Genomic DNA, 55,263 nt, shown 5'->3' with positions numbered 1-55,263 from the left:
TGGCAAAAGCCAAGATCGGATCCCAGATTTTCTTGAAGCTGTCGGCATCCTTGTAGCCATCGAGCATGCGGTTGGACGGCAGCTTGCCGGTCTTGTCCATCCACAGACCGATGCCGAGCAGGAACGAGTGGCCGCGGCCCTGCGTGTGGCCCTTCACATCATCTTCCCACAGCGAACCGAAGCTCAGCTTGGCGGGGTCGCCTTTGTACTGGTCGGTGCGGTAGGAAATCGCTTCCGAACCCCAGCAATGCGGCAGGTGGTAAAGGCCGCCGTCCCATGTCCAGAGCTTGGCCGAGCCTTCCATCATGGAGGGAAGGATGGCGCTGGCATTCTTGACCTTGTTCATGTCGAAGGGGGCCAGCACGTTCAGATCGTGATACTGCGGTGCACGGTTCAGCGTGGGCTGGCAAAGGTCAAAGCCTTCGCCGCCGGTCGCCTGCAGCTTGTTGATCTGCTCCTCATTCTGCGAGAAGGGCGTCTGGTTCACCTTGATGCCGGAGGCCTTTTCGAAGTTCGGGATCACCGGATCGGGAAATTCGTCCGACCACATCAGCAGATTCAGTTCGCCCGAGGACGAGAGGGCATTGCGGGTGACGAGCGGGAAGCTCAGGCCCACGGCGCCCAGTGCGGCTGCTGACTTGAGCATCGAGCGGCGGGAAAGCATGGCCGCGCGCATCGTCTCCTGCGCCGAGGTCATGGGTGTCTTCTTCTTCATGCTATTAATCCTCCTGGATGGCGGCAGGCGGAATGCCAACCGCTGCAATTTTTGAGCTCCCTCAAAATCCTGTCCGGTGTGACCGGCTTCTTTGATTTCATTTCAGGACATTATGACGGTCCTGTGAAGGGTGGCAATGGGGTTCCGGAATCTGGCTCCAGCCCTGTGCCGGGTCTGGACTTATCGGCTGGCGCCGCGCCTGATGTGCAGGTCGAACCGCCATTTACTGACGGGCAACGTCCAGAGATAGAGCGCACCGCACAGCGTGAGGGTCAGCCATGGCGCCACGAAAAGGCCGAATGCCACCAATGCGGCCAGAAACAAGGATGGAATAAACAAGAGCCGCATGGCCTTGCGGCTGATCGCCTTGGCCGAAAAGCTGGGCCATGCCGACACCATCAGGCCTGACACCACGGGGACGGCAAAAAGGGCAAGAGTGACGGCTTGCGCTTGCGGCAAGGCTTCGCTGTTCGCGGCATAAACCGGCAGCAAGGCCAGATAGGCACCGCCGGGCGCGGGGATCCCAACGAAGAAATGCGACTGCCATGATGGGCGGTTCTGGTCAGTCACCGCGACATTGAAGCGTGCAAGGCGCAGGGCCGCCGCCGCCACAAGGCAAAGACACACAAGCCAGCCTGTTGCTCCGTAGGCGGACAATCCCCAGCGGTAGAGGATGAATGCCGGGACAGCGCCAAAGCAGACGACATCGGAAAGCGAATCGAGCTCGGCGCCGAAGCGTGAGGCGCTGTTCGTAGCCCGCGCCACCCGGCCGTCGCAGGCATCGAGAAGCCCCGCCATCAGCACGCAACCGATGGCGGCCGAAATCTGATCCTGATCGGCAAAGATGAGGCCCGTCATGCCGAAGCAAAGCGCCAGAATGGTAACGGCATTGGCGGGGATATGGCGGACATAGGCATCCGCGTGCGGCCCAAACCACAGACGGACCATTCCGTTCACCGCTCTCATCCAGCCGTCTCCTCTTTTTTGATCGCAGCTTGCGGCAGCGGCTGGTTCTGCTGCGGTTCGAGATAGCGCGCCTTGAGATCAACGGGGTTCCAATGGATGGCCGAGCCGAACAGCCCGAAGATATCGCCGCTGGTGAAAGCGGGTGCCCGCGCGCTGCCGTCGAACAGTGATTTATCGTATCGCATAGAGATATCCTTTTCGGCATAGCCCATGAGATGAAGCAGCGTGGGCGCGATGTCGAAGTGACTGGCGCTGCCCTTCAGTTTCTGCGCACCCGCAGCCAGCGCCGCGCGAGTGGCGGGATCAGGGGAAAAGACCATCAGCGGCACGACGCCCATGCGCGGATCGGGATCATCGACCTGGCAATGCGTGAGAAGGTTGGGATCAAGCGTCTGAGCGTGATCGGACGTGTAAACCACTGTGGTGTGGGAGAGATCGGCTGCCGCGAAGAAGTTGCTCATGAACCTGTCGACGGACCATGCAATGGCGTTGCGATAGGAGGCGATGCGGCCCTGCTGAGTATCGGACGCCGCTTCCGCCATGGTGGGATGGAACTTCGCCTGCTCAACCGGATAGGCATGGTCATAGGGAAAATGCGCGCCGTTCTTGTTGGCATAGATGAAGACCGGCCGATTGCCCACCAGCTCCTTCTCGACGATCTTCGCCAGCTCTTCATCGGCATGGGCACTGTCGACATTGCGGATGGCGTAGAAGGCGTCGATCTGGGCTTTCTCGTCCAGCGTCATGAAGTTCTGCATGAGGCCGGGATTGGTGATGCCGCCCGCCTGCGCATCGATGAACACAGTGCGGAAGCCCGCCTTCTTCGCATATTGCCACAGCGTCGGGCTGGTGTTCACCGATCCCACAATATCTTCACGCGACGCAGCGAAGCGGAGAATGGCGTTGGAATAATTGCTGCAATTGCCGCCCGATACGGCAGGGCCGAAATTCACGAAACGGTCCGCGAGGCTGGCGATGCCGGGCGTATAGGGATTGCCGGGCGTGAAGTCGATGTAATCGGCGCGCACGCTTTCGTCGACGAGCATCAGAATGTTGCGTGTCGAGGGTTTCGCTTCGGGCTTCCATGTCACGGCCTGACGCTCGGGGCTGCCCTGCAGCATGACCTTGGCTCCGGCAAGAGACGACAGGGCGATGGGCGCGAATTGCACGGGAAGCGATTGCGAACCCCCGCCCGCCTTGTCGAGCACGATGCCGCCGATCACCAGAACGGGAACAAGAGGCAGGGCCGCCGACCATGACAGCAGGCGCTTCATGCCCGCGCGGGCGGGCACCGGCGGCAAGATGATGAGCAGTGCCCCAATCACGAATACGCCCCCCGCGAGGATCATCTGCATGCCATAGAAATCCGCCGCACGGCCTGCTTCGTGACGGGCATTCCACAGCGAGAGAATGTCAAAGACCGTCAATTCTGACTGGCTGGCGCGGTGATAACCCCAGGCAACGGCGGTTGATGCCGCAATGAGAAGGCCCCAGAAAACTCTGACGCTCCAGCGCGGATGAAGAGCCACGGCCACCACCGCCAGCGCCGCAAGGGCCCAGATGAAAAGAAATGGCAGAAGTGTTCCAAAGCGGTGATTGTCGAGAAGCAGCGCGATGCGCTGGCCAAATCCGAAATTGGTGAGAACCATGAAGGCTGCCAGCAAGGCGAGCTTGAGCGCAATGAGCCGTCCATTCCACGGGCCGGGCGCTCCGGGCGCCAGCAAGGCGCGGTCTTGGCGAATGGTCACGGGAGCGGCCTCCATGTCAGTTTTGCGACAGCTGGATGACCCTTCTGCAACAGCGTTGCCAGATTGCCTTGACGCGCAAATCGCGGTTAATGAGGCCATGCATGTGACGTTTGAACAGCTTCAGTCGCTGGCGGCGGGAAAAGCCACGCAATCAGGCGTGTCAGACCCTGCCGAAACCGGCTGGGGTACCGCCTGGCTCGAGGCATGTGGCTATGGCGGGGTGAAGCTCCTGACCGAGGCGCTGTCCGAGCCGTTTTCAACCTTGCGCCTCGACCGGGATGCTCTCGGGCTTGACCTTCACAATGTGAGTTGTGCGGCAATCGGACCGGCAGTGGCGCGTGATGTCGTGAAAAATGGCCGGGCTTTTCTGCGCAATGTCCGGCATGGGCTTTTCCTGCTGCCTTTCGCCGTGCGTGAAAACATCAGCATTGGCTGCCCGATTGATCCGGCTTTCGCATTGGGCGGCGAGCGCAGCAAAAATCCTTATGCGGAAAAGCTGGCGCTGGCCCACGCGAACGGCCTCGATATTGATGACTCCGCGTGGGTGGCCTTCGCGGCGCTGGCGGGCTAGAACCCGCGCTTCATCTTTTGGAGCAGCCATGGCCGGACCACTTTCGCATCTCCGCGTTCTCGATCTTACCCGTGTCTTGGCGGGACCATGGGCGACGCAGCTTCTGGCCGATTTCGGCGCCGAGGTGATCAAGATCGAAAAGCCCGGCGAAGGCGACGACACGCGCGGCTGGGGTCCGCCCTTCATTCGAAATGCCGATGGTTCGCAGGGCGACGCCGCCTATTTCGTTTCGGCAAACCGCGGCAAATGGTCGGTCGAGATCGACATGGCGACGCCCCAGGGCCAGAAGCTGATCCGCGAACTGGCGGAGAAGTCCGACGTGGTGATCGAGAATTTCAAAGTCGGCGGGCTCAAAAAATATGGCCTCGACTATGAGAGCCTGAAAGCCGTGAACCCCCGGCTGGTTTATTGCTCGATCACCGGCTTCGGGCAGGAAGGCCCTTTTGCCCAGCGCGCCGGGTATGACTTCATGATCCAGGGTATGGCCGGGCTCATGTCGGTCACCGGGCAGCCCGACGGCATGCCGGGTGCCGAGCCCATGAAGGTGGGCGTGGCCTTCGCGGATATCTTCACCGGGCTTTATGCCGCGCTCGGCATTCTGGGGGCGCTGTTCCACCGCGAAAAGAACGGCGAAGGCCAATATATCGACATGGCGCTGCTCGACACGCAGGTAGCGGTGCTGGCCAACCAGGCGCTGAACTATCTGGTGGGCGGCAAGGCACCGGGACGGCTCGGCAATGCCCATCCCAATATCGTGCCGTACCAGACCTTCCAGACAGCTGACGGCTATATCATCATGGCGGTGGGCAATGACCGGCAGTTCCGCGAATATTGCCGCATCATCGGCGTGCCGGAGCTGGCTGAAGATGCAAAATACCAGACCAATGCGGGCCGGGTGCAGAACCGCGCGGACCTCATTCCCTTGCTGGCCCGGCAGATGACGGCGCGCAGCACGGCGGAGTGGGTCGAGGCCTTCGAGGCGGCGGCGGTTCCCTGCGGCCCCATCAACAGCATCGACCAGGTGTTCGCAAATCCACAGGTGCTGGCGCGCGGGCTGCAAATCGGGCTCACACGGGATGACGGCGTTCAGGTGCCGGGGGTGGCGAACCCCGTCCGTTTTTCGGAAACCCCGGTTGCGTATGAAAAGCCCGCACCGAAGCTGGGCGACGGCACGGAAAAGGTGCTGAGGGATGTCCTTGGAATGGACGACGCGGCGGTTGCCAGACTGAGATCAGAGGGCGTTATCGGCTGACGCACGGGCCGTTGCGCGTCAACGGCAAATCGGCCATCATTCCGGCATGGCGTTCAAGCGCCATTCAGTTACGGGGGCGTTTTCTGATCTTTCGTGCCGCAACCTCAACAGAGTTGAACCCCGCATGATCAAGCTCATTCCTCCCACAGCCATCGCCGCAATTCTGCTCTCCGCCATTCCGGCTTTTGCCAATGATACCGTCAATTTCACCATGACAGCCTCGCAGCCTTCGCTGCGCGACAATTCGCTCAAGGACACCTTCGCGGTGGGATTGAGCGACCCAAAGGTGATTACCGAATTCAAGCTCACCTGCGAAGGCGCGCAAGGCGGCATCATTTCCAGCACCGATGAAACCTGCGCGGTGACCGGCAACGGCGCGCTGATCAATCCTTCTAATGGCCAAAAGCTGCAGCGCACGCAATATTCGGGCGGCTGGATCGTCAAGTCTGATGGCTTCACGGACGGCGCGCAGATGGCCGTCAACTATCTAGCACTCGGCAAGGTGCCCGCCTCCAGCGGCCGTTTTTCCGGCAGCATGATGCTGAAGCCTGAAAATCCCAGCACCACGGCCACGCTGCTGCGCGATTCGATTCTCAAGAAAATCAAATCCACCAACACCGGGCTGATCGACGAACGCGTCGACACCATCCAGTTCAACAATTTCACCGTTCCCTCCGCCGGGCTTCCTTCCGAGAAGGGCTGCGTGTGGAATGGCGACATGGTCTATTCCTATCAGACCGAATCCTGGTTCATGGATGTTTCGACCAAATGCTCCGGCAAGGAATACAAGCTCAAGGGCAACATGCCCTTCACCGAGACGCCCAATGTCGGCAACCAGCACCAGTATGACCTGACGCTGACGCTTCCTTCCGGCGACGAAAGCTCCGACGATGCGCTGTTCGTGAAGCCGACTGGCGATGCCGACCTCTTTGCCGCCGCGGATGGCATCAGCGGGCAGATCATCATGAAGGAAAGCGCCTATGTGGATGTGGATACCGATGGCCAGACCGACAAGGTCGCCTCGCAGATCGAAGCGACCGGCTCGCTGACTGGCCAGAATGTTTCGCTCGAGGCTGTACGGTCGCTGGGCGTCATCATCGGCGTCCTGTCGCGTACCTTCTTCGGAGCCTGATCCCCTATGTCCCTCCTCGGCACCATCATCATCGGCTTTATCGTGGGCCTGCTGGCGAAGTTCCTGGTGCCGGGGAAAAACGAGCCAAAAGGCTTTGTGATGACCACGCTGCTGGGGATCGTGGGGGCCTTTGTCGCCACGTTCCTCGGGCAATTTTTCGGGTTTTACCGGGCGGGGGAAAATGCGGGCTTCATCGGCGCGGTAATCGGGGCGATCATCGTCGTCTATATCTGGGCCTATTTTAACCGCGCCAAGCCGGCCTGACCCTTCATTCCGGCTTCGTCCGGCCTTTTTTCCATGTCGTTTTCAGGCGATCCGCCGCCTGCGGAACGGGGCATAGGAATTGCCATTATGGCCAACCTCGTCATCACCTACTGGCGCGACATACCCTCCGCTGTTTCCGTCAAGATCGGACGCCGGGAAGAAAAGCGCATGCTCGCCGACCGTTTCCAGGAAGCGATCGACATGGCCGCCATGCGGGGCGGCGCTTCGGACACCGATTCATATCTGGCCGACTGGCGGCGCGCAGAGCCCATCGCGGTGGGCGACGATCTTGCCGCCGAGGCTGACAAGGCCAAGGCCGATCTGGAAACCCGGTTCACACCAGAAAAACTCAAAGCCCTCATCGCCAATGGCGGGAAAGCCTGACCCATGACCCATACTCTCGTCGCCTCCGCCACCCGCGAGCACATCATCGGCTTCGACAGGCCCTTCACCATCATCGGCGAGCGCATCAATCCCACCGGCCGCAAGAAGCTGGCGGCGGAAATGCAGGCCGGAAATTTCGAGACCGTCATCAAGGACGCAATCGCGCAGATGGAAGCGGGCGCGCACATCCTCGACGTGAATGCCGGCGTCACGGCGGTGAACCCGAATGAGTCCGAACCGCCGCTCATGAAGCAGACCATCGAAATCGTGCAATCGGTCAGCGACCTGCCGCTATGCATCGATTCCTCTGTCAGCTCCGCGCTCAAGATGGGCCTTGAAACTGCGAAAGGCCGTCCGCTCGTCAACTCTGTGACGGGCGAGGAAGAGAAGCTTGAGGCCATCCTGCCGCTGGTCGCGAAGTACAACGTCGCGGTGGTGGCGATCTCCAACGACGAGACCGGCATTTCGGAAGATCCGGATGTCCGCTTCGCGGTGGCCAAGAAGATCGTCGAGCGCGCTGCCGACCACGGCATCAAACCGCATGACATCGTGGTCGATCCGCTGGTGATGCCGATTGGCGCCATGGGCACGGCGGGGCAGCAGGTGTTCCGGCTCGTCCGCCGCCTGCGCGAGGAGCTCAAGGTCAACACCACCTGCGGCGCGTCCAATATTTCCTTCGGCATGCCGAACCGCCGCGCGCTGACCGGCTATTTCCTGGCGATGGCGGCGAGCCACGGCATGACCTCGGCGATCATGAATCCGCTGCATGATGAAGATATGCATGCGATCTTCGGTGCCAATGTGCTGAATGGCACCGATGCGCATTGCCGCTTCTGGAACAACAAGTTCCGTGAAATGACCACGGGCCCTTCGGCTGCCGCACAGGCGGCCGGCCTGCAGTCCTCGAATGAAGAGATCGCGGCCCGCAAGGCCGCGCGCGAGGCGCGCCGCCGCCGCTAGAAGTCCTGCGCGTTCACGGTTAAGTGGGGAACGGAGTATAAAATGACCGAAGCCAATCCCCTCATTGTATTCACCCCTTCCGGAAAGCGCGGGCGTTTCCCGATGGGCACGCCCGTCCTGCAGGCGGCGAGGGCACTCGGCGTCGACATCGATTCCGTTTGCGGTGGCCGCGCCATTTGCGGGCGCTGCCAGATCAATATCGGTGAAGGCGAATTCGCCAAGCACGGGATCACCTCCACGCAGTCGCATGTCTCTCCGGTTTCCAAGGTGGAAGAGCGGTTTGACCGCATCCGCGGGCTGGCGGCGGGGCGAAGGCTTTCCTGCCAGACGCAAATTCTCGGCGATCTCGTTATCGACGTGCCGCCTGAATTGCAGGTGCACAAGCAGGTGGTGCGCAAGGAGGCCGATACGCGGGCCATCGAGCTCGACCCCTGCACGAGGCTGTGCTTCATCGAGGTGGAAGAGCCCGATATGCACAAGCCCTCTTCCGATCTCGAACGCGTCTACCGGGCGCTCAAGGATCAGTGGAATATCGAAAACGTCTCCTGCGATCTCGCCATCATCGCCGATCTTCAGAAAATTCTGCGCAAGGGCGAATGGAAGATCACGGCGGCGGTGTTTTCGCGCGCACCCGGCGGCGGCAACCGGCTGGTGGCGATCTGGCCGGGGTTCCATGACAGGGCCTTCGGCATCGCCATCGACGTGGGGTCCACCACGATCGCGGCGCATCTGACCAATCTTTCGACGGGTGAAGTTGCCGCGTCAGCCGGATTGATGAACCCGCAGATCCGCTTCGGCGAAGATCTGATGAGCCGCGTCTCCTATGTGATGATGAATCCGGGCGGCGAAAAGGAAATGACCGCCGTGATCCGCGAGGCGTTGAATACGCTGACGCAGCAAGTGGTGGCCGAGGCCGGCATCGCGCTGACCGATGTGCTGGAGATCGTTCTCGTCGGCAACCCCGTCATGCATCATCTTTTTCTTGGCATTGATCCGGTGGAGCTGGGCGGCGCGCCGTTCGCGCTGGCGACGGGGCTTCCTGTTACGGTTCCGGCGCGTGAACTCGACCTCAAGCTCAATCCCGGCGCGTGGTGCTATGTGCTGCCTTGTATCGCCGGGCATGTGGGCGCTGATACGGCAGGCGTTGTTCTCTCCGAAGCGCCGCATGAGCAGGACGAAATCATGCTGGCCGTGGATGTGGGAACCAATGCCGAGATTGTCCTGGGTTCAAAGGCGCGTTTGCTTGCCTGTTCTTCCCCGACCGGGCCTGCCTTCGAGGGCGCGCAGATTTCCTGTGGCCAGCGGGCAGCGCCAGGGGCCATCGAGCGCATCCGTATCGATCCCGTAACACTGGAGCCGCGCTACCGGGTCATCGGCTCGGAGCTCTGGTCGGATGAGCCGGGCTTTGAGGAGGCGGTTTCCGCAACGGGCGTCACCGGCATTTGCGGCTCCGGCATCATCGAGGTGATCGCAGAAATGTATCTCGCCGGCGTCATCAACCAGGATGGGCTGGTGGATGGCTCGCTCGCCGCAATCTCGCCGCGCATCGAGCCTTACAAGCGCACGTTCAATTATCTCATCCGCGACGGCGAGCCACGCATCCAGATCACACAGAACGACGTGCGCGCCATCCAGCTTGCCAAGGCGGCGCTCTATGCCGGCGTGCGCCTGCTGATGGACAAGCTCAATATCGAGGAGATCGGCAAGATCAGGCTGGCTGGCGCATTCGGCAGCCACATCGATGTAAAATATGCAATGATCCTCGGCCTCATTCCCGATTGCGATCTTACGCATGTGCAGTCCGCCGGCAATGCGGCGGGCACGGGCGCACGCATTGCGCTTCTCAATTCAAAGGCACGCGACGAGATTGAAGCTGTCGTGCGGCGGATCGAGAAAATTGAAACTGCCGTGGAACCGAAATTCCAGCAGCACTTTGTGGAAGCGATGGCCTTTCCGCACAAGACGGCGCCTTCGCCCCATCTCTCCAAAGTCGTGATGCTACCGCCGCGCAAGGATATTGTGATCGGCGATGGCAATGATGATGACGGCGGCGGGCGGCGGAGACGCAGGCGAGGTTAGTTCAACGCCTTCCACAAGGCATTCTGCCCGAGGTCTTCGACAAGACGCGCATGCGCCGCGATTTCATCTTGCGTTAGCCGTGTCGGAAGCGCATGCGGCCGTGCCATGATCACTGCTGCGCTGGAAACCACAATCCGCTTTTCTGTCTTAGCCGCGGCCAATGACAGGGCCGTCTGGCGGCCGCCGATCAGTTCAATATAGACTTCCGCCAGCAATTCCGAATCGAGCAAGGCGCCATGCTTGGTGCGCTTGCTGTTGTCGACGCCATATCGGCGGCACAGACCATCGAGCGAGTTATTGGCGCCCGGATGTTTCTGGCGCGCCATCATCAGCGTGTCGATCACGCGCTCGGGCGCAATCGGGTCCTTGCCGAGATAGGATAATTCGGCGTTCAGGAATTTTGTGTCGAAACCCGCATTGTGAATGATGACGGCCGCATCACCAATGAAAGCCAGAAAAGATTCGGCGATGGCCGCGAAGACCGGCTTGTCCTTCAAAAAGGCGGTGCTTAATCCGTGGATGGCCTCGGCTTCAGCGGGGACGTTACGTTCCGGGTTGATATAGACGTGGAAGGTTTCGCCTGTCGGGACATGGTTGAAAAGTTCCACCGCACCGATTTCAACGATCCGATCGCCTTGCGATGGATCGAGTCCCGTCGTTTCGGTGTCGAGAATGATTTCTCTCATGGCTCTGTTCTGTCCTTCTCCTTGAGCTCTGCCACGATTTTCTTTACCTGTTGAGCGGCGTGCTCGATGCTTTCCGAACTGTCCACAACATAGTCAGCGCGGGCACGTTTTTCGGCATCCGGCATCTGGCGGGACAGAATGCCCGCCAGTTTGTCCAAAGTCATTCCCGGCCGCGCCAAGGCACGCTCCCTTTGCACATCTGCCGGAGCCGAAACAACGATGATTTGGTCGACGTCAGCCTGGCGACCGGTTTCAAACAACAGCGGTATGTCCAGAACAACAATCGATTCGCTTGCGTTTCTTTCGAGAAATTCGGCTTGCGCTCCGCGGACAAGCGGATGAACGATGGACTCAAGCTCTGCCATCGCTGCGGGATTGCCGACGACATATTGCGAGAGCCTGGCACGGTCCACGGCTCCATTGCGGATGGCTTCGGGAAAGCGTTTTGCAACCTGCCCGACCGCATTGCCACCCTTCTCATAAAGCCTGTGTACTTCCGCATCGCTGTCGAAAACCGGAATGCCCAGATCGCGAAACATCTGGGCCGTGGTGCTCTTGCCCATGGCGATCGAACCTGTCAGCCCCACCACGATCATTTAGCGGCCTGCAGGTCCGCAACGACCAGATCATAGAGTTCCCGTGTCACAGCCGGGCGCTTGCCAAACCACAGCTCAAATCCCGGCACGGCCTGATGCAGCAGCATGCCCAGTCCTTCAACGATGGGGTGGCCGCGTTCAGCCGCATTCTCCAGAAGCGGCGTGCGCAAAGGCGCATAGACGATATCGGTGACCACGGCTTCGCGTGGCAAGCGATCCAATGAGATATCCAGCACCGGCTGTCCGGTCATGCCAAGCGACGTTGTATTGACCAGAAGGCCCGCGCTTTCCAGAACCACGGACCGGTCTTCCCATCGCGCCGGCACGATCACCACACCAAATTTCCGGCGCAGGATTTCGGTGCGTTGCGGAGAACGGTTTGCCACCACCAGTTCGGTGACACCTTCGGCAATCAGCGCGCCGGCGATCGCCATGGCGGCACCGCCTGCTCCCAGCATCACGGCACGTTTGCCCTTGAGCGAGAGTGAGGGCAGCGATGCCCGGAGGTTGGCGATAAAGCCTTCGCCATCTGTGCTGATGCCCATCAGATAGTCATCACGCCTATAAACCGTGTTGACCACGCCAAGCCTGCGGGTCAGATCATTCCCCGGTTCGACCATGGCAAAGACCTGTTCCTTGTGCGGAATGGTGACGTTACAGCCGAGATAACCGTTCATGGCCAGGCTGGAAACGAAATGATGTAAGCCTTCCGGCGGAACAGGAACGCGGTCGTAACTGCCATCAATTCCATATTGCTTCAGCCAGAAGCCATGGATGAGCGGCGAGCGCGAATGGGTAATCGGCCAGCCGATGACACAGGCTTTTTTCATTGCGGTACAGCCTTCTGTGCTCGGAGAAAGGACAGGAGCGGCAGCATGGGAAGACCCAGAATGGTGAAATAGTCTCCCTCGATCCGTTCGAACAACTGGATGCCACGGCCTTCCAGCTTGTAACCACCAACGCTGCTGAGCAGACCCTGCCCTTCGGACGCCAGATAGTCTTGAAGAAATTCTTCCGAAAAAGAACGCAAGTGTAATGTTGCGATCCCTGCGAACGCCCAGATGATTTCATGGTTCGATGCACAGGCTACAGCCGAAATGAGGTTGTGGGCATGGCCGCGAAGCGTCTCAAGGTGCGACCGGGCTTCCGCCATGTCTCGCGGCTTGTCGAAGATTCGGTTCCGGAACGCCAAAACCTGGTCAGCGCCAATTACCACGGCGCCCGGGTTTCTCCGGGACACGGCAAGCGCCTTGGCGCTGGCGAGCGCTTCACAAACGGCTTGCGGAGTTTCGTGCCCCATTGCCACCTTGATGCTGGTTTCATCAACGTGCGAGTTGATGGCCTCCACAGTCAATCCGGCATTGGCCAGCAGCGTCTGCCGTGTCTTGCTTGTCGAAGCGAGGATAAGTGTCACGTACGTTCTTCCGGAGATTGCGCTTTTCTGTCCGTGAGCAAATTCAGGACGGATGCCGCGGTTTCCTCTACCGATCTCCGCGTCACGTCAATCATGGGCCAGTTCTGGTCGGCGCAGAGTTTTTTCATAAACAGAATTTCCTGGGTGATATGCCGTGGATCGGCATAGTCAGTCTCGCGGTTCTCGCTGAGGGTCAGCAAACGGTGGCGCCTGATCTGTGCAATGCGTTCAGCACTGGCGATGAGGCCGACAACCAGCGGGCTTTTCAATTCGAACACTTGCCGGGGAATCTCGGTGCCAGGCACGATTGGAATGTTCGCGGTGCGAAAGCCGCGCTGGGCGAGGTAGATGCTGGTCGGCGTCTTGGATGTACGGCTGATGCCAACCAGAACAATTTCCGCGTGTTCAATATCCGCTGTATTTTGTCCATCATCATGAATCATCGTGAAGTTCAGGGCATCGATTCGGCGGAAGTAATTGGCGTTCAGGGCGTGTTGGCCGCCGACCTGCGGGCGCGACCTTGTGTTGAGATAGCGGGCCAGGCTCTCGATCACGGGATCAAGGATGGAAATGCAGGGCACGCCCAGCGTTGCACAATGTTCCTCAAGTTCGCGGCGTAAATCGGCATTGACGATCGTGAAGAAAACGATGCCGGGCTGGCGCTCGATGTCGGCAGAAACGCGCTGAAGCTGTTTTGGCGTGCGGACAAGCGCATATATGTGTTCGATCGGACGATAGTCTGCATAGTGGGCCGTGGCGGCCCGCGCGACCGTATTCAGTGTTTCGCCTGTCGCATCCGAAATCAAATGGAGATGGAAAAATCTTGGATCAGCTTTTCCTGTCATCGCGGGTTAGCCTGTGGATGGAATGTGGATAAAACCCAAGGTCAGCAGGCGGGATATCTCGTGTCAGGCCTTTTCCCAAGAAGATTTCCACTCACTGGCACCTGGTGCTGCATGGCTGGGGATCATGTGCAAAAGTGTAGCTTTTGAAACGGCTTGTGGGCGAGTTCGAGAATGGGCATGTTAAGAGTTTGTTAAGATTGATTAATAAATCGTTAACAGATCGCATGGGATTTTTATAGTTTTTGACAAGACTGCCGGTCTTGTGGACCTGACGGGGATTTGCCGGTATTCCGGATTCAGGCGGCCATACAAAGACTCCTATTCTGAAAGACTCTCCTTTTATGATTGATGGGAAGACCGGAAAAGCGTTGCTCGATGTCTTGAAAAGACAGGCTCCTGAACGGCGTCCGATGTGGTTCATGCGGCAAGCTGGCCGGTATCTGCCAGAATACAGGGCGGTAAGGGAGAAGGCAGGTTCATTCCTGGATTTGTGCTACACGCCAAAGCTTGCGGCTGAGGTGACCCTGCAGCCGTTGCGGCGCTTTGATTTGGACGCGGCGATACTTTTCGCAGATATCCTCGTCGTGCCGCATGCGATGGGTTTGGGGCTTAGATTTGCCGAGGGGGAAGGGCCCATTCTCGACGTGGTGAGAGATGCGGGTGGCGTGTCTGCCTTGAAGCCGTGTGGCGGGAGTAGAGAGGTTAAATCCGTGTGCGAGACGGTTCGTATCGTCCGTGATGCTTTGCCGGAAAAAGTCACGCTGATTGGCTTTTGCGGCGGCCCCTGGACGGTTGCGAGTTACATGATCGAGGGCGGAAGTTCAGATCGTGTGAAAGCGAAGATTGTAGCGTTTCAGCGGGCGCCATGGTTCTGCGCGTTGATCGACCGGTTGGTGGATGAGTCGGTTTCCTATCTGTGTTTGCAGATCGAAGCCGGAGCGGAGGCCGTGCAGGTTTTTGATTCATGGGCAGGAGATTTGCCTGGGTCAGTGCGGGAACAGTTTGTGCTGGAACCGCTGACGCGAATAGCTGCCGGTGTACGGTCGCGATTTCCGGAGATCCCGATTATCCTGTTCGGACGCGGACTTGGCGCGGATCATGCGCGGTTGGCGGAGCGTTCGGGGTGCGCGGCTGTGGGAATTGAGACAGAAGTAAATCTCGCTGAGGTCGCGGATTTGGTTGGAGACCGTTGTGGGATTCAAGGGAACCTGGACCCTGTGGCGTTGCTCGCAGGTGAAAATGCGGCGGTGGTGGCGGCATTGGAGGTGGCTGCAGCTGTTCCGTTTGAACGGCATATTTTCAATCTCGGTCACGGCATCAGGCCAGGTACAGAGGCAGAGATCGTAGGACGGGTTGTGGGGGCCGTGCGGGATTTTGATGCCGGCAGGCTGAGCTGAGCGATGTTTTTATGGTTCAAGGCGTTTCATCTCATTGCGATGGTCGCGTGGATGGCCGGGCTGTTTTATCTGCCGCGCCTTTTTGTTTATCATTGTAAGGCACAGATCGGTGGGCCGGTTTCCGAACAGTTCAAAATCATGGAGCGGCGGCTTCTGAAGGCGATTGTCTGGCCGGCGGGGATCGCGACATGGCTATTCGGAGCGTTGACGGCCTATACAGGCGGATATTTTGAACAGCGGGCGGCGTGGCTGGAGATCAAGATTGTTCTGGTGCTGGGTCTTGTTGCGTTCCACGTGATGCTGGGGAAATATGTCCAGGCGTTTGCAAAAGACCTGCGCCCGCGGCCGGAACGCTATTTTCGGATTTTGAATGAAGTGCCGACCGTTTTGCTGGCGGGGATTGTTATTCTGGCCGTGGTGCGGCCGGTCTGAGACTGAAAAATAGCATTGGCCTTTGCCAATAAAATTGCTATAGCGAACACATCGGGCTGCACCGGATTTGGGCAGGCGGCTCGTTCCCTCCTCTGACAAATTGCGGCACGGCCGCGTTGTCCTCCCCACAAAAGAATTTGGATCATGACGACAATTTCAGACATGAAAGAGATCAAGCTTCAGGACCTGAAGCTGAAGACACCGGCTGATCTGGTGAGCCTGGCTGAAGAGCTCGAGGTTGAAAATGCGAGCGCGCTCCGCAAGCAGGAGTTGATGTTTGCCATACTCAAGAACCTGGCGGCGCGTGACGTTGAGATTATCGGCGAAGGCGTTGTGGAGGTGCTGCAGGATGGCTTCGGGTTTCTCCGCTCTCCGGACGCAAATTATCTTTCCGGGCCCGACGATATCTATGTGAGCCCAAGCCAGATCCGGAAATTCACATTGCGGACGGGTGATACCGTGGAAGGGCAAATCCGCAGCCCGAAGGATGGCGAGCGCTACTTTGGCCTCGTCAAAGTCAACACGATCAATTTCGAGGATCCGGAGAAGACCAAGCACAAGGTCCATTTTGACAATCTAACGCCGCTTTATCCCGACAAGCGGTTTGACATGGAAACCGCCGATCCGACGAAGAAAGACTTTTCCGGGCGTGTCATCGATATTGTGGCGCCTCTGGGCAAGGGCCAGCGTGGGCTGATCGTCGCTCCGCCGCGGACGGGTAAAACCGTTCTGCTGCAAAACATCGCCCATTCGATCAGCAGCAACAGTCCTGAATGCTATCTGATTGTTTTGCTGATCGACGAGCGTCCGGAAGAAGTGACTGATATGCAGCGGTCAGTGAAGGGCGAGGTGGTCAGTTCAACCTTTGATGAGCCGGCGACGCGCCATGTTCAGGTGGCGGAGATGGTCATCGAAAAGGCCAAGAGATTGGTCGAGCATGGCCGCGATGTGGTTATTCTTCTGGATTCGATCACCCGCTTGGGGCGTGCGTACAACACGGTAGTGCCGTCGTCTGGTAAAGTGCTGACCGGCGGCGTGGATGCGAATGCATTGCAGCGCCCCAAGAGGTTTTTTGGCGCAGCGCGGAATATCGAGGAAGGCGGCTCGCTGACGATTATCGCGACAGCCCTGATCGACACCGGCAGCCGCATGGACGAGGTGATCTTTGAAGAGTTCAAAGGCACCGGCAACTCCGAGATCATTCTCGACCGTAAGGTTGCGGACAAGCGTGTGTTCCCGGCCATCGATATCCTGCGGTCGGGCACGCGCAAGGAAGAGCTGCTGGTGAAGAATGACGTCTTGAAGAAAACTTACGTGCTGCGGCGCATTCTCAACCCGATGGGCACTGTTGATGCCATCGAGTTCCTGCTCGACAAGCTGCGGCAGACCAAAAACAATAATGACTTCTTCGATTCCATGAACGCATAGAATCGGGGCGCGCCGGTCGAGTCGGCACCGAAATGAGCTCTTCTGACACAATCTTTGCGCTGTCCAGCGGGCACGGCGTCAGCGGTATTTGCGTGATCCGTGTGAGCGGTTCGCAGGCGGGAGACCTCATTAGGCTGTTTTGCGGAAAGATGCTGGTTCCCCGACGGGCATCCGTCAGTCTGTTGACTGAACCGCACTCGGGCCGGGTGCTCGATCAGGCGGTGGTGATCTGGTGGCCGGCGCCTCATTCATTTACCGGAGAGGATGTTGCGGAGTTTCAGCTTCACGGAAGCAGGGCTGTGGTTGAGGCCATGCTGTCCTGCCTGGGATCTTTTGATGGCTTGAGGCCAGCCGATCCGGGCGAGTTCACGCGCCGGGCTTTCGTGAATCAGCGTATTGATCTTGTTGAAGCGGAAGGCCTTGCTGATCTGCTGGCGGCGCGGAGTGTGGCGCAGCATACGCAGGCGATGCGCCAGATGCTGGGTGAAGCGAGCTCGGTTTATGAAAACTGGCGGTCCCGGCTCCTCCGCATTCTGGCCATGGCAGAAGCTGCGATTGATTTTGATGAAGAAGGGGTCGGAGGCGCAGCCGATGCGTTCCGGATCAGAGAATCGGTTGGCCTGAGAGATGAGATTGAAGCCGCGCTGTCTGATGCGGATCGCGCCAGACGGATTCGGGATGGGGTTCGGGTTGTTCTCGCGGGATTCCCCAATGTGGGCAAATCCAGCCTGTTGAATGCGCTGGCGCGGCGCGATGCGGCGATCGTTTCACCGCTTGCTGGAACTACCCGAGACACCATTGAGGTTTCGCTGGTGTTGGATGGCCACGAGGTTATCGTCACCGATACCGCTGGGCTTCGCGGCACATCCGATGATATCGAGACGATCGGAGTGGCGCGGGCGTTGGCCGCTGCATCGGCGGCGGACATCCTGATCTGGGTCGCATCGCCGGATGTGGCAAAAAGCGAAGATGTCTGGCCGGACTTGAACCCGGACATACTGGTGCGGAACAAATCTGACCTGGGTGTAACGGAATTGGGACTCAACCGAAACAACTCTATCCCTGTGGTCGGCCTCTCGGCCATACTTGGCAACTGCGGTGAACTTATTGAAACGATCCTCAGCATCATTGCAACAAAATATCAGCACACAGAACATGCCGTCGTCACTCGTGAGCGGCATGTTACGGCGCTCCGCGATTCGATTCGGTTGATCAACGAATCCCTCCGGCCTGACAGCGCACCGGAATTTGTGGCGGAGGATTTGAGAAACGCTGCCGCTGCGCTTGGCCGTATTACCGGTGTGATCGGCGTGGAGGATGTGCTTGGCGCCATCTTCAGTGAATTCTGCATCGGGAAGTAACAATTCGTTTCACGTGAAACATCCGGACTTTGACCCGTCTCCCCTATTGGACTAAAGGGCGGCGATGAAAAGCAGGTTTGATGTCATTGTGGTTGGCGGCGGGCACGCGGGTACAGAGGCGGCCACGGCCGCTGCGCGCGCCGGCGCGCGGACGGCCCTCGTGACCCATAATCCTTTCACCATTGGCGAAATGTCCTGCAATCCCGCCATTGGCGGCTTGGGCAAAGGCCATCTGGTGCGCGAGATTGATGCGCTGGACGGGATCATGGGCGTGGCGGCAGACGCTGCGGGCATTCAGTTTCGCTTGCTCAATCGGTCAAAAGGGCCGGCTGTGCGTGGCCCGCGTGCGCAAGCCGACCGCAAGCTTTACCGGCGGGCGATCCAGAATGCGATTGGAGCGCAACCGGGCCTTGCCGTTATTGCCGGAGGGGTTGAAGCTCTCAAAGTGAGCGGAGGACGCGTTGCTGGCGTTGTCCTCACCGACGGTTCTGAACTTTCTTCAGGCACCGTTGTGTTGACAACCGGCACATTCCTGAATGGCCTGATCCACATTGGTGAACAAAAAATTTCCGCCGGGCGGGTCAATGAACAGCCGGCGTTGAAACTCTCCGAACAACTTGCGGCCTCAGGCCTAGCGTTGGGTCGCCTCAAGACCGGCACGCCTGCCCGCCTCGATGGCCGGACGATTTCGTGGAACATGCTGGAAGAGCAGCCCGGCGATCCGGAACCTTCGCCTTTTTCACGTTTGACCCGCGAGATCGGCACGCCGCAGATTTCCTGCCATATCACGCATACCAATGCGGACACCCACCGCATCATTGCCGAGAATATCCACCGGTCGCCCCTGTATTCCGGGCAGATCGAGGGAGTTGGCCCGCGATATTGTCCGTCTGTGGAAGACAAGATTCACCGGTTCCGGGACAAATCGGCTCATCAAATCTTCCTCGAGCCGGAAGGACTAGATGACCCAACGGTCTATCCCAATGGTATTTCGACATCGCTGCCCGAAGACGTGCAGGAAGCTTTTATCCGAACCATTCGCGGGTTGGAGAATGTTCGCATTCAACGGCCGGGTTATGCAATCGAGTATGACTATGTCGACCCTCGTGAGCTCAACGCCTCTCTGGAAGCCAAGCGTTTGCCGGGCTTGTTCCTTGCGGGGCAAATCAACGGGACGACGGGTTATGAAGAGGCAGCCGCCCAAGGCCTCGTTGCCGGTCTGAATGCGGCCCGCCAGGCGACCGGCGAAGATCCGCTCATTCTTGATCGTGGCACAGCCTATATCGGGGTGATGATCGATGACCTGGTCACGCGCGGCGTTACAGAGCCCTACCGCATGTTCACGTCGCGGGCCGAATACCGCCTATCTCTCCGCGCAGACAATGCGGACGAGCGTTTGACGCCCCTGGCGCAGCGATTGGGTATCACATCTGCAGCGCGGGATATGGCCTTTGCCGCGCATATGTTGGATGTCTCGCGCGCCCGGGACCTCGCGCAGGCATTGTCACTGACACCGGCAGAGGGTGCGCGTGCCGGGTTGAAAATCAATCAGGATGGCCAACGCCGGACCGCGCTTGACCTGATTGCCATGCCAGAGGTCGGGTTTGATCGCGCTGCCGCTCTCTGGCCTGGCCTGCTTGCCATTGGCAAGGCGGGGCGTGATGCACTTGAGGCGGATGCTTTGTATGCTGGCTATACTGATCGGCAGGCCAGCGAGATCGCGGTTCTTCGCAAGGAAGAAAACCTCGTTCTTCCTGCTGAACTTGATTATTCGGCGCTTCCGAGCATTTCGATGGAGCTCCGGCAGAAACTGGCGCGTGTACGTCCCTCGACACTTGGTCAGGCTTCGCGCATTGAGGGGATGACCCCCGCCGCCCTTGCGGCCCTGCTGGGCCATGCCCGGCGGAAGCCCACCAGCAAGATTGCCTGACTCCATGGGGATGCCGGATGCGCTTGTGACGCGCTACAATGTTTCACGTGAATCACAAGCTGCGATTGAAGCCTATGCTCTTCTGCTCGTGAAATGGCAGGAGCGGATCAACCTGATTGGCCCATCGACCATTGATGATATCTGGTCAAGGCATATTGAGGATGCCCTTCAGATTGTGCCTTACCTGCCCCCCGGAAATGCGCCCATCGCCGATCTTGGATCGGGCGCCGGGATCCCCGGCCTCATCCTGGCAATATCGACGGGCAGGCTGGTGCGGCTTTATGAAAGCAATGGCAAAAAGGCAGCTTTTCTGCGCGAGGCCATCCGCCTTGCCAAGGCACCCGCCGAAGTCCATCAGATCCGCATTGAAGGTATTGACCACGCTCCCCCTACAGCGGTTGTTATCGCGCGGGCGTTTGCACCCCTGCCGCTGCTGCTTTCGCTGTCAGAGCCCTTCTTCCAGCAGAAGGCCATTGGACTTTTCCACAAAGGCCAAGATGTAGATGCGGAATTGACCGAAGCCACCAAATATTGGAAATTGAGTTTTGTGAAACATCCGAGCGTCGTCGATTCGAAAGGCGTCATACTCGAAGTCACGGAGGCGCAGCGTGTCGATCCAAAATAAACCGCGTATCATTGCGGTAGCGAACCAAAAAGGCGGTGTGGGGAAAACCACAACCGCCATCAATCTTGGAACGGCGCTCGCGGCAGTCGGCGAAACGGTCTTGATTATTGATCTGGACCCGCAAGGCAATGCCAGTACCGGACTTGGCATTGCACGAAAGGCCAGCCAGAAATCATCCTACCATGTGCTGATCGGCGAAGCATCGCTTGACCAGGTGATTATCGAATCTGGAATTCCCAGGCTTCATTGCGCGCCATCGACCATGGATCTATTGGGCGCTGAACTTGAGCTCGCAGAATTTGACCGCAAGGCCTACCGTCTGGCGGATGCGATCAAGACCATGCAGGAAAGCGGCAATACCGCGCGCAATTACAGCTATATTCTGGTGGATTGCCCGCCCTCCCTCAATTTGCTCACCATCAATTCGCTGTCGGCGGCCGATGCCATATTGGTGCCGCTCCAGTGCGAGTTTTTTGCGCTGGAAGGGTTGAGCCAGCTTCTGAAGACCGTGGAACGGGTAAAATCCACGCTTAATCCAAGGCTAGCCATACAAGGCGTCGTGCTGACCATGTTCGACCGGCGCAACAGTCTCTCTGAACAGGTGGCGGAAGATGTGCGCAGCGTTTTGGGCGACAAGGTCTATCAGACTGTCATCCCGCGCAATGTGCGTGTCTCCGAGGCGCCATCCTACGGCAAGCCCGTGCTGCTTTACGATAATGGCTGCCTCGGTTCGCAGGCCTATATCCGCCTGGCATCCGAGGTAATCCGCCGCGAGCGCGATTTGCGCGCCGCCTGACCGATTCGTACCCGAAACACTACCGCGTAACAGGAATAGACATGACTCTGCCCCAGAAGAAACGGCTTGGACGCGGCCTTGCCGCCCTGATCGGCGACGACACCAGCGAAGAGTCGGTCGTGCAGGATATCAAGAGCCTGCGCCATATGCCGATTGAACTTCTGCATCCCAGCCCCAACAATCCGCGCAAGCATTTCCCGGATGCAGACCTGCAAGATCTTGCGAAATCCATTGCCGACAAGGGGCTCCTGCAGCCGCTCGTGGTTCGCACAAGGCCCAACGGCGACTACGAAATCGTAGCTGGCGAGCGGCGATGGCGCGCGGCGCAGCGAGCGGGTGTGCATGATGTTCCTGTGCTGGTGCGCGAACTTTCCGACGGAGAAGCGCTCGAAATCGCGCTGATCGAGAATATTCAGCGCAGCGACCTCAACCCGCTCGAAGAGGCGCGCGCCTATTCAAAGCTGTTGCAGGAATTCAACTATACGCAGCAGCAACTAGCCGAGGCGGTGGGCAAGAGCCGCAGCCACATCGCCAACACGCTGCGGCTGATGTCGCTGCCTGAAAGCGTCCGGCAGCAGATCGAGGAGGGCAAACTGACAGCCGGCCACGCCCGCGCGCTGGTTGCAACAGAAAGCCCGATGGCGCTGGCTGAACAGATCATTCAGCTTGGCCTCTCCGTGCGCGAGACAGAAAGCCTGGCGCGGGAAGCGGCTGCTCCGAAAGCCAAAGACGTCAGAGCGAAGCCTGAAAAAGATTCCGACACCAAAGCTCTGGAAAAAAATCTCCGTGAAGCGACAGGCCTCAAGATCGATGTAACGCATCATCCATCGGGTGGCGGTACAGTCGTCATCAACTACAAAACGCTTGAGCAGCTGGAAGAAATATGCGGCCGTCTGCAAGAGCGTGTGAGCTGAACTCAGCGGGTGGCGGCAATCCGGGCAGTGCGTGCCAGAGCATAAAGGGTCCGGGCAGCGATCGAGTCTGACAATAGAGCCACCGGCTTTTCACGGGTCATTGCAACCGCCATTCCCAGAGACGCCGCTGCCGCCATCAGCTCATTCAACGGCCACAATTCGATCTGCCGCCGGATTGTCGATTGCCGCTTGAAGAAAATGGGCGGCTTGACAGAAGCTATCGCCTGTTCGGCGCGCCCCCCATTTTCCATATTCCGCCTGATCTCGATCAGCTTCCAGACGTGCTGGTGAACGGTGATCAGCAGCCGCCCAGCGTCAACGCCCTCGCCGCGTGTTTGATCAATGAAGCGGTCAAGTCCAGACCCGCCCTCAAAGACGGCATCCGCGATATCGTTGAGCTCCGCCCACGCCAATTCCCCACAGACCGCGTCGATGTCGGATGCGGAAATCGATTCGGCACCGCTACAATAGAGAAGAATCTTTTCAATCTCGCGCTGAACGGCGACACCGCCCTTGCCCATCAATTCCTGAAATCGATCCCTTGCCTCAGGTTGAAGACGAAGACCTGCCCTTTTTGCCGCAGTTTCCAGCGCCTGTTGGGCCGATTCATTCGCATCGTCATAAACGGCGAGAACCATGGCACGGCCGCTTGCCTCGCAGGCCTTTCGCAGCGGCGATGAATTGGCAAGCTGGCCGGCTTCGATCACCACCATGTTATTGGAGGCAGGGCCAGACAAGACCAGCTCAATAGCTTTCAAGACCGCCTGGTCATCACCTCTCAGCCAGATCACTTTGCTGCCCCCCAGCATCGAAAAGGCCTGCGCCTCGTCCACAAGCCTTGCCGGGTCACCAGCAAGTGCGAACTCATCAAGCCGGACGACATTGAAAGGATCGTCAATTGATCCAGCCAGCCGCTTGACTGATTGAACAACAAGATCATGGACCGTAGATGAATCGACTCCATGAATCAGGAGGACGCCAATTGCAGGGTCAGGGCGTTTCAAAAATCCATCAAGGCCGTTGATGCGCAGAACTGCCATCGCCGTTACCGGGACGCGAAATAGGCGGCCAGGCGTGTCTGGATGTCGTCACTCAATTCATGGGCAACACGTTCGGTGGCGTTTGTCTGTGCCTGGGCGTCAGCAAAAGGTTGGCGAACAACATCATAGGTTACCTGGGAAAAGCTCTTGCCGCTGTAGAGCTTCTTGCCATTCTGGGTGAGGGAAAAATCGACGGAAACCATCACATTCTTGCGCGTGGATGGCCGGTCATACCCGGTAATGATGTCGTTGTTGCTGTCGGTCAAGGTCAGGTCCAGCCGGTATTTGTCTGCCCCGGCTGTCCCCGCCGGGCGCATGCCTGACAGAAGATCATTTCGCACCAGTTGGGCCAATCTCGAATCCGGCGCGGGAATGGCTATCCGCGCCAGTTCATCCGCCACATTCTGATTGTTGCTTGCCGTTCCATATAACGGGCGATAGCTGCACCCGCCCAGAAAGACTATTCCTGCGAAAATCAGAAGGATGGCGGTGACGCGTTTCATCAGCCTACGACATTGGCAATACGATCCGGCACAACTATGACCTTTTTCGGCGGGCGTCCGTCAAGAGAGCGGCGGACGGACTCGAGTTCCAGCACGATGGCCTCGACCTTCTCCCGCGCAAGGCCTTTGGTAATGCGGATTTCGTCGCGGCGCTTGCCGTTCACTTGCACCGCAATGGTCACCTCGTCGTCGGCAATCAGGGCAACATCCGGCTTGGGCCACGGCGTATCGACGGCCAATGCCGGGAAACCCAGCACCTTGCCGCATTCCTCGGCCAGATGCGGCATCATCGGGGCCAGCATCAAGACCATGATTGACGCCGCCTCGCGCGCCGCCGCCGCTTCTTCAGGCTTGCCGATGGATGACCCCAGCGCATTCGCCACTTCATAGATGCGGGCCACCGCGCGATTGAAACGAAGGGCCGACAGATCATCCGTCACAGCCTGCAGGGCGCGGTGAACGATCTTGCGAAGCTCAATCCCAGCTTCCGCAGGGGCTGCATCCCTTGAAAGGGCTGCTGCTTCATTCACCAAGCGCCAGATGCGCTGGGTGAAGCGCCATGCGCCTTCAACGCCCGCTTCCGTCCATTCGATGTCGCGCTCGGGCGGGGTGTCCGACAGCATGAACCAGCGGGCAGTATCGGCGCCATAGCGCTCGATGATGGCATCAGGATCGATCACGTTTTTCTTGGACTTCGACATCTTCTCGACGCCGCCGATGACAAGCGGTTCGCTTGTCGAGGCCAGTTTCCAGGTGCCGTTTTCAAACATGGCATCAGCCGGGAACACCCATTCGCCACTGGCCGTCTTGAAGGTTTCATGGATCACCATGCCTTGCGTGAACAGGCTGGCGAAAGGCTCCGACAGATCGAGATGGCCGGTGCGTTTCATGGCGCGGGCGTAGAAACGGGAATAGAGCAGATGCAAGATCGCGTGCTCGACACCGCCGATATACTGGTCAACCGGCATCCAGTAGCGGGTCGCATCCATCGCCACCGGCGTTTCCGCATGAGGTGAGCAGAAGCGCGCGTAGTACCAGGATGAATCGATGAACGTATCGAAAGTATCTGTCTCGCGCCGGGCGGGCTTGCCGCAGGCCGGACAATTCACGTGCTTCCATGTGGGGTGATGGTCCAGCGGATTGCCGGGCTTGTCGAATGTCACGTCATCGGGGAGCGTGACGGGGAGCTGTGATTTGGGCACAGGCACCACACCGCAAGAGTCACAGTGGATGACCGGAATGGGGCAGCCCCAGTAGCGCTGCCGCGACACCCCCCAGTCGCGCAGGCGGAAATTCACCCGGCGCGCGCCGATTCCCGTCTCTTCCATGCGGCGGGCGATCTCGGCCTTGGCGTCCGGTACGGTCATGCCGTTCAGAAAATCGGAATTGATGAGGACGGTATTGTCGCCTTCCTTCTCAAGGAAGGCTTCATTGCCGACCGTGAAGGTGGCCGGATCAGCATCGCGCGGGGCCACCACGGGAATGACCGGCAGGCCATACTTGCGGGCAAAATCAAGGTCGCGCTGGTCATGGGCGGGGCAGCCAAAGATCGCCCCTTCGCCATAGCCCATCAGCACGAAATTCGCGGCGAATACGGGCAGCTTCAAACCAGGGCGGAAGGGATGGCGGGCATAGAGGCCAAGCGGATAGCCCTTCTTTTCGGCCCGCTCAATATTCTCTTCGCTGGTTCCCAGTGCTGCTACTTCGCGGCGGAACTGCTCGAGCCCCGGATCGGTCTCGGCCAGACGCTTGGCCAGATCGTGATCGGCGGCAATGGCGCAGAAGCTGGCGCCGAAAATCGTATCATGCCGCGTGGTATAAACCGTGAGGCGCTGGTCCAAGAGCTCGCCCTTGGCGTTTTCGAGCGCGAAGGAAAACCGCATGCCTTCCGAACGGCCGATCCAGTTGCGCTGCATGAGCCGCACCTTTTCGGGCCAGCGGTCCAGCGTATCGAGCGCCTGCAGGAGTTCCTCGGAATAGGCGGTGATCTTCAGGAACCACTGGGCAAGATCACGTTTCTCGACCAGCGCGTTCGAGCGCCAGCCGCGGCCATCGATCACCTGCTCATTGGCCAGAACGGTATTGTCCACCGGGTCCCAGTTCACCGTCGAGACCTTGCGTTCGACCAAACCGGCGGCGAGGAAATCGATGAACATCTCCTGCTCATGCCGGTAGTAGGAGGGATCACAGGTTGCGATCTCGCGGCTCCAGTCGAGGGCAAGGCCCATCGATTTCAACTGGCCACGCATGGTGGCGATATTGTCGTAGGTCCAGGACTTGGGGTGGATGCCGCGTTCAATGGCGGCATTTTCCGCCGGCATGCCAAAGGCATCCCAGCCCATGGGATGAAGCACATTATAACCGCAGGCGCGGCGGAAACGGGCGATCACGTCGCCCATGGTGTAATTCCGCACATGCCCCATGTGGATGCGGCCCGACGGGTAGGGGAACATCTCGAGCACGTAATATTTCGGGCGAGACGGATCTTCCGCTGCCTCGAAGCTCTTGTTATCGGTCCAGACCTTCTGCCACTTCGGCTCGGTCTCGCGGGGATTGTAGCGTTCAGTCGACACGGGGGATTGGGCCTGTTCAAGTAAGGAGTGCCTGCACCTACCAGTCCTTGAAAAGGGCTGCAAGCAAAGCCATAAGCGCGGGCCAGATGCGGGGGAAGTCGTCGATGGGTCATGCGGGGCTGGAACGGGTTCAGGCGGGTGTCCGGCACGCCGCTCAGGCGGTGGGTCGCGATCCCTCCACCGTTACGCTGATTGCCGTGAGCAAGACCTTCGGGCCAACCGACATCCAGCCTGTCATCAATGCCGGGCAGCGGGTGTTTGGTGAAAACCGGGTGCAGGAGGCCAAGGGGAAATGGCCGGCCTTGCGGGAAAGCCATGCCGATCTGCAGCTTCATCTGATCGGGCCCCTCCAGAGCAACAAGGCGGCGGAGGCCGTGGCCCTGTTCGATGCCATCCACACGGTCGACCGGCCCAAGATTGCGGAGGCCATCGCGCGCGAAATGGAACGGCAGGGAAAGCGGTTGCAGCTTTTCATCCAGGTGAACACAGGGCGGGAGCCGCAAAAGGCCGGGGTTGCCCCGGATGAGGCGGACAGATTTATCGGCCAATGCCGCAGCGCGCTGGGTCTTTCCATTGCAGGGTTGATGTGCATTCCACCTGCAGACCAGGACCCCGTGCCGCATTTTTCAATGCTGGCAGACATCGCCCGCCGCAACGGGCTTGAGGGCCTGAGCTTGGGGATGAGCGGCGATTATCCGCAAGCCATCGCCTGCGGGGCCACGCATATTCGGGTCGGCTCGGCGATTTTTGGCGGGCGCGGCTAAGGCCTGACCACGATCCGCGTCCTGCGGCTGAGGCGCGGAAGAAGCCTGGCCATATCGGCGCGCGAAATGGCTACGCAGCCCGCCGTTGGGCTCTCGGCATCGCGGGTGAGATGGAAAAACACAGCACTTCCAAGCCCGCGCCCGCGCGGACGCTGGTTGTGATCGAGTGTGATGACCACATCGTAGAGACCATCCTTGCGGAACAGCTCCTCATGGCTGGCCGGGTAGGGCAGGCGGACGAGGCGGTTGTAATTGCGGTCGGTGGATTCGTCACACCAACCGTCGCTCTCCTTCAGGGGCCGTTGCGGCAGGCGTGATGGTTTGCGTGGAAAAGCCCCATGCCGATAATAGCCCTGAACGAGCCTGAATTCCCCAACGGGCGTTGCGCCATCGCCCTCGCGCTTCAGGCATTTCCGGCCGGTGCGGCCGATCTGGCAGGGTATGGCGAGGCTGCCTGCCTGCAAGATGCCGCCGGTTGCCCTGGCGCTGATCGCGCGGACGTGAAGAGTCTTGATGGATTTTGTCACGGTGAGTTGTCTTGTGTCATGGCGTTGCATTCGGCACAGGGAACCGTAACATGAAGCAACGGTAACGCAAGTGAAGCAGGGCGGCCCCATGTCCACGTTGAAGAAAATCCTCATCATCGATGATGACGACGCATTGCGTGAGACGATCAAGGAACAGTTTTCGCTGCACGATGAATTCTCGGTCATCGACGCCGCCACGGCAACGGCGGGCGTGAAAGCCGCGAAGGCGGATCATGCCGATCTCGTGCTGCTGGACGTAAACCTTCCCGACATGGACGGGCGCGAGGCGTGCAAGATCATCCGCCGCAACGGCTACAAGGGGCCCGTCATCATGCTGACGGCGCAGAGCTCAGATTCCGATACAATCCTGGGGCTTGATTCGGGCGCCAATGACTATGTGACAAAGCCTTTTCGTTTCGGCGTTTTACTGGCCCGCATCCGCGCCCATCTGCGCCAGCATGAACACAGCGAGGATGCGGTTTTCAAGGTAGGTCCCTATACGTTCAGGCCGAGCGCCAAGATGCTGGTCAGGGAAGACAACAAGAAGGTGCGCCTGACCGAGAAGGAAACGGCGATCATCAAGTTTCTCTACCGGGCGGGCGAGCAGATCGTCGGACGTGACGTGCTGCTGCATGATGTGTGGGGCTATAACGCCGGGGTGACAACGCATACGCTGGAAACCCATATTTACCGCCTCCGGCAGAAGATCGAGCGTGATCCATCCCATGCCGAGATTCTGGTCACCGAAGGCGGGGGATACCGGCTGGTCCCTTGATCTCGGGTGGCAAATCGCCTTTATGAGCTTGGGGGATGGCCGGGAATCAGACCGGTGAGGCGTGGGGCGTGCCAATTTTGCAAACGGGTTCAGGTCGCAAGGCATGAGCGTCAAGGCCGATGCCGAGACGCTGCGCAGCATTCCGATCTTTTCGGAATGCGATCCCATGCATCTGCAGCTGATCGCCTTTTCCTCGGAACGGCAATCTTTCGCGCCGGGCGCCCTGCTCATCGAACAGGGCCAAACCGGAACGGCGGCGTTTCTGGTGCTGAATGGACAGGCCGATCTTTTTGATGGCCGGGAACACTTGATCGGCGCCGCATCGCCCGGCGCATTTCTGGGCGAGACGGCGATGATCGGGGCGGGTGCCTATGCGGTGACGGCGCGCGCCCGGACACCACTGACAGCGGCCCGAATCAGCCGGGGCCTGTTCATGCGGGTTGCGGAAGAATATCCGGAGTTCGGGCAGGCGGTGTTCCGGGCGCTGGGCGCGAGGCTTGGCGGCCTTGCTTCCGATCTGCTGGCAGCGCGGCCTGCGTTCGATCAGGCAAAACCTTTCTCACGCCTATAAGCTGAATTCTGCGATAACGGGAACATGATCGGACGGGCGTGGCCAGCCTCGCGCATCCTTCAATACCTCGATCGAAGCGCACATGCGCGATAACCCTTCTGTCGTCCAGACATGGTCCAGCCTGCGGCCGCGATTGCTTTGGGCCCAATCCTGCGCGCGGTAACTCCACCAGGTGTAGAGCTTCTGGCTGGGCGGCACACGCTGGCGCATCACGTCCACCCAGTTTCCGGCCGTCTGTACACGGATCAGTCTGGATGTTTCGACGGGGGTATGGCTGACGACCTTCAGCAGATCCTTGTGAGACCAGACATCATGCTCGAGCGGCGCGATGTTGAGGTCGCCCACCATGATCGCCTCATGCTCTGGCGGTACGGCGCCTTCGCGAAACCAGCCTTCAAGTTCATCAAGGAACTGCAGCTTATGGGCAAACTTCTCGTTGATGAGCGGGTCGGGTTCATCACCGCCGGCGGGGATATAGAAGTTGTGAATGAGAACCGGGCGGCCAGGGTTTACGGCGGCGGCGATGTGGCGGCAGTCTTCCTTGCCGCAGAAGCGCCGGAGGCTCTCGTTGATGAAGGGGATGCGCGAGACGATAGCGACACCGTGATAGCCCTTCTGGCCGGACTCGGCGATCGAGGTGTATCCCAGATCGTGCAGCGGAGCTGAGGGAAACTGGCCCTGAGGGCACTTGGTTTCCTGCAGGCACAGGACATCCGGCTGATGTTCTTTCAGGAAACGGCAGACGAGATCGATGCGGAGCCGCACCGAATTGATGTTCCAGGTGGCGATTTTGAAGGTCATGGCGGGGCATGAAGCACGGCCCCGCCAGCCGTTCAAGCCTCAGCGCGGCGACTCGCGCTCCTTGCGGTCGATCTTGACCACGAAAAGCTGTGGATCAACCTTGACGCCAGCCACAATCTTGTCGAGCGTAACGGTGGTGCGGCGGTTCTTGCTGTCGATGACCACCCATTGCTGGAGTACCTTCTGCTTCTGGTCGAAGACCAGCATGAGCGTTCCACCGAGCGTTCCACCCTTGTCTTCAAGCGTGACGGACGTCAGGCCATCCTGTTCCTGGAAAGCCAGAATATTCGTATCCTTCAACAGATCCACATTGCGGCTGAGCACAAGGCGCAAAGGCGTTTGCGACAGCGGGAACTGGTCGCCTTTCTCTTTGGCGCGGTTCTTGATCGTCAGCCACCTGCCATCGGCGACGATCAGGAAAGGATTGGGGGGCGCGTAATCAAAGCGCATCTTGCCGGGCTTGCTGATATAGAACACGCCACGTGACAGGTTGCCCTTTGGGCTGACCTGGGTGAACTCGCCCTGCAGCGAGCTGAAGCTGTTGATGTAATCCGAGATGTGCTGGATCGACGCCGACTGGGCGTCGGTAAGCTGGATGGCCGCCGCCGCGTGCGCCGCCATCGGCACTGTGCCGATCAGCAGGGAGCCAAGCGCCACGAGGCGGAGAAGTTTCTGCAATCTCATGATCATCGCGTGTTCCTGTAATCCTGCTATCCGCTTAGCGAATGAAACCGGCCGAAATTGGGGCGGCGTCAGTCACGGGCACTGTCTCCCGGCACCAGAATCTCGCGCTTGCCGGTGGCATTGGCGGCGGAGATCAGGCCCTCTTTCTCCATGCGTTCGATCAGGCTGGCGGCCTTGTTGTATCCAACCTGAAGGCGGCGCTGCACATAGCTGGTGGAGACCTTCTTGTCGCGCAGCACCACGGCCACGGCCTGGTCGTAGAGATCGTCGCCGGACCCGCCTTCGGCTCCCGCTCCGGGCTCGCCATAGGGGCCTTCCTCAGCCTCCTCGGTGACGCTCTCCACATATTCGGGGGCGCCCTGGGCTTTCAGGTGATTGACGATCTCTTCCACCTCGCCGTCCGCCACGAAGGGGGCGTGGAGACGGGAGATGCGACCGCCGCCGGCCATGTAGAGCATATCGCCCTGCCCCAGCAGCTGCTCGGCGCCCTGCTCGCCTAGGATCGTGCGGCTGTCGATCTTCGATGTGACCTGGAAGGAGATACGGGTGGGAAAGTTCGCCTTGATGGTGCCGGTGATCACGTCGACGGACGGCCGCTGCGTCGCCATCACCACGTGGATGCCGGCGGCACGGGCCATCTGGGCGAGGCGCTGCACCGCGCCTTCGATATCCTTGCCCGCCACCATCATCAGGTCGGCCATTTCGTCGATGATCACGACGATATAGGGCATGGGCGCGTTTTCCATCTTCTCCTGCTCGAAGATGGGTTCGCCGGTTTCGCTGTCGAAACCTGTCTGGACCGTGCGCGAGAGAGGTTCGCCCTTGACCATCGCCTGCTTCATGCGGGCGTTGTAGCCATCGATATTGCGAACGCCGACCTTCGACATCTTGCGGTAACGCTCTTCCATTTCGCGCACCGCCCATTTGAGCGCCACCACGGCCTTGCGCGGATCGGTGACGACGGGCGCGAGAAGATGCGGAATTCCTTCGTATACGGACAATTCCAGCATCTTGGGATCGATCATGATCAGCTTGCAGCGTTCGGGCGGCAGACGGTAGAGCAGCGACAGGATCATGGTGTTAATGCCCACCGACTTGCCCGAACCGGTGGTGCCGGCGATCAGCAGATGCGGCATACGGGCAAGATCGGCGAAGACAGGCTCGCCGCCAATGTTCTTGCCCAAGGCCAGCGCCAGGTTCTGGCCGGTCTTCTCAAACGCCTCCGATCCCAGAAGTTCGCGCAGATAAACCGTCTCACGCTTGCTGTTTGGCAACTCGATGCCGATGGCATTGCGGCCAGAGACGACGGCCACGCGGGCCGAGACAGCGCTCATTGAGCGGGCAATGTCATCGGCCAGGCTGATGACACGGGACGACTTGATGCCGGGCGCGGGCTCGAGTTCATAAAGCGTAACGACAGGACCCGGGCGGACCTTGATGATCTGGCCTTTCACGCCGAAATCCTCGAGCACACCTTCCAGCATGCGGGCATTCTGTTCCAGCGCCTCATCCGACAATTCGGCGGATTTCCCAACGCGTTTCGGCTCGGCCAGCAAGGTCAGCGGCGGCATTTCGAATTCCTCGGATTTCGAGAATTTGAAGCCCGGCTGCTTGTCCCTGGCGATCTTCTTTCCCGGCTTGATGGGCTTGGCATCACGGTTGACGCGCGGCGCAGCAGGTGCTTCCTCGAAATCTTCTTCCTCTTCGGTGTCAAAATTCTCTTCTTCGCCGTAAGCCTCTCCGTCTTCGGCAACCTCGTCTTCCGGCTCAAGCGTAGCCATCTGGCGACGGCTCAGTACCGGTTCAATCCGGGCGTTGTTCTTGCCGGGTTTTCCGGTGATTCCGCCACGTGCCGGAGCGAGGCGGGTGAGGATGTCACCGCGGGGCTCGTCTTCCTCTTCACTTTGGAATGCGCTCAGCCGTTCGCGCAGGCTGGAGAACATCGATTTGGTATTGGCCCACAACAGAGAAGGCTCGCGCTTTCTTGCCTGCTTTGCCTTGGCCTTCGTTTTTGCCCTGGGTGTGGCGATGACTTCGGCAGGCTGCCGGATGGCCTTGCGGGCCAACAGGACGGCGGCCGCCGTCATCAGCGCGAAAGAGATCATGGCGGCAATAAAGCCCTTGATGACAAGGCCTAGAATGACGCTGATGAAACCGTGCACAACATCGCCTGCGTTGCCGCCAAGACCTGCCGCCAGCGACCAGCTGGCGGGAGCCGGTATGGCTGCGAGGGCGGCGCTGGCGCAGAGGGTGGTGCCTAGCCATGCACCGGCCCGGCGCAGCGGCTGGCGGATCACCGCGTGACTCATGAGCGTCACCGCCCAAGCCATCGGCAAGCCCAGAAGGGCGAGGACGCCCAGCCCTAGAAATTGCATCAGTTCATCGGCAATGGCGGCGCCTGGAAATCCCAGCCAATTGCGGGCGGGATGATCGACGGCGTGGTTGAAGGAGGGATCGTCAGGCGACCATGTGGCAAGCGACAGGCCAATGGCGATCAGGACAAGAAACAGGGCCGCGCCCGCACATTCGAACAGCCGCTTGCGCACGAAGCGCTTTATGGCGGCTGGAATGGCGCTGTCGTCGGTGTCGTAGGATGGGTCGTAGGCCATGCGGATCTCCACCCCGGCCCTTGGGCGCGGGGTCTAACAAATCGTTAAGGCCAGTCTGACGGCTCATGGTTAAAGCGGCGTAAAATAACCTCCGAAATGAAAAGGGGCCGGTGGATTTCTCCACCGGCCCCAACGTAGTGGACCTTGATCAGATCAGGGCACGGTTTCACCGTGCAGGTTGATGTCGAGACCTTCGATTTCGACTTCCTTGCTAACACGGAGGCCGATGGTCATGTCGATCACCTTGAGGATCACGAAGGTGGCGAGGCCAGACCAGATGATGGTGGCCAGCGTTCCGAGGAACTGGACCCAGACCTGGTGTCCCATCGAAACGCCGTCCGGCAGGCCGGCGCCGCCGAAATCCGCGCTGATGAAGACGCCGGTCAGGATGGCGCCAACGAAGCCGCCCACACCGTGCACGCCGAATGCATCGAGCGAGTCGTCATAGCCCAGCATCGGCTTGAGCGAGGTTGCTGCCCAGGCGCAGATCACGCCGGCAGCGATGCCGATGATCAGCGCCCCCGTGGGGCCGACGAAGCCGGAGGCCGGGGTGATGGCGACAAGGCCCGCAACCGCACCGGAAATGATGCCGAGGACGGAGGGCTTGCCGTGCTTCACCCACTCATAGAACATCCAGGCGAGGCCCGCCGCAGCGGTGGCGATCTGCGTCACGGCCATGGCCATGCCGGCGACGCCGTCGGCTGCAAGTTCCGAACCGGCGTTGAAGCCGAACCAGCCCACCCACAGAAGCGAGGCGCCAATCAGCGACAGCACGAGGTTGTGCGGCGCCATGTTTTCAGTGCCGTAGCCGGTGCGCTTGCCGAGCACGAGCGCGCAAACAAGGGCTGCGATACCGGCGTTGATGTGCACCACGGTGCCGCCGGCGAAGTCCTTCACGCCAAGGCCGCCCAGGAAGCCGCCGCCCCACACCCAGTGACAGATCGGGCTATAGACGATCACGCTCCACAACCCCATGAACCACAGCAGCGCTGAAAATTTCATGCGGTCGGCGAAGGCGCCGGCGATCAGCGCCGGGGTGATGATGGCGAAGGTCATCTGGAAGGTCATGAAGACCGTCTCGGGGATCGTGCCGCTGAGCGATCCGCTCGTCATGCCCTTCAGGAAGAAGCTGGACAGCCCGCCGATATAGGCGTTCATCCCGCCGCCATCCTTGAAGGCCAGCGAGTAGCCGACGATCATCCAGATCACGGTGACGAGGCAGCAGATGGCAAAACTTTGCATCGAAGTGGCGAGCACGTTCTTCTTGCGGACGAGACCGCCATAGAAGAGGAAAAGGCCCGGCACCGTCATCATGAGGACGAGGGCGGTGGAGGTCAGCATCCACGCCGTATTGCCGGTGTCGAGCTTGGGATCGTCAGCCAGCGCGGGCTGCGCGAGAAGTAGGGTGAAGAGCGCCGAACCGGCGATGCTCTTCAATGCTTTCCGATACATATCAGAACTCCTGTGGTGAGAGATCAAAGCGCCGCGGCGCCGGTTTCGCCGGTGCGGATGCGCACGGCCTGGTCAAGCGGAAGAACGAAGATCTTGCCGTCGCCGATCTGTCCGGTTTGGCCGGCAGTCTGGATGGTTTCGATGACGCGGTCGGCGATGGTTTCATCCACCGCCAGTTCGATTTTCACTTTTGGCACGAAGCTGACGGTGTATTCGGCACCCCGGTAGAACTCGGTATGGCCGCGCTGGCGGCCGTGCCCCTTCACTTCAGTCACGGTAATTCCCTGGACGCCAATGCCCGCGAGAGCCTCCCGTACTTCTTCAAGCTTGAATGGCTTGATGACGGCTATTACGTATTTCATACATCACCCCTGTTTTGATGATGTTGCGTTGCAACCCAAGAAACGTGCCAATCGGAGGCGAAGTGGTATGTCTCTGGAATCGTGAATCTTTTCAGAATCTTAATGGCTTCAGTTGAAGCAGAAACGCCTTAATTTAAGGCAATATTTCGTTTTTGCATAAATTATGGGCAATTCCCTGCGCGGCTTTTCGTAGTCTTGCCACCCCGCATGTTTTCCTGCCAACTCACCCTATGGACAAGGTGTTTGATGTCATCGTTGTGGGGGCGGCTCTGAACGGGCTGGCGGCAGCCGTGGCGCTTGGAGGCAACGCCGTCCGCCGGCCACTCGATGTGCTCGTCGTCGACGCCAAGGATCCCGCGAGTTTCACCAGTCCGGCCTTCGACGGGCGGGCTTCCGCCATTACGGCCGCGGCGCGGCGGATGTTCGAGGCGCTCGATGTCTGGCCTGCGCTTGAACCGGACGCCCAGCCGATGACCGAAATCATCGTCACGGATTCCAGGCCGAACGCCGCGCGCCGTCCCGTTCTTCTTGCCTTTGGCGAAGATGACATGCCGCACGGCCCTTCGGCGCATATGATCGAGAACCGCCAACTCTACGCAGCCATGCTGAACGCGGCTCAAGGCTCGCCTCATATCGAATTCGCCACGGGAACACCGGTCGAGCAGTTTGACCGCGGGCCGGGATTGGCGCGCGTGAGGCTCGCGGACGGGCGTAATTTTTCCGCCAGCCTTGTGGTGGCCGCGGATGGGCGCAATTCGCCGGCGCGCGAGGCTGCGGGCATCTCCATGGTGGGCTGGCCCTATGACCAGATGGGGCTGGTGGCCACCGTTGCCCATGAGCTTCCGCATGGCGGGCGGGCGGAAGAACATTTCATGCCGTCCGGCCCTTTCGCCATCTTGCCGCTTCCCGGCAATCGCTCGTCGCTGGTGTGGACGGAAACGATCGCCAAAGGCGAGCGCAAGCTTGCGTTATCCGACGATGAATTCCTTGCCGAGATGAGCAAGCGATTTGGAACGCATCTGGGAGCAATTTCGCTTGCAAGCGGCCGACATGGGTATCCGCTGGCGCTGTGGGTGGCTCGGGAGTTCACGGCGGATCGCCTAGCGCTGGTGGGCGATGCCGCGCATGTGCTGCATCCCCTCGCGGGGCTCGGCTTCAATCTCGGCCTTCGCGATGTGGCGGCGCTGGCCGATTCCGTGCATGACGCCGTGGCGCTCGGCCTCGATCCCGGCGGAGCCCCGGTGCTGGATCGCTATAGTTCGTGGCGGCGCTTCGATACCGTTGTCACCGCAGCCGCGATGGATGGCATGAACCGGCTCTTCAGCAACAGCAACCCGCTGCTGGCGCTGCTGCGGGATGCAGGGTTGATGGCGGTGAACCGCATCGCGCCGCTCAAGCGCGGATTTGTAGGTGAGGCAGCTGGGCAAGGAGGGTTGCTGCCGCGGCTCTTGCGCGGCGAGCGGAATTAACCGCGTCCGCGGTCTTCGGCTTTCAGCTTGGCGAGATAGGTATTCCAGATTTCGTCATGCCGTTGCCCGAGCATTGCGAGATAGGCCCATGTGTAAAGGCCGGTTGAATGCCCGTCATCGAAGATGATGCGGAGCGCGTAATTGCCGACCGGTTCGAGGCGCTGGATGGTGATATTGCGTTTTCCCCACACCAGCTGCTCCTGCCCCGGGCCATGTCCCTTGACTTCGGCACTGGGGCTTTCGACGCGGAGATATTCCGCGGAGAGAGACACAGGATCGGGATTGCCTTCGAACACCACGGTCAAAGAGCGGCGATCGCGGGCGAGGTGCAGTTCGCTCGGCCAGGGGTCACTCATCGCCGAGTTCGCGGGCCTCTTCCGCCAGCATCACCGGAATGCCATCGCGGATGGGGTAGGCCAACCGGGCGGCGCGCGAAACCAGCTCCTGCTTTTCACGGTCATAGCGCAGCATGGTCTTGGTGACGGGGCACACCATCAGTTCCAGCAGCTTTGCATCGGCTTCCCGGATTTGGCTCATTGAAGCCTCGCAGGCTTGTCTTTCGATGTGCGGGCCAGCGTCATTTCAGTGAGAGCCACCAGAACATCGGCCCTCGTCTTGAGGTCGGGTGCCTCGAGAAGCGCCTGCTTTTCCTTTGCGGCATAGGGCGCAAGAAGGGAAAGTGTATTGACCAGCACTTCCGTGGGCGCCGCATCGACCTGCTGCCAGTCCGCTTTCATGTCGTTGGCGTTGAGATAATCGCGCAGCGCCTTGACGAGCGCGGGACGATTCACTTCGTCGGCACCATGGTCGCTCACCAGATCGCGGGCGAAGGGATGAAAGTTAGCAATCACTTGCCGGTAGGGCGTATCGGCGTCAAGTTCCTCGGCAATCCGGAAACGGCTCACGCCGGTGAGTGTGATCATCAGCCGGTCATCGGCGGTTTCGGCATACGAGGTAATGCGCCCGGCGCAGCCCACCGCCATCAGCAAGGGCCGCTCGCTCTCCGATTCCTGTTCCGGCTGGATCATGCCGATCAGCCGGTCGCCCGCCATCGCATCGGCGACCATTTCAAGATAGCGCGGCTCGAAGATGTTGAGCGGAAGATCGGCGCGCGGCAGCAACAGGGCACCCGACAGTGGAAACACCGGCAGGCGCTGCGGCAGGTCGGCGGGGTTTTTGTAACGGTCAAGAAATCCCATGAGCGATCAGGAGAACAGAAGTGAGGATAATTTGCGACGGCCCTGCAGGGTCATGTCATCCTTGGGGCCCCACGCCTCGAAGAGCTTTACCAGTTGCTTGCGGGCCGCCTCTTCATTCCAACCGCGCTCCTTCTTCACGATATGGAGAAGGTGGTCGAGCGCGTGCTGGCGGTCACCTGCCCCATTGCGAAGAACAGCGAGGTCGAAGCGTGCCTGATGGTCATCGGGATTTTTTGCAAGCTGTGCTTCCAGTGCCGCAGCGCCCGACGTGTCGACGGGATTGAGCGCGAGATCGAGCGCGGCATTGGCGCTCAGCACGGCGGGATCCTTGGCTTTGGCGGGCGGCACCAGCGCCAGTGTCGCCCTGGCGTTTTCAAGATCGCCCATCTCAATCTGGCAGCGGGCAAGCCCTGCCAATGCACCCGCATGTTCACGGTCGGCCTGAATGATCTGGACGAAAATTTCCGCCGCTGTCTGATAGTCCTTCTCGGCAAAGGCTGCGTTGGCGGCGGTCATGGCGGCCTCGATCTCTTCGGCCAATCCTCCCTGGCTGCCCAGCTTGTCGATGAATTTCTTGATTTCGCCTTCCGGCAACGCCCCCATGAAACCATCGACCGGCTGGCCGTTGACGAAGGCGAAGACGGCCGGGATCGACTGCACCCGCAGCTGCGACGCATATTGCTGGTTCTCATCGACGTTGATCTTGACCAGCTTCACCTTGCCGTTCGCCTGCTTCACGACTTTTTCAATGGCAGGCCCCAGCGTCTTGCAGGGACCACACCATGGAGCCCAGAAATCGACGATCACCGGAACGGTGCGCGAGGCTTCGATCACATCCTTGGCGAAGTTCTTGTCGTTGGAATCCTTGACGAGATCGGCGGCCTGCGGCTTGGCATCGAGCATGAAGGTCATAGCGGTCAAATCCCTGAAAATCGCCCTCTAGATGGACGGTCCGTATCGTGTTTTCAATCAGGCGCCGCTCACCGCGACAATTCGCGGCTCGTGGCCGCAAGAGCGGATAAAGGCAAGGAGGTCATCCGACGCGATGGTGGTGGTAGCATCGTTGCGGAGGGGATGATAGTTGAGCTGCTGATGCCGCATCATCGGCTCATCGAGAATGACATTGGTCCGGGCTGCCGTGTCATTGATCAACCCGAAGGGTGTGACCGAGCCCGGTTCAACACCCAGCACCTCCATCAAGAGGTCAGGCTTGCCGAAGGTGAGGCGTTTGGAGCCGATCTTTGCGGGCGCAGCCTTCAGGTTCACCTCGGCGTCCTCAAGGCAAACGATGAGCCAGATGGCGCCCTTCTCATCCTTGAGAAACAGGTTCTTGCAGTGGCCGCCGGAAATTGTGCCGCGCAGGCTTTGCGCCTGCTCGACCGTATGAACGGGCGGATGTTCACGGGTTTCCGTAGCAATTCCAAGCTCCTGGAAGCGATTCATCAGATCGGCGCGGATAACAGGCATGTTAATTCGGCAATCCCCGGAATTTTGAGGTTCTTCTTGCATTTGTTTCCGGCTTAGGCAATAAGTCCGCCACCTTCGCCGGGTTTGCCCGGTTGATGCGGGCGTAGCTCAGGGGTAGAGCACAACCTTGCCAAGGTTGGGGTCGAGGGTTCGAATCCCTTCGCCCGCTCCAATTCCGGCCTGGAAATTCAGGCTGCTTTCCAAGACCCGCTGCGGCGGGTCTTTTCATTTAATGGCAAAGCTGCGGTTATCGCAGATTGCACCTGGTGCGAAAATACCGGCCATTGTCAATGATTTGAAGCTGGGTTGGATAGGCGTTCGGGCCGGCTTTCTGGTGGCAAAGGGCGACTGCCAGCTTCCACACGCGTGCCCGTTCAGTCTCCGGCTTCTCTACTTTCTTTGTGCCTGCCAGGGCGGGCATTGAAACCGCCATAGAAGCAACCACCAGAGCGATCATCATACAAATAGAGCGCATTTTTGTTTTCCTGCCGTAAGCAAATGAAAGCTATTGCCTTTGTTCAACGAGATCAAGCGGGAGTATCGCTTCGGCCTTAAACTCCGGCAGTGGAACATGGCCGTGTTCAAATCGTTGGCTGAGATTATCAGGCCCAATTCATGGAGGAGTCCATGGCCAAGCTTTCTATCGATGATCGTGACAAGCTTTCCGAACGTAAGTTTGCAGTGCCAGAAAAGCGCGCGTACCCGATCGAAGACAAGGCGCATGCAGCGAATGCCAAGGCTCGCGCGGCACAGCAACGAAAGGCAGGCAATTTGACGGCGGACGAGGAGCGCCGCATTGATGCCAATGCCAACAAGGTTTTGGAAAAGTAACGCCCTATCTCAACTGTAGCGTTTCAGGCTGGGCGGAAGGCTGTTCCAGCATCTGTTCCACCATGGGCCTCACGCTGAGCAGCAAGGCATCGGCCATGGCGGCGTGCCCTTCTGCCGTCGGATGAAGAGCGCCGGTGGTTTCCGAAAAAACCGCTGCCGATGTTTTTTCATCAATGGTGCCGTAGCGGTCGGCGACCTTCTGATTGATCACCATGTATGCGTCGTTGAATGTCCGCACCCAACGCTGGCGAAGTGCATAGGGATAGTTCTGAGTAGCGGGATTATAAGGAAACCATTCACCTGCCTTGCCCGACCAGCTCGATTCGCAGGTCATTGAATCGCGTTTCGCCTTGCCCCAGCAAGGTATGCTGAGCATTTCGGCCGGATCTCCCGCCATCTTTGGATTTCGGGCGCAGAAACCATGGCCTTCGAACATCTTGTCGGCATAGGCGTGGCCGGCAAATGTCCAGCCGTGATCTCCGGCAAGGCTTCGCATTTCCTTGAACAGGGTCAGGAACTGGCCGCGCACGGCGGTCAGGCGTTTCTGGTTGGCGCCCAGCCAGGAGGAAAACATGTCGAGTGACTGATTGGCGGCGAAACTGCCGTCATCATCACCTCCAGACTGACAGATGCCGCCGGTTTCATCTGTCACGAGATCGGGATAGGAGGTGAGAATAACGCGCGCGGGATCGAAGACCCCATCATTGGCGGAATAAACCGGAAGCGCGGCCTCGAAAGCTTTCGCGAGGCGGCCATAGGCATCAGGCAGCACATCGCGCATGCGGGAGGCAAACTCATCAGCAGAAACAGTCGCTCCAAAGAACTTGGCGATCGCGGCGGAGACGCCGCCGCGCAACGTGGCCCATGCCACCACGTTCGAGAAGCCGATGTCATTGCCGCCGATCGACAGGAAGAGAAAATCAATGTTGCGGCGGTATTTGCCGCCGGGACACGTCCAGAGATCACCGTTCTGCTCGGGCTTGTTCACACAGAGATCGCGGAGAACGCGATAAAGTTCACCGTCGCGGCTTCCTCCGGAAAGAGGCCGGGCGGAGGGCTTGGTGTATGCATTGGGATCGGAATCAGCGATGCGCTCCACGTAAGTCTGCGGCCCTAAGATTCCATCGTCAATGCCCGCGCCGGAACAGGAATAATCAAGATAGGTCACGGAGAGGCGCGGGTTTTCAACGGCGAGCTGGAGTGCGGCGCGGAACTGCTGGCCATAGAGCGAACGGTGACAGAGCGTGTCGGTCCACGCCGCGGAGCCTGTCGCATCATTGGCGAGGCGCAGGGGATATAGATTGCGGAAGCGCTTTGCATCGCCGAAGGCAACAGGAAGGTTGGGATTTCCTTCACCCGATGCAAAACTGTCGCCCATGCCGACGATCAGGAGATCGGTGACGCTGGCGGGAACGGTGATCGGCTGTTCTCCCACCACGTTGACGGAAATATCGGCACCCGCGGGATAGGGAAGCGAAACGCCAGGGCCGCTGATGCGTGCGCCGCAATCGGCTGTTGCCACCAGCTCTCCGCCGATCCGCCATTCGCAGCGCTGGCCCTGAAGCTGTATGCCGTTCGAGGCGAGCCAGAGTTCAATCGGGTGATTCTTGGGATTGAGATAGGAATCAATACTACCGCAGGCCGTATAGCTGCGCTTGTCGCTGTCATAGCAAAGGCTTGCCGCTGCTTTTGCCGCCCAACCACGCCAATCGAAATTGTTGCGCAGAATATTCGAGAAGGCGATGCGGCGGTCATTCAGCACATGCTCGGCCCCCAGCACCGAGGTGCGCTGGATGAAAGCATCGCGTTCGTCATCTGCGAGTTTAAGCCCATCAACATGGATCAGATATTGCCGCCAGGCATTCTCCTGCATGCGGAAAGTTGAGGCATCCTTGAACAGGCGGAAGCGGTTTGCCAACTGCCATTGGATGGTGACGTTTGAAGAGTTGAGTGTCTGTGCCCCGGCAGACGTGGCGATGAACAGGCTCGCGATCAGGAAAATGGAACGGATCAGCATCGCCGCTTTCTTGCGGCGAAAGCGGGCCAAGTTGAGGCAGAGTGGGTTCCGCTATGCCGCCAGGTTCTGCAACACCTGCGCGGTTTGAGCGATCTGCTGGTCAATCTCCGTTTGGCGGGACTTCAAGATGTCGAGATGGCTGCGCAGGACTCCGGCAACATTGCCATTGCGGAAGATTTCCCCGTCTGGCGGGACCAGCGTGAACAATTCGCGAATCTGGGCGATAGGTACGCCCATGCGGCGCAAGGCGATCACGTTCCGCAGGCGGCGCACGTCGGAGTCGAGATAGGTGCGGAATTTGCCATGGCGCGGCGGCGAGAGGAGCTCCGCCCGCTCATAGAATCGAATGGTCTTGGGATCGATCCCGGTTTCGCGCGACAGTTCTCCGATGAACAGAAACCCATCCGCGCCAAGTCCTGAAGTTTTCATGCCTGTTCCGCTGTCCATGCCGCCCTCCAAAGTGATTCGGTTGCATTACCCTAGGGAATGCCCTTATAAGATGCAATATATACATCATACATCTTTTACGTGTATCGATCCGGTGGCAGGAGAAGGCGATTCTAGTTGGTGTACATCCTTTCCTCATATTTATAACCACACTCCTTGTATAATATTGTTTTTATTTGTTTATTTCTATAACACTAGGAACCGTTAACGGCTTCTTAACCATATCTGGCAATTTTGCTTATGTCGAAATGACCTCGACACCGCACTTCATAGTGCCGGCAACGCAACCCGATTTGGACGTGACATGATCATTATTGTCGACGAGCGGATGGATGTATCGGATGCCTACCGGAGCAGCTTTGGCCGTGAAGGCGTCTCAACGGCCAGTTTCAAGCCCGTGGATTTCGAGGGCTGGTTTCATTCCGCCAGCGGGCCTGATCTGACGGCGGTGGAAGCCTTTGTCCTCGGGGATTTCGACCTCCGCGAAAATTTCGCCCGCAGCATCCGCGCCCGCTCGGAAATTCCCTCCATCGCGCTCAATGACCAAGCCGGGCTCGAGTCGGTGCTCAAGCTCTACGCAGCAGGTGTAGATGACGTTGTTCGGAAACCCGTTCATGCACGTGAGATCATCGCACGGATCGGCGCCATCCGCAGGCGCGCGATGCCTGAACAGCGATTCACCGACATTGACGGCTTGCGCATTTTCAGTGACGGGCGCGATCCCGAAATCCATGGCGTGACCCTTGTGCTGCCCCGGCGCGAACGACGCATTCTCGAATATCTTGCCGCCAACCAGATGCGCCGGGTGAGCCGTACGCAGATTTTCAATGCCGTCTACGGTCTCTTCGATGAAGAGGTGGAAGAAAGCGTGGTGGAAAGCCACATTTCCAAGCTGCGCAAGAAACTGCGCCTGGGCCTGGGGCATGACCCCATCGATACGAAGCGCTATCTCGGCTATCAGCTCGTGACCCGCGCCGCAGCAGCGGCCTGATCGGCACGGAGCGCTTGTGCGATATCACTGAAGGCATCCCGCGCGGGAGGATCATCGGCACGCTGGGTGAGGCAGCGATAAAGTTTCGGTACCAGCGCCACGGCACGATCAAGCTCTTCATCACTTCCCACAACGTAGCCGCCGAGTGCGCGCAGATCGCGAGTTTCCTCATAACGGGCCACGAGCTTTCGCAATTCGGTCACGGCGCTGCGCTGTTCCACCGTCAAGGCAGTATCGGCGAGGCGGGAAATCGAGGCCAAAAGATCAATAGCGGGATAGCGCCCGCTTTCGGCAACGCCACGGTCCAGAACGATATGGCCATCCAGCGTGCCGCGAATCGCATCGGCAACCGGATCGTTATGGTCATCGCCGTCCACCAGCACGGAAAATATCCCGGTGATGGATCCCTGTGCCTCCGCGCCCGGTCCCGCGCGTTCCAGAAGCCGGGGCAGGCTGCTGAAGACGCTGGGCGGATAACCCCGCGCCACGGGCGGCTCTCCCGCCGCCATGGCCACGTCGCGGCAGGCGTGGGCATAGCGGGTGATTGAATCGACGACGAGAAGGACGTTCCGGCCCTCATCACGAAGCGATTCGGCAATCGCGAAGGCGGTGAGCGGGGCGAGACGCCGCATCATGGCGTCTTCATCGCCAGTCGCCACCACGGCCACGGACCGCGCCGCGTTTAAGCCCAGCGTGTGCTCGATGAAATGCCGTACTTCACGGCCACGCTCACCCACCAGCGCAATCACGATCGCATCGAACCCTTCGGCACGCGCCAGCATGGCAAGCAGAGTGGACTTGCCGACGCCTGAGCCAGCAAAAATCCCGATCCGCTGACCGAGACAGAGCGGCGTGAACAGATCCACGGCGCGCACGCCCGTCCTCACGGGGACAGAGATGAGATTCCGCGTCATCGCGTCCGGCGGCGGCTGGTGAACTGCCATCGGCTTCATGCCGCGTGGCAACGGGCCTTTTCCGTCGATGGGGCACGCCAGCGAATCCACCACACGTCCCTGCCATTCCGAAGACGGAAAAATCTGCAACGGCCCTTCCATCCAGGCGATGGACTCAAGGGTTGCCGGTGCGTCGCTCGAAAAGGGCCTGACCAGCGCCGCCGTACGGTCAAGCCGGATCACCTCCGCGAGGCCGCCCGGCTCCAGTGCCACAAGCGAGCCGATCTGCACGTGGCGCGACAGGCCCTCCACGCTGATGGATTGACGCGAGACAGCCGAAACCGTGCCGCCGATTTTCACGCAGGGTGTCTCGGCCACGCGCGCCATCCGGGCAGCGAGCGCCTGCAAGGCATTTTCCGTCATCAGGCTTTGGCGCCCAGGGTTTGAATCGCCGAACTTTCACTGGCGCGCTGCTGCTCCATCGCCTGATTCAAGCTTTCAAAGAGGCGGCTGACGGTGATCAGACTGGTCATCTCGCGAATGGGATTGACGTTTGCTTCTTCAACGAATCCCTGGGCAAACCCATCGGCGGTGAACGACAGGATCGGCGTTCCCGGCCGTTTGGCGACGAAGCCGGAATTCTCATAGCGCCCGTAGCCGGAGGATAAATCAACATCGAAAAGACCGATGGCACCGATCTGCTTGCCGTTCTGGGTAAGCATTCCATCACGGGCGATGGCAACCGGCCCGCCCGCAGGATCGGCAATCAGGGGCGCACCTCCGGCATCCAGCACCGGGTGGCTGGTGAGGGTCACCAGATCGCCGGTGGAAAGCATTTGAAGCCGCCCATCCCGCGTGTAAGCCGTGCCGCCGGCTGTCTCAATAGCCATGAAGCCTGTGCCTTGCACCGCGACATCAAGGGGATTGCCGGTCCGGGTGAGAGCGCCAGATTCATCTGAAACATGCGCCTCGCCCGCAGATGAAAAATGCGACGGCAATTGCGGCACTCGCGATACAATATCCTGGAAATTGACGCTCTCGGCGCGGAAGCCCGGCGAGGCGGCATTGGCGACATTGTTGGCGATCGTCGACAGCCGCCGGTCCAGCGCCACGGCACCTGAGAGCGCCGAATAAATGCTGGTTTCCACTAGCGGATACCCGATTTCAGATTCTGCAGGGACAGCAGCGTGTCATTTCCAATCGTCGTGAGCAGGCTCTGGCTCAACCCGATCTGCGGAACGGTGGCAGACGACGTGTCATTGGCCATCTGCCATTTCGCCGCAAAGCGCGACAGGAACTTGTCCATGCCGTCCGTGGTCTTCAGGTCATCGAGATCGATCTTTGATGAAATGTAAGCGGCCTGTTTGTCGATATCGAGATTGGACATGGCGGCTGGCAATCCCAGGGCCGTCTGCACCACCTTGTAAAGGGCCGTATCGCCCATCAGCCCATAGACGCTGGTGACATTGGCCGCCTGGCGCTGAAAATAGAGCGCCAGTTGCACGCCCTGATCCTTCGTGCCCGCGTCCGTTTCGAGTTCAACGCGGAGATATTTGTCGACCGTGCCCTGTTGCGCCCGGGTGAAGGCGGTGGCGGTTGCGCCATAGCGCTGAAAATTGAAGGCTTCGGCGAAGTCACGGAAGCGGCTGTCGGAAAGCTGGAGCGCAAAGGCATTGTTGCTGTCGATGCCTTCGGTCAGCACCTTGCGGATGAAAGCCTTGCCATAGATCATGTCCTTCAGGCCAAACGCCGTCATGGCATAGCGATAGAGCCGCTCGTCCTTCAGGAAATCATCCACAGACTTCACGTTGCTGATGTTGGCGAGATAATAGCCGCTGTCGCGCTTGACATCGGCGCGCGATGCAACGGCAGCCAGCGAGCGATCAAGATTGGCCGAAATCTGGCGGTAGTCCGTGATGGTGGTCATGCCTTGAGGAGACACTATTTCGCTTGCGCCAGTCTGGCGTTCCTCACCGGCAAGACCGGCGCAAGCCCCAGATCCTAGCTTGTTGGCAAAAGGAGCCACAGCAATCCCGTGACATTCATCATCGGCCTCATCATCGTCTTCGGGTGCCTGCTTGGCGGCTTCGCGGCCATGGGTGGCCACATCTTCGTCCTGTGGCAGCCCTTTGAATACATCATCATTCTCGGGTCCTCGATCGGGACATTCTTTGTGGCCAATCCCATGAAGGTGGTGAAGGACACGTCCAAAGCGATCATGGAGGCCATCAAGGAATCAACGCCAAAAACCCGTGATTATCTCGATACGCTGTCGCTGCTTTACGCGCTGATGCGGGAACTCCGCAGCAAGACCCGGACAGAAATGGAAGTGCATGTCGACAATCCCGCCGAGTCCGACCTCTTTAAGCAATTTCCCAAGGTGCTTGCCAATCATGACCTGACACAGTTCATCTGCGACTATTGCCGCCTCATCATAATCGGCAATGCACGCACGCATGAAATCGAGGCGCTGATGGAGGAGGAAATCCAGACCATCAACCGCGATAAGCTCAAGGCCTACACGGCACTGACGGCGGTGGCCGACGGCCTTCCCGCTCTTGGAATCGTCGCGGCTGTGCTGGGCGTCATCAAGGCGATGGGGGCGCTTGACCAGCCGCCGGAAGTGCTGGGCCATTTGATCGGCGCGGCGCTCGTTGGCACCTTTGCCGGCATTCTCTTTTCCTACGGGCTCTTCGCGCCGCTGGCGTCAAAGATCAAATCGGTGCGCGAAAAGAGAGCGCGGCCTTATGTGATCGTGAAGCAGACGCTGCTCGCCTTCATGAATGGCGCCATGCCGCAGGTGGCCGTGGAACACGGGCGGAAAACCATCTCCGCCTATGAGCGGCCGACGATCACCGAGGTGGAACAGGAGACGATGAACCCCGGTTCAGCGGAAATGGCAAAGGCCGCATGACCGCCCGGCCCCTTACGCTCGAGCTGTTCCGCAGCCTCAAGGGTACACCCACCGGACAGGACCCCGCTGTGCTTACCCTGTTCGATGCTGTTGCGCAGGCTGCGTCAAGCGCCGCGCTGGCTTTCAACAAGGGCGATGTGAAAGTGCATGTTGAGGAGATTACCGAGCAGAAGGGGTGGCCTGCCGGATCCCTGGCGTTTGGCTTTACATCATCGCTTGGACAGCTGACGCTTGGATTTCTTGCCGACCGTGGCGTGGTGTCCGGCCTGTGCGAACTGGCCTTCGGAGGCACGGGGGCCGAATTGACGCCGCTTGATGACCGGCCGCTATCCAAAATCGAATCGCGGCTGGCTCAAATATTCACGCAGCGAATCACCGAGCGTCTTCTGCCGCTTTTGCCTGACACATTCGGTGCTGCCTTCGGCACGGCGGAGGACTGCGAAAAACCAGAGCAGATCATTTCGGCGCGGTTGCTGGTGAATATATTCGGCGAAAGCGGGGAACTCAGGGTTTCCACCGGCAAGGCGCAAGTGCAAGCGTTGCTGAACGCCACACCGCCGCAGGCGGCCGATCCAAAACCTGCCCTGCCGCGGGGCGTGCAGTCCGCAGGCGTTGAACTGCGGGCAGCGCTCAAGGAAGAAATGATGCCTGTCCAGCAAATCAATCGATTGAAGCCTGGTGGCGTGCTGCAACTGCACGCCAGACCGGATGACGCGCTGGCCATTGTCAGCGGCGGTGTCACGCTGTTTCAAGGCGCGCTTGTGCATGAAGACGGCAAGCCCGCCGTCCGCATCGTATCCAATTGAGTGCCCGGCAATGTTCCCGCAAGCCACGCCCGTCAATCTGACAGGCGAGAACAGTGGCGAAAAGCGACAATGGACACCGTAGATACCGTGAATGAGGCCTCCCTTTCCGCGATCATGCAGATACCCGTCGCGGTTCAGGTGGTGGTCGGCACGGCGACGCTTCCGCTTTCCGACATTGCGGCGCTTCACGCAGGCTCCGTTATTCATCTCGACCAGACATTCAGCGCGGCGGCCATCATTCTGGTGAATGGCAAGCCGGTGGCGAAGGGCGAACTCTTCGTCACCGAGGGGGCGGACCCACGCATGGCGGTCTCCATTACCGAGATCATTTCACCGCAGCCATGACGGCGATTGCTCCCCGCGCCGCGCCGGAACGGGTGGCCATCCTGTTGCTGGCGCTTGGCAATCCGCTCGGCACCAAGCTGATGCAGAGCTTTGAGCCGACGGATGTCAAAAAGATCATGGAATCTGCCGCTTCGCTGGGACCGATCGAACGCGGCGATCTCGAGGGACTGGTCGATGATTTTGCCGCGCAGTTTGCGCGTACGCTCGGCCTTGAAACCGGGTTCGAGCATGTCCGCAGCCTGGTGGAGCAGGCCTTCACGCCCGACCAGATCGACACCATGCTGGGCCCGGCGCGCATTACGCCAGAAGATCCGGTGTGGCGGGCGTTCGGTGAAGGCAGCGAAAATGCGCTGACACCCTATCTTCTCGACGAACATCCCCAGACCATTGCCTACATCCTATGCCAGCTCGACCCGGATTTGGCCGCCCGCGTTCTTGCCCTGCTGCCCCGTGATGCGCGGGATGGCACGGCGCGGCGGCTCCTGAAGATTCAGCCTGTGCAGCCAGATGTCTCGGCTATCGTGCAGCAGGCCCTGCGCGAGGATTTGCTGAACCGCTCTGACGCGGGACTTGAGGATGAAGGACGCCGCCGTGTGGCGTCACTCATGAACAAGCTTGACCGCGAACAGGCGGCGGCAATTGTCGAGAGCCTTGCTGCGACACGGCCGGAGGAGGCGAAACGCCTGCGCGGCATGATCTTCTCTTTTGACGATCTCGACCGCCTCACGCAATCGGCAAGGCTTTCGCTGTTTGACAAGATTGACACGGGCCAGGTGGTGCAGGCCCTGCGTGGCGCATCGCTGACGTTGAAAGAGAGTGTGCTCTCAGCCCTGGGTGCCCGTGCGCGGCGCATGGTGGAAGCCGAACTCGCGAACGATACTGGCGCTGTGACGCCTGACGTTCACAAGGCCCGCCGCGCCATTGCCGAAGCAGCGCTCGCCATGGCGCAGCGGGGCGAGATCAACCTTCCCTCGGACGCCGAAGGATGATCGGTGGCTGAAGACACCGACCGCGAGGCGCGAAGCGAGGAAGCGACTGAAAAGCGGCTGTCCGATGCCGTTGAAAAAGGCAATGTTCCGTTCTCCCGCGAAGCGGTGACATGCGGATCGCTGATTGCCTGCCTCATGGCGCTCAGCCTGGTTGGCCCCTTGGCGGCGGCGCGCGTTTCCGTGGGATTGAGTTCTGTCCTGGATGGCGCGGGCACAATCCATCTGGAAGACCGGGAGGAAGCCGCAATTCTGCTCACCGCCGTGCTGCGCGTGGCAAGCCTTGGCATTCTTCCTGTCATGCTGCTGCTGATGGCGGGCGGGCTGATTGCGGCGCTGGCGCAGAACATGCCGCGGGCAAGCCTTGAGCGGATTTCGCCACAACTGGCGCGGATTTCGCCGACCGCCGGGTTCAAGCGGCTGTTTGGTTTGCAGGGGCTGATTGAATTCTCAAAATCGCTTCTGAAGCTCGTGGCAGTTTGCGCGGCGGCCGGCCTTGCCATCCGGGGTGGGTTGGCAAACATGCTGAACGGGCTGGAGACCGAGCCGCAATTCCTCCCGCGGCTGGCGCTCGATCTTGTGATTAAATTGCTGATGATGCTGTGTTCGCTCGCGGCGCTGCTGGCGGCGGGAGACCTCGTCTGGTCACGCATCAAGTGGCGCCGCGACCTTCGCATGACGCGGCAGGAAGTGAAGGACGAATACAAGCAGGCCGAAGGCGACCAAACGCTAAAGCACAAGGCCAGGACAGCGGCGCGGCAGCGTATTTCCCGGCGAATGATGGCGAACCTGCCGAACGCCACGGTGATCGTGACCAACCCGACCCATTTTGCCGTGGCGCTACGCTATGTGCGCGAAGAGGGCGGTGCGCCTGTCGTGATGGCAAAGGGCGCGGATCATCTGGCGTTTCGCATCCGCACACTCGCCGCCGAGCATGACATTCCGATTGTCGAGAACAAGCCGCTGGCGCGCGGCCTCTATGACGCCGTCGAGGTGGACCAGATGATCCCGGAAGAGTTCTACAAGGCCGTGGCCGAGATCATCCACTTCCTGCAACTGCGCCGAATGTACCGCTCGCCTCTCTCATAAGGCCGGGACAAGCTTGCGCGTGCAGGATCAGGAACATGTCCATGTATCTGTTTCAACTTGCCTCGCAGCATCAGGGCTGGGTTTCGGCGCGGCAGTCGGTGACGGCGTCCAATATCGCCAACGCCGATACGCCGGGATACCGCGCGCGGGGTATTGCGCCATTCGAGCAGATGCTGGAGCGCACCGGTCTCGATCTCGCGGTGACCCGGCCCGGCCACATGCAATTTGAGAACAATGCTGGCCAGGCCGTCGAAACAGCGCGCGGCGTGAGTTGGGATACCGCGCATTCCGGCAACAATGTTTCGATCGAGGAGGAGTTGCTGAACGCCGGGGAGAACAGCCGCATGGCATCGCTCGACACCGGCATCACGCGGAGCTTCCAACGCATGCTCCTCTCCAGTCTCAAGGCCTGATACGATGACCGATCCTCTCTCGCAATCGCTCCGCATCGCCGCGTCCGGGCTTCAGGCACAATCGCTCAGGCTTCGCGTCGTTTCGGAAAATCTCGCCAACAGCGAATCGGCGGGAAGCACGCCCGGTTCCGATCCCTATCGCCGCAGGAGCGTCGTGTTCGGAGCCGAGCTCGACCGGCTGTCGGGCGCAGAAATTGTGGATGTTGAAAAGGTGGTGGCGGATCCTTCCGCATTCCGCAGCGAATTCCAGCCCGGCCACCCCGCTGCCGATGCCAACGGCTATGTAAAAATGCCCAATGTCAATCCCATCATCGAACTGGCTGACATGAAGCAGGCCAACCGCTCTTACGAGGCAAATCTTCAGGTGATCCGGCAGACGCGCGACATGCTGGCCATGACGATTGACCTGCTGCGGGGCCAGTGATGATTGCCAGCATCACGTCTTCTGCGTCGCTTCCGGGATTCACGCAAAATGGCGTCGCTGCAGCGCCGGCACCGAGCACAGATTTCTCTACGGTACTTGGCGATCTCGCGGGCCATGCCATCAACGCCATCCGGCAGGGTGAATCTGCTGCGTTGGCCGGCATTCAAGGACAGGTGCCGCTGCTACAGGTTGTCGACCAGGTGATGGAGGCGGAACGCACGCTGCAGGCCTCTCTCGCCATCCGCGACAAGCTGGTGAGCGCCTTTCTCGATATCAGCCGAATGCAGATCTAGGAGCCATCATGCGTGCCCTTGCCATTGCCGCCACCGGCATGACCGCCCAGCAAACCAATGTGGAAGTCATCGCCAACAATATCGCCAACATCAACACGACCGGTTTCAAGCGCTCGCGCGCCGAGTTCACCGACCTGCTCTACCAGATGGAGCGTACGCACGGGTCGCCGGACCGGACGGGTCAGGCCGAGGTTCCCGAAGGGGCGCAGCTTGGGCTTGGAACGCGCCTCACGGCCATCCGCACACTGAATATTCAGGGTGCACTGGCGAACACCGGCAACAAGCTTGACCTCGCGATTGACGGCGGGGGTTGGTTTCAAGTGGCCGGGCCTGACGGCGAAACGCTTTATACCCGCGCCGGGGCGTTCAACACCAACTCCACGGGGCAGATCGTCACGGCGGATGGCTATACGCTCGATCCCGCCATCACCGTTCCGGAAAATACCATCTACGTGCATATCAACCAGTCCGGCCTTGTACAGGCGCATGTGGCGGGCACCGAGGAGTATCAGGATATCGGCCAGCTCACGCTGGCGAACTTTGCCAATCCGGCGGGTCTCGATGCGCTGGGCGGCAATCTCTACCGCGCCAGCACAGCTTCCGGCGAGGCAACGACCGGGCTTCCCGGCGACCGGGGGCTTGGCACTGTCGCGCAAGGCTATCTCGAGCAGTCGAATGTCGATCCTGTGAAGGAAATCACCGAACTCATCCAGGCTCAGCGCGCCTATGAGATGAATTCCAAGGTGATCCAGGCTGCCGACGACATGGCAGGCGTCGTGAGCAAGGGCATCCGGTAAAATGCTGCGCCGTCTCATGGCTGCAATCCTGCTGCTCTCGTGTCCCGCGCTGGCCGAGGTGCGGAGCGTACCTGTCGCATCCACGACGCTTTATCCTGGCGATCCTGTTGTTGCGGAGACGCTCGTGGACAAGGCGTTTGAAGCCGACGCTCCGGTCTTTGACAGCTTTGTTTCGTCTGCCGAACAGGTACGGAACAAGGTGGCGCGCCGCACCATCGCGGCGGGGCAGCCGATCCCGCTGGCATCGCTCAAACCGCTTGACATGATTCAACGCGGACAGCCAACCGTAGCCGTTTTTCAATCTGGCGGGTTGCTGATTTCCACGCTGCTGATCCCGCTGGAAGCGGGAACGGCGGGTGATGTCGTGCAGGCGCGCAATCCCGAGTCTGGTGTTTTGGTGACGGCGACGGTGACGGCCGACGGCACGCTGGCGATCGCCGCACCATGAGATGGATGTTGACGATCCTTTTCTTGCTTGCGCTACCGGTGGAGGCGGCGACCCGCGTGAAGGACATCACCGCCGTTCAGGGCGTCCGCGACAATCAGCTGGTTGGCTATGGCCTGGTGATCGGGCTATCCGCCACGGGGGACAGCTTGCGCAATTCTCCGTTTACGGAACAGTCAGCGCGCTCCATGCTGGAGAAGATGGGCGTTGGCGTGCCGCAGGGCGCGATACGCTCCAAGAACATGGCGGCGGTGATTGTCACGGCCACCTTGCCGCCGTTTATCGGCCAGGGCGCGCGGATCGACGTGACCGTTTCCTCATTGGGCGATGCGTCATCATTGGCGGGCGGGACGCTAGTGCTCACGCCGCTGGTTGCTGCCGATGGCAAGGCTTATGCCGTGGCGCAAGGGCCGGTCGCGGTGGGTGGATTTTCGGCCGAGGGTGCCGCGCAGACCGTTACCCAGGGCACGCCCACCAATGGCCGCATCGCCAATGGCGCTACCATCGAGCGTGAACTGACGGCGGAGTTCAACAGCGCGGCAAACCTTGTTCTGCAAGTGCGCAATCCTGATTTTACGACCGCCGTCGCAATTGCCGACGCCATCAACATCTATGCGGTCAAAGCCTATGGCATGATGATTGCGACTGCGGAGGATTTCCGCAGTGTGACCATCAGGCGTCCGCCGAAAATCAGCGCATCCCGCCTGATGGCACAGCTCGGGCAGATCAAGGTGGAGCCCGACACGCCGGCCCGTATCGTGATCGATGAAAAGACCGGCACCATCGTGATTGGCTCCCAAGTGCAGGTCTCGCCGGTTGCCGTGACGCACGGCAATCTGACGGTGCGGGTCACGGAATCGCCTTCCGTTTCACAGCCCGCCCCCCTCTCGGATGGCGTCACGAAAACGGTGCCTTCGACCTCCATCGACTTCAAGCAGGAAGGCGGCGCCTTCGCGGTATTGTCCGGCCCCAGCCTGGCGCAGCTGGTGGGAGGCCTCAATCGCATTGGGCTCAAGCCGCAGGGCATTATCGCAATCTTGCAGTCCATCAAGACGGCGGGCGCGTTGCAGGCCGATCTGGTGGTGCAATGAGGCTTCCGGCTGCCCTCATCCTGGCGTTTTGCCTGCCCGCCGTTTCGGTGAATGCGCAGCCCAATGGCAGCCTCGCGCAGGATTACTGCGCCAACATCGCGCAGACAGCCACGGATGCCCGTGCAGCGTGGCAGAAGGCAGAGCTTGAAAAACTGCGAGCCGACGTGACCGCGAAGCTTCAGGCTCTCGAGGCGCAGCAGAAGGTTCTCGAAGCGTGGATTGCCAAACGCGATGCGGCACTCAAATCGGCTGGGCAAGATCTGGTGGACATCTACGCAAAGATGGATCCGGAAGCCGCAGCCGCACAGCTTGCGAAAGTGGATGCGCCAACGGCCACCTCAATCCTGCGGCAAATGGGGCCGCGGGGGGCGGGAGCAATCCTCGCCGTAATGGAGCCCGATCATGCGGCGCTTCTAGTGCGAAGCATCGCCGCCGCGTCCCGTGTCCAAAGCGGCGGGCGTGGCACATGAAAATACCCGCCAACATATGCCTGCTGTTTATCCTCACCGGATGCACCACGAATATGGATGATTTCGGCCAGCCTCCACAGCTTTCACCTGTCGGGGAGGGGTTGGCGCAATCAGTTTCGGCGTCATCAGCCCTTGGCTCCGAACCCGTCTTCAGCAAACCGGCGGAAGGCTGGACGGGCGGGACTGCCGATTATTTCCGCGATACGCGCGCCCGGATGCCCGGCGATGTCATTACCGTGCGCATCGCCATTGACGACAAGGCGTCACTCAACAACACGTCGAACCGCAGCCGCAAATCGGCAGCCGATGCCTCGCTGGGTTTCAAGTATGACCTGATGGGCGTCACCGGCGCGGATGTGAATGGCGATGGCAGCGTGAAATCGAACACCAGTTCGGCGGGCCAAGGCTCCACCGTGCGGTCGGAGAAAATCAGCCTGGCGGTTGCGGCTATTGTCACCTCTGTTCTGCCCAATGGATACATGGTGATCGACGGTAACCAGGAGGTGATGGTCAATTTTGAACAGCGCACCCTGCATGTGGCGGGCATCGTCAATCCCACCGATGTGACGCCTGACAATTCGGTGTCCTATGAGCGGATTGCCGAAGCGCGCATTTCCTATGGGGGACGCGGGCGGATCACCGAAGTTCAGCAGCCCGGCTGGGCGCAGCAGGCGTGGGATCGCATTTCACCATTTTGAAGAAGAGCTGACATGGCCGCCA

Annotated in this window: 62 protein-coding genes and 1 tRNA gene (2 of these 63 running past the window's edge); 36 read left to right on the top strand and 27 right to left on the bottom strand. The window is 59.9% G+C overall.

Translation table 11 applies throughout. From position 1 onward, the window contains the following. From QM694_RS13620 to QM694_RS13610, 3 genes are all read right to left on the bottom strand, one after another. Positions 1-715 carry the 5' portion of an extracellular solute-binding protein gene (locus QM694_RS13620; protein WP_415007475.1) on the bottom strand. Its footprint begins 455 nt before the window's first position, so only the first 715 of its 1,170 coding nucleotides appear in the window; it begins with the start codon at positions 713-715; its stop codon lies off the left edge, out of view. 180 nt (positions 716-895) lie between these two features. Then, a complete protein-coding gene (locus QM694_RS13615) occupies positions 896-1,663 on the bottom strand; it encodes a CDP-alcohol phosphatidyltransferase family protein (protein ID WP_415007474.1) in 768 nt (255 codons plus the stop codon). 14 nt (positions 1,664-1,677) lie between these two features. Further along, positions 1,678-3,429 carry a sulfatase-like hydrolase/transferase gene (locus QM694_RS13610; RefSeq protein WP_415007473.1) on the bottom strand — a complete coding sequence of 584 codons (1,752 nt, stop codon included), beginning with the start codon at positions 3,427-3,429 and terminating at the stop codon, positions 1,678-1,680. Between the two features lie 13 nt (positions 3,430-3,442). Here QM694_RS13610 and QM694_RS13605 point away from each other — a divergent pair, with 13 nt between their 5' ends. The 7 genes from QM694_RS13605 (at position 3,443) to QM694_RS13575 (ending at position 10,071) form a co-directional block, all read left to right on the top strand. Beyond that, positions 3,443-4,000, top strand: a complete 558-nt coding sequence (locus QM694_RS13605) for a hypothetical protein (RefSeq protein WP_415007472.1) — start codon at positions 3,443-3,445, stop codon at positions 3,998-4,000. A gap of 28 nt (positions 4,001-4,028) precedes the next feature. Beyond that, the gene (locus QM694_RS13600; RefSeq protein ID WP_415007471.1) at positions 4,029-5,252 is read left to right on the top strand and encodes a CaiB/BaiF CoA transferase family protein; all 1,224 of its coding nucleotides are present in this window, start codon (positions 4,029-4,031) and stop codon (positions 5,250-5,252) included. Positions 5,253-5,376: 124 nt separating this feature from the next. Then, positions 5,377-6,384 carry a hypothetical protein gene (locus QM694_RS13595; RefSeq protein WP_415007470.1) on the top strand — a complete coding sequence of 336 codons (1,008 nt, stop codon included), beginning with the start codon at positions 5,377-5,379 and terminating at the stop codon, positions 6,382-6,384. A gap of 6 nt (positions 6,385-6,390) precedes the next feature. Next, positions 6,391-6,648 (top strand): GlsB/YeaQ/YmgE family stress response membrane protein, encoded by a 258-nt coding sequence (locus QM694_RS13590; RefSeq protein WP_415007469.1) that lies wholly within the window; start codon positions 6,391-6,393, stop codon positions 6,646-6,648. Between the two features lie 87 nt (positions 6,649-6,735). Further along, a complete protein-coding gene (locus tag QM694_RS13585; RefSeq protein ID WP_415007468.1) occupies positions 6,736-7,032 on the top strand; it encodes a virulence factor in 297 nt (98 codons plus the stop codon). 3 nt (positions 7,033-7,035) lie between these two features. Beyond that, complete coding sequence (locus tag QM694_RS13580; protein WP_415007467.1) at positions 7,036-7,992, top strand: methyltetrahydrofolate cobalamin methyltransferase; 957 nt, start codon at positions 7,036-7,038, stop codon at positions 7,990-7,992. 42 nt (positions 7,993-8,034) lie between these two features. After that, complete coding sequence (locus QM694_RS13575; RefSeq protein WP_415007466.1) at positions 8,035-10,071, top strand: ASKHA domain-containing protein; 2,037 nt, start codon at positions 8,035-8,037, stop codon at positions 10,069-10,071. Here the strand turns inward: QM694_RS13575 and dnaQ are convergent. From dnaQ to QM694_RS13550, 5 genes are read right to left on the bottom strand one after another with little or no spacing between them, the layout of a single operon-like run. Further along, complete coding sequence (dnaQ, locus tag QM694_RS13570) at positions 10,068-10,757, bottom strand: DNA polymerase III subunit epsilon (RefSeq protein ID WP_415007465.1); 690 nt, start codon at positions 10,755-10,757, stop codon at positions 10,068-10,070. The genes QM694_RS13575 and dnaQ overlap by 4 nt on opposite strands. Next, positions 10,754-11,353 (bottom strand): dephospho-CoA kinase, encoded by a 600-nt coding sequence (gene coaE / locus QM694_RS13565; RefSeq protein ID WP_415007464.1) that lies wholly within the window; start codon positions 11,351-11,353, stop codon positions 10,754-10,756. The genes dnaQ and coaE overlap by 4 nt, the downstream gene beginning before the upstream one ends. Further along, positions 11,350-12,183, bottom strand: coding sequence for a shikimate dehydrogenase (locus tag QM694_RS13560; RefSeq protein WP_415007463.1), 834 nt, complete (start codon positions 12,181-12,183; stop codon positions 11,350-11,352). The genes coaE and QM694_RS13560 overlap by 4 nt, the downstream gene beginning before the upstream one ends. Then, positions 12,180-12,767: a Maf family protein gene (locus QM694_RS13555; RefSeq protein WP_415007462.1), complete on the bottom strand. Its 588-nt coding sequence runs from the start codon at positions 12,765-12,767 to the stop codon at positions 12,180-12,182. Before QM694_RS13555 ends, QM694_RS13560 begins: the two co-directional genes overlap by 4 nt. After that, positions 12,764-13,612 (bottom strand): pyruvate, water dikinase regulatory protein, encoded by an 849-nt coding sequence (locus tag QM694_RS13550; protein ID WP_415007461.1) that lies wholly within the window; start codon positions 13,610-13,612, stop codon positions 12,764-12,766. The genes QM694_RS13555 and QM694_RS13550 overlap by 4 nt, the downstream gene beginning before the upstream one ends. A gap of 341 nt (positions 13,613-13,953) precedes the next feature. Between QM694_RS13550 and hemE the strand changes: the two genes are divergently transcribed. The 8 genes from hemE (at position 13,954) to QM694_RS13510 (ending at position 22,495) form a co-directional block, all read left to right on the top strand. Next, entirely contained in the window at positions 13,954-15,009 is a 1,056-nt protein-coding gene (hemE, locus tag QM694_RS13545; RefSeq protein WP_415007460.1) for a uroporphyrinogen decarboxylase, read from the top strand. 3 nt (positions 15,010-15,012) lie between these two features. Then, positions 15,013-15,441 (top strand): protoporphyrinogen oxidase HemJ, encoded by a 429-nt coding sequence (gene hemJ, locus QM694_RS13540; protein ID WP_415007459.1) that lies wholly within the window; start codon positions 15,013-15,015, stop codon positions 15,439-15,441. Positions 15,442-15,603: 162 nt separating this feature from the next. Continuing rightward, positions 15,604-16,869, top strand: coding sequence for a transcription termination factor Rho (gene rho, locus QM694_RS13535; RefSeq protein WP_415008630.1), 1,266 nt, complete (start codon positions 15,604-15,606; stop codon positions 16,867-16,869). A 32-nt stretch (positions 16,870-16,901) separates the two neighbouring features. Beyond that, complete coding sequence (gene mnmE, locus QM694_RS13530; RefSeq protein WP_415007458.1) at positions 16,902-18,230, top strand: tRNA uridine-5-carboxymethylaminomethyl(34) synthesis GTPase MnmE; 1,329 nt, start codon at positions 16,902-16,904, stop codon at positions 18,228-18,230. A gap of 64 nt (positions 18,231-18,294) precedes the next feature. Continuing rightward, positions 18,295-20,160, top strand: coding sequence for a tRNA uridine-5-carboxymethylaminomethyl(34) synthesis enzyme MnmG (gene mnmG / locus QM694_RS13525; RefSeq protein ID WP_415007457.1), 1,866 nt, complete (start codon positions 18,295-18,297; stop codon positions 20,158-20,160). Positions 20,161-20,164: 4 nt separating this feature from the next. Continuing rightward, entirely contained in the window at positions 20,165-20,785 is a 621-nt protein-coding gene (gene rsmG / locus QM694_RS13520) for a 16S rRNA (guanine(527)-N(7))-methyltransferase RsmG (RefSeq protein ID WP_415007456.1), read from the top strand. Beyond that, positions 20,730-21,581 (top strand): ParA family protein, encoded by an 852-nt coding sequence (locus QM694_RS13515; RefSeq protein ID WP_415008629.1) that lies wholly within the window; start codon positions 20,730-20,732, stop codon positions 21,579-21,581. The genes rsmG and QM694_RS13515 overlap by 56 nt, the downstream gene beginning before the upstream one ends. Positions 21,582-21,622: 41 nt before the next feature. Further along, positions 21,623-22,495, top strand: coding sequence for a ParB/RepB/Spo0J family partition protein (locus QM694_RS13510; RefSeq protein ID WP_415007455.1), 873 nt, complete (start codon positions 21,623-21,625; stop codon positions 22,493-22,495). Positions 22,496-22,497: 2 nt separating this feature from the next. On the opposite strand, the gene holA is transcribed toward QM694_RS13510, so the two are convergent. Genes holA through leuS form a run of 3 tightly spaced genes read right to left on the bottom strand, consistent with a single transcriptional unit; the run spans position 22,498 to position 26,611 of the window. Further along, complete coding sequence (holA, locus tag QM694_RS13505) at positions 22,498-23,535, bottom strand: DNA polymerase III subunit delta (RefSeq protein ID WP_415007454.1); 1,038 nt, start codon at positions 23,533-23,535, stop codon at positions 22,498-22,500. Between the two features lie 5 nt (positions 23,536-23,540). Continuing rightward, the gene (lptE, locus tag QM694_RS13500) at positions 23,541-24,038 is read right to left on the bottom strand and encodes an LPS assembly lipoprotein LptE (protein WP_415007453.1); all 498 of its coding nucleotides are present in this window, start codon (positions 24,036-24,038) and stop codon (positions 23,541-23,543) included. Next, complete coding sequence (gene leuS, locus QM694_RS13495; protein WP_415007452.1) at positions 24,038-26,611, bottom strand: leucine--tRNA ligase; 2,574 nt, start codon at positions 26,609-26,611, stop codon at positions 24,038-24,040. Before leuS ends, lptE begins: the two co-directional genes overlap by 1 nt. An 86-nt stretch (positions 26,612-26,697) precedes the next feature. Here leuS and QM694_RS13490 point away from each other — a divergent pair, with 86 nt between their 5' ends. Beyond that, complete coding sequence (locus QM694_RS13490) at positions 26,698-27,375, top strand: YggS family pyridoxal phosphate-dependent enzyme (RefSeq protein ID WP_415007451.1); 678 nt, start codon at positions 26,698-26,700, stop codon at positions 27,373-27,375. Here the strand turns inward: QM694_RS13490 and QM694_RS13485 are convergent. Further along, a complete protein-coding gene (locus QM694_RS13485) occupies positions 27,372-27,902 on the bottom strand; it encodes a L,D-transpeptidase family protein (protein WP_415007450.1) in 531 nt (176 codons plus the stop codon). The two genes, QM694_RS13490 and QM694_RS13485, sit on opposite strands and share 4 nt — an antisense overlap. 88 nt (positions 27,903-27,990) lie before the next feature. Here QM694_RS13485 and QM694_RS13480 point away from each other — a divergent pair, with 88 nt between their 5' ends. After that, the gene (locus tag QM694_RS13480; protein ID WP_415007449.1) at positions 27,991-28,677 is read left to right on the top strand and encodes a response regulator transcription factor; all 687 of its coding nucleotides are present in this window, start codon (positions 27,991-27,993) and stop codon (positions 28,675-28,677) included. A 103-nt stretch (positions 28,678-28,780) separates the two neighbouring features. Further along, positions 28,781-29,248, top strand: a complete 468-nt coding sequence (locus tag QM694_RS13475; protein ID WP_415007448.1) for a Crp/Fnr family transcriptional regulator — start codon at positions 28,781-28,783, stop codon at positions 29,246-29,248. On the opposite strand, the gene QM694_RS13470 is transcribed toward QM694_RS13475, so the two are convergent. The 5 genes from QM694_RS13470 to QM694_RS13450 form a co-directional block, all read right to left on the bottom strand. Then, positions 29,243-30,049, bottom strand: coding sequence for an exodeoxyribonuclease III (locus QM694_RS13470; RefSeq protein ID WP_415007447.1), 807 nt, complete (start codon positions 30,047-30,049; stop codon positions 29,243-29,245). The genes QM694_RS13475 and QM694_RS13470 overlap by 6 nt on opposite strands. A gap of 39 nt (positions 30,050-30,088) precedes the next feature. Next, positions 30,089-30,739: a LolA family protein gene (locus QM694_RS13465; protein ID WP_415007446.1), complete on the bottom strand. Its 651-nt coding sequence runs from the start codon at positions 30,737-30,739 to the stop codon at positions 30,089-30,091. A gap of 62 nt (positions 30,740-30,801) precedes the next feature. Further along, complete coding sequence (locus QM694_RS13460) at positions 30,802-33,348, bottom strand: DNA translocase FtsK 4TM domain-containing protein (RefSeq protein ID WP_415008628.1); 2,547 nt, start codon at positions 33,346-33,348, stop codon at positions 30,802-30,804. A 147-nt stretch (positions 33,349-33,495) separates the two neighbouring features. Continuing rightward, complete coding sequence (locus QM694_RS13455) at positions 33,496-34,794, bottom strand: ammonium transporter (protein WP_415007445.1); 1,299 nt, start codon at positions 34,792-34,794, stop codon at positions 33,496-33,498. Between the two features lie 23 nt (positions 34,795-34,817). Further along, on the bottom strand, positions 34,818-35,156 hold the full coding sequence (locus QM694_RS13450) for a P-II family nitrogen regulator (protein WP_415007444.1): 339 nt from the start codon (positions 35,154-35,156) through the stop codon (positions 34,818-34,820). A 230-nt stretch (positions 35,157-35,386) separates the two neighbouring features. On the opposite strand from QM694_RS13450, the gene QM694_RS13445 reads away from it, so the two are divergent. Next, complete coding sequence (locus QM694_RS13445; RefSeq protein WP_415007443.1) at positions 35,387-36,625, top strand: FAD-dependent monooxygenase; 1,239 nt, start codon at positions 35,387-35,389, stop codon at positions 36,623-36,625. Here the strand turns inward: QM694_RS13445 and QM694_RS13440 are convergent. The 5 genes from QM694_RS13440 to QM694_RS13420 are packed head-to-tail and all read right to left on the bottom strand — an operon-like array spanning position 36,622 to position 39,291. Continuing rightward, the gene (locus QM694_RS13440) at positions 36,622-36,981 is read right to left on the bottom strand and encodes a gamma-butyrobetaine hydroxylase-like domain-containing protein (protein WP_415007442.1); all 360 of its coding nucleotides are present in this window, start codon (positions 36,979-36,981) and stop codon (positions 36,622-36,624) included. The two genes, QM694_RS13445 and QM694_RS13440, sit on opposite strands and share 4 nt — an antisense overlap. Continuing rightward, positions 36,974-37,162, bottom strand: a complete 189-nt coding sequence (locus tag QM694_RS13435; RefSeq protein ID WP_415007441.1) for a Trm112 family protein — start codon at positions 37,160-37,162, stop codon at positions 36,974-36,976. The genes QM694_RS13440 and QM694_RS13435 overlap by 8 nt, the downstream gene beginning before the upstream one ends. Beyond that, positions 37,159-37,824 carry an LON peptidase substrate-binding domain-containing protein gene (locus tag QM694_RS13430; RefSeq protein ID WP_415007440.1) on the bottom strand — a complete coding sequence of 222 codons (666 nt, stop codon included), beginning with the start codon at positions 37,822-37,824 and terminating at the stop codon, positions 37,159-37,161. Before QM694_RS13430 ends, QM694_RS13435 begins: the two co-directional genes overlap by 4 nt. Before the next feature lie 6 nt (positions 37,825-37,830). Next, positions 37,831-38,736, bottom strand: coding sequence for a thioredoxin (gene trxA / locus QM694_RS13425; protein WP_415007439.1), 906 nt, complete (start codon positions 38,734-38,736; stop codon positions 37,831-37,833). A 57-nt stretch (positions 38,737-38,793) separates the two neighbouring features. Beyond that, complete coding sequence (locus QM694_RS13420; protein WP_415007438.1) at positions 38,794-39,291, bottom strand: prolyl-tRNA synthetase associated domain-containing protein; 498 nt, start codon at positions 39,289-39,291, stop codon at positions 38,794-38,796. A 97-nt stretch (positions 39,292-39,388) separates the two neighbouring features. Here QM694_RS13420 and QM694_RS13415 point away from each other — a divergent pair. Both QM694_RS13415 and QM694_RS13410 read left to right on the top strand, forming a co-directional pair. Continuing rightward, a tRNA-Gly gene (locus tag QM694_RS13415) sits at positions 39,389-39,463 on the top strand. Positions 39,464-39,918: 455 nt separating this feature from the next. Continuing rightward, on the top strand, positions 39,919-40,122 hold the full coding sequence (locus tag QM694_RS13410) for a hypothetical protein (RefSeq protein ID WP_415007437.1): 204 nt from the start codon (positions 39,919-39,921) through the stop codon (positions 40,120-40,122). Positions 40,123-40,126: 4 nt separating this feature from the next. Here QM694_RS13410 and QM694_RS13405 read toward each other — a convergent pair whose 3' ends face one another. Together QM694_RS13405 and QM694_RS13400 are read right to left on the bottom strand one after the other, a co-directional pair. Beyond that, complete coding sequence (locus tag QM694_RS13405; protein ID WP_415007436.1) at positions 40,127-42,139, bottom strand: SGNH/GDSL hydrolase family protein; 2,013 nt, start codon at positions 42,137-42,139, stop codon at positions 40,127-40,129. Positions 42,140-42,190: 51 nt separating this feature from the next. Continuing rightward, on the bottom strand, positions 42,191-42,586 hold the full coding sequence (locus tag QM694_RS13400; protein ID WP_415007435.1) for a MerR family transcriptional regulator: 396 nt from the start codon (positions 42,584-42,586) through the stop codon (positions 42,191-42,193). Between the two features lie 304 nt (positions 42,587-42,890). Between QM694_RS13400 and QM694_RS13395 the strand changes: the two genes are divergently transcribed. After that, on the top strand, positions 42,891-43,577 hold the full coding sequence (locus QM694_RS13395) for a winged helix-turn-helix domain-containing protein (RefSeq protein ID WP_415007434.1): 687 nt from the start codon (positions 42,891-42,893) through the stop codon (positions 43,575-43,577). Here QM694_RS13395 and QM694_RS13390 read toward each other — a convergent pair. From QM694_RS13390 to QM694_RS13380, 3 genes are read right to left on the bottom strand one after another with little or no spacing between them, the layout of a single operon-like run. Then, complete coding sequence (locus QM694_RS13390; RefSeq protein WP_415007433.1) at positions 43,544-44,893, bottom strand: FliI/YscN family ATPase; 1,350 nt, start codon at positions 44,891-44,893, stop codon at positions 43,544-43,546. The genes QM694_RS13395 and QM694_RS13390 overlap by 34 nt on opposite strands. Further along, complete coding sequence (gene flgF / locus QM694_RS13385; RefSeq protein ID WP_415007432.1) at positions 44,893-45,618, bottom strand: flagellar basal-body rod protein FlgF; 726 nt, start codon at positions 45,616-45,618, stop codon at positions 44,893-44,895. Before flgF ends, QM694_RS13390 begins: the two co-directional genes overlap by 1 nt. Then, positions 45,618-46,397: a DUF1217 domain-containing protein gene (locus QM694_RS13380; RefSeq protein ID WP_415007431.1), complete on the bottom strand. Its 780-nt coding sequence runs from the start codon at positions 46,395-46,397 to the stop codon at positions 45,618-45,620. The genes flgF and QM694_RS13380 overlap by 1 nt, the downstream gene beginning before the upstream one ends. A 108-nt stretch (positions 46,398-46,505) precedes the next feature. Between QM694_RS13380 and motA the strand changes: the two genes are divergently transcribed. From motA to QM694_RS13310, 14 genes are all read left to right on the top strand, one after another. Continuing rightward, a complete protein-coding gene (gene motA, locus QM694_RS13375) occupies positions 46,506-47,384 on the top strand; it encodes a flagellar motor stator protein MotA (RefSeq protein ID WP_415007430.1) in 879 nt (292 codons plus the stop codon). Further along, positions 47,381-48,190, top strand: a complete 810-nt coding sequence (locus QM694_RS13370; RefSeq protein WP_415007429.1) for a FliM/FliN family flagellar motor switch protein — start codon at positions 47,381-47,383, stop codon at positions 48,188-48,190. The genes motA and QM694_RS13370 overlap by 4 nt, the downstream gene beginning before the upstream one ends. Before the next feature lie 69 nt (positions 48,191-48,259). Continuing rightward, entirely contained in the window at positions 48,260-48,535 is a 276-nt protein-coding gene (locus QM694_RS13365) for a FliM/FliN family flagellar motor switch protein (RefSeq protein ID WP_415007428.1), read from the top strand. Next, positions 48,532-49,524, top strand: a complete 993-nt coding sequence (locus QM694_RS13360) for a FliG C-terminal domain-containing protein (protein WP_415007427.1) — start codon at positions 48,532-48,534, stop codon at positions 49,522-49,524. The genes QM694_RS13365 and QM694_RS13360 overlap by 4 nt, the downstream gene beginning before the upstream one ends. Positions 49,525-49,527: 3 nt before the next feature. Continuing rightward, entirely contained in the window at positions 49,528-50,610 is a 1,083-nt protein-coding gene (flhB, locus tag QM694_RS13355) for a flagellar biosynthesis protein FlhB (protein ID WP_415007426.1), read from the top strand. Positions 50,611-50,651: 41 nt separating this feature from the next. Then, complete coding sequence (locus QM694_RS13350; protein WP_415007425.1) at positions 50,652-51,023, top strand: flagellar basal body protein; 372 nt, start codon at positions 50,652-50,654, stop codon at positions 51,021-51,023. A 4-nt stretch (positions 51,024-51,027) separates the two neighbouring features. Next, positions 51,028-51,447 (top strand): flagellar basal body rod protein FlgC, encoded by a 420-nt coding sequence (gene flgC, locus QM694_RS13345; RefSeq protein ID WP_415007424.1) that lies wholly within the window; start codon positions 51,028-51,030, stop codon positions 51,445-51,447. Further along, entirely contained in the window at positions 51,447-51,740 is a 294-nt protein-coding gene (locus QM694_RS13340) for a flagellar hook-basal body complex protein FliE (protein WP_415007423.1), read from the top strand. Before flgC ends, QM694_RS13340 begins: the two co-directional genes overlap by 1 nt. 8 nt (positions 51,741-51,748) lie before the next feature. Further along, entirely contained in the window at positions 51,749-52,537 is a 789-nt protein-coding gene (gene flgG, locus QM694_RS13335) for a flagellar basal-body rod protein FlgG (RefSeq protein ID WP_415007422.1), read from the top strand. A gap of 1 nt (position 52,538) precedes the next feature. Continuing rightward, complete coding sequence (gene flgA, locus QM694_RS13330; RefSeq protein WP_415007421.1) at positions 52,539-52,985, top strand: flagellar basal body P-ring formation chaperone FlgA; 447 nt, start codon at positions 52,539-52,541, stop codon at positions 52,983-52,985. A 5-nt stretch (positions 52,986-52,990) separates the two neighbouring features. Then, positions 52,991-54,073: a flagellar basal body P-ring protein FlgI gene (locus QM694_RS13325; RefSeq protein ID WP_415007420.1), complete on the top strand. Its 1,083-nt coding sequence runs from the start codon at positions 52,991-52,993 to the stop codon at positions 54,071-54,073. Then, positions 54,070-54,543: a MotE family protein gene (locus tag QM694_RS13320; protein ID WP_415007419.1), complete on the top strand. Its 474-nt coding sequence runs from the start codon at positions 54,070-54,072 to the stop codon at positions 54,541-54,543. Before QM694_RS13325 ends, QM694_RS13320 begins: the two co-directional genes overlap by 4 nt. Beyond that, positions 54,540-55,241, top strand: a complete 702-nt coding sequence (locus QM694_RS13315) for a flagellar basal body L-ring protein FlgH (RefSeq protein WP_415007418.1) — start codon at positions 54,540-54,542, stop codon at positions 55,239-55,241. The genes QM694_RS13320 and QM694_RS13315 overlap by 4 nt, the downstream gene beginning before the upstream one ends. A gap of 12 nt (positions 55,242-55,253) precedes the next feature. Further along, positions 55,254-55,263: the 5' portion of a flagellar basal body-associated FliL family protein gene (locus QM694_RS13310; RefSeq protein WP_415007417.1), read on the top strand. The gene runs 479 nt beyond the window's last position; the window shows 10 of its 489 coding nt (coding positions 1-10); its start codon is at positions 55,254-55,256; the stop codon falls past the right edge of the window.

Origin of the sequence: Aestuariivirga sp. (assembly GCF_047602625.1) — a bacterium.
In the GTDB taxonomy this organism is placed as follows: Bacteria; Pseudomonadota; Alphaproteobacteria; order Rhizobiales; family Aestuariivirgaceae; genus Aestuariivirga.
Note: the sequence above shows the minus strand (reverse complement) of the source record. Positions and strands in the feature narration are given on the sequence as shown.

Bases quoted from the DNA above. Each gene is read 5' to 3' on its own strand.
- QM694_RS13595 (WP_415007470.1), top strand. From the start codon at position 5,377: ATGATCAAGCTCATTCCTCCCACAGCCATCGCCGCAATTCTGCTCTCC.
- QM694_RS13365 (WP_415007428.1), top strand. From the start codon at position 48,260: ATGGACACCGTAGATACCGTGAATGAGGCCTCCCTTTCCGCGATCATG.
- QM694_RS13430 (WP_415007440.1), bottom strand. From the start codon at position 37,824: ATGGGATTTCTTGACCGTTACAAAAACCCCGCCGACCTGCCGCAGCGC.
- QM694_RS13400 (WP_415007435.1), bottom strand. From the start codon at position 42,586: ATGGACAGCGGAACAGGCATGAAAACTTCAGGACTTGGCGCGGATGGG.
- QM694_RS13465 (WP_415007446.1), bottom strand. From the start codon at position 30,739: ATGATCATGAGATTGCAGAAACTTCTCCGCCTCGTGGCGCTTGGCTCC.
- rho (WP_415008630.1), top strand. From the start codon at position 15,604: ATGAAAGAGATCAAGCTTCAGGACCTGAAGCTGAAGACACCGGCTGAT.
- hemE (WP_415007460.1), top strand. From the start codon at position 13,954: ATGATTGATGGGAAGACCGGAAAAGCGTTGCTCGATGTCTTGAAAAGA.
- QM694_RS13615 (WP_415007474.1), bottom strand. From the start codon at position 1,663: ATGGTCCGTCTGTGGTTTGGGCCGCACGCGGATGCCTATGTCCGCCAT.
- QM694_RS13380 (WP_415007431.1), bottom strand. From the start codon at position 46,397: ATGACCACCATCACGGACTACCGCCAGATTTCGGCCAATCTTGATCGC.
- holA (WP_415007454.1), bottom strand. From the start codon at position 23,535: ATGGCAGTTCTGCGCATCAACGGCCTTGATGGATTTTTGAAACGCCCT.
- QM694_RS13445 (WP_415007443.1), top strand. From the start codon at position 35,387: ATGGACAAGGTGTTTGATGTCATCGTTGTGGGGGCGGCTCTGAACGGG.
- flgC (WP_415007424.1), top strand. From the start codon at position 51,028: ATGACCGATCCTCTCTCGCAATCGCTCCGCATCGCCGCGTCCGGGCTT.
- QM694_RS13575 (WP_415007466.1), top strand. From the start codon at position 8,035: ATGACCGAAGCCAATCCCCTCATTGTATTCACCCCTTCCGGAAAGCGC.
- QM694_RS13490 (WP_415007451.1), top strand. From the start codon at position 26,698: ATGCGGGGGAAGTCGTCGATGGGTCATGCGGGGCTGGAACGGGTTCAG.
- QM694_RS13350 (WP_415007425.1), top strand. From the start codon at position 50,652: ATGTATCTGTTTCAACTTGCCTCGCAGCATCAGGGCTGGGTTTCGGCG.
- lptE (WP_415007453.1), bottom strand. From the start codon at position 24,038: ATGAAACGCGTCACCGCCATCCTTCTGATTTTCGCAGGAATAGTCTTT.
- QM694_RS13390 (WP_415007433.1), bottom strand. From the start codon at position 44,893: ATGACGGAAAATGCCTTGCAGGCGCTCGCTGCCCGGATGGCGCGCGTG.
- QM694_RS13420 (WP_415007438.1), bottom strand. From the start codon at position 39,291: ATGCCTGTTATCCGCGCCGATCTGATGAATCGCTTCCAGGAGCTTGGA.
- QM694_RS13550 (WP_415007461.1), bottom strand. From the start codon at position 13,612: ATGACAGGAAAAGCTGATCCAAGATTTTTCCATCTCCATTTGATTTCG.
- flgA (WP_415007421.1), top strand. From the start codon at position 52,539: ATGCTGCGCCGTCTCATGGCTGCAATCCTGCTGCTCTCGTGTCCCGCG.
- QM694_RS13370 (WP_415007429.1), top strand. From the start codon at position 47,381: ATGACCGCCCGGCCCCTTACGCTCGAGCTGTTCCGCAGCCTCAAGGGT.
- QM694_RS13475 (WP_415007448.1), top strand. From the start codon at position 28,781: ATGAGCGTCAAGGCCGATGCCGAGACGCTGCGCAGCATTCCGATCTTT.
- trxA (WP_415007439.1), bottom strand. From the start codon at position 38,736: ATGACCTTCATGCTCGATGCCAAGCCGCAGGCCGCCGATCTCGTCAAG.
- QM694_RS13395 (WP_415007434.1), top strand. From the start codon at position 42,891: ATGATCATTATTGTCGACGAGCGGATGGATGTATCGGATGCCTACCGG.
- QM694_RS13580 (WP_415007467.1), top strand. From the start codon at position 7,036: ATGACCCATACTCTCGTCGCCTCCGCCACCCGCGAGCACATCATCGGC.
- QM694_RS13480 (WP_415007449.1), top strand. From the start codon at position 27,991: ATGTCCACGTTGAAGAAAATCCTCATCATCGATGATGACGACGCATTG.
- QM694_RS13325 (WP_415007420.1), top strand. From the start codon at position 52,991: ATGTTGACGATCCTTTTCTTGCTTGCGCTACCGGTGGAGGCGGCGACC.
- QM694_RS13600 (WP_415007471.1), top strand. From the start codon at position 4,029: ATGGCCGGACCACTTTCGCATCTCCGCGTTCTCGATCTTACCCGTGTC.
- QM694_RS13360 (WP_415007427.1), top strand. From the start codon at position 48,532: ATGACGGCGATTGCTCCCCGCGCCGCGCCGGAACGGGTGGCCATCCTG.
- QM694_RS13435 (WP_415007441.1), bottom strand. From the start codon at position 37,162: ATGAGCCAAATCCGGGAAGCCGATGCAAAGCTGCTGGAACTGATGGTG.
- QM694_RS13560 (WP_415007463.1), bottom strand. From the start codon at position 12,183: ATGAAAAAAGCCTGTGTCATCGGCTGGCCGATTACCCATTCGCGCTCG.
- QM694_RS13410 (WP_415007437.1), top strand. From the start codon at position 39,919: ATGGCCAAGCTTTCTATCGATGATCGTGACAAGCTTTCCGAACGTAAG.
- flgG (WP_415007422.1), top strand. From the start codon at position 51,749: ATGCGTGCCCTTGCCATTGCCGCCACCGGCATGACCGCCCAGCAAACC.
- coaE (WP_415007464.1), bottom strand. From the start codon at position 11,353: ATGATCGTGGTGGGGCTGACAGGTTCGATCGCCATGGGCAAGAGCACC.
- dnaQ (WP_415007465.1), bottom strand. From the start codon at position 10,757: ATGAGAGAAATCATTCTCGACACCGAAACGACGGGACTCGATCCATCG.
- QM694_RS13340 (WP_415007423.1), top strand. From the start codon at position 51,447: ATGATTGCCAGCATCACGTCTTCTGCGTCGCTTCCGGGATTCACGCAA.
- QM694_RS13470 (WP_415007447.1), bottom strand. From the start codon at position 30,049: ATGACCTTCAAAATCGCCACCTGGAACATCAATTCGGTGCGGCTCCGC.
- rsmG (WP_415007456.1), top strand. From the start codon at position 20,165: ATGGGGATGCCGGATGCGCTTGTGACGCGCTACAATGTTTCACGTGAA.
- QM694_RS13585 (WP_415007468.1), top strand. From the start codon at position 6,736: ATGGCCAACCTCGTCATCACCTACTGGCGCGACATACCCTCCGCTGTT.
- QM694_RS13455 (WP_415007445.1), bottom strand. From the start codon at position 34,794: ATGTATCGGAAAGCATTGAAGAGCATCGCCGGTTCGGCGCTCTTCACC.
- QM694_RS13605 (WP_415007472.1), top strand. From the start codon at position 3,443: ATGTCAGTTTTGCGACAGCTGGATGACCCTTCTGCAACAGCGTTGCCA.
- QM694_RS13450 (WP_415007444.1), bottom strand. From the start codon at position 35,156: ATGAAATACGTAATAGCCGTCATCAAGCCATTCAAGCTTGAAGAAGTA.
- QM694_RS13315 (WP_415007418.1), top strand. From the start codon at position 54,540: ATGAAAATACCCGCCAACATATGCCTGCTGTTTATCCTCACCGGATGC.
- QM694_RS13405 (WP_415007436.1), bottom strand. From the start codon at position 42,139: ATGCTGATCCGTTCCATTTTCCTGATCGCGAGCCTGTTCATCGCCACG.
- mnmE (WP_415007458.1), top strand. From the start codon at position 16,902: ATGAGCTCTTCTGACACAATCTTTGCGCTGTCCAGCGGGCACGGCGTC.
- QM694_RS13590 (WP_415007469.1), top strand. From the start codon at position 6,391: ATGTCCCTCCTCGGCACCATCATCATCGGCTTTATCGTGGGCCTGCTG.
- hemJ (WP_415007459.1), top strand. From the start codon at position 15,013: ATGTTTTTATGGTTCAAGGCGTTTCATCTCATTGCGATGGTCGCGTGG.
- QM694_RS13320 (WP_415007419.1), top strand. From the start codon at position 54,070: ATGAGGCTTCCGGCTGCCCTCATCCTGGCGTTTTGCCTGCCCGCCGTT.
- QM694_RS13440 (WP_415007442.1), bottom strand. From the start codon at position 36,981: ATGAGTGACCCCTGGCCGAGCGAACTGCACCTCGCCCGCGATCGCCGC.
- mnmG (WP_415007457.1), top strand. From the start codon at position 18,295: ATGAAAAGCAGGTTTGATGTCATTGTGGTTGGCGGCGGGCACGCGGGT.
- QM694_RS13510 (WP_415007455.1), top strand. From the start codon at position 21,623: ATGACTCTGCCCCAGAAGAAACGGCTTGGACGCGGCCTTGCCGCCCTG.